Raw genomic sequence first — 56,708 nt, forward strand, 5'->3', positions numbered from 1 at the left:
TCCGGCGCCGCCGCCACCGGTCGCCCGACCGGCACCCCCGCCACCGCCGCCGCGGATGGCCGTTGCGCCCCCGCCGCGCCCGGCACCACCTCCGCCGCGGCCCCCAGCGCCGCCGCCGGCCGCGGCAAAGAAGTGCCCGCCCAACCAGCCCAAATGCTAGCCGGGGACCCGTCGGCGCGGGGTTTGCGGGGCTTTTGGGAGCAGGGGCCTTGAGCGGGCGAAAACCGCCCCGGAAAGGCCCTTATTTCCTTGCTTCTGGCCGAAATCGCGCTATACAGCGCGCCATCTCACACGGAAGCATGGCTCGCAAGGCCGTCCGGTGGCAACCGGGGCGACGACGCTCCGTTTTGCTCACACGCTTCCGGAGGAACCAACCGGAGAATTAGAACTATGGCACTGCCCGATTTCACTATGCGTCAGCTGCTCGAAGCTGGCGTGCACTTCGGCCACCAGTCTCATCGCTGGAATCCGAAAATGGCGCCGTTCATTTTCGGCGCGCGCAACAACATCCACATCGTCGATCTGGCGCAGACCGTGCCGATGCTGCACACGGCCCTCCAGGCCGTCAGCGACACCGTCGCCAAGGGCGGCCGCATCCTGTTCGTCGGCACCAAGCGCCAGGCGCAGGACGGCGTTGCCGACGCTGCCAAGCGCTGCGCGCAGTATTTCGTCAATTCGCGCTGGCTCGGCGGCACGCTGACCAACTGGAAGACGATCTCGGCCTCGATCAAGCGCCTGCGTCACCTCGATGACGTGCTGGCCGGCGGCGAAGCCAATTCCTACACGAAGAAGGAGCGGCTGACGCTTCAGCGCGAGCGCGACAAGCTCGACCGCTCGCTCGGCGGCATCAAGGACATGGGCGGTCTGCCCGACCTGATCTTCGTGATCGACACCAACAAGGAAGACATCGCGATCCAGGAGGCCCAGCGCCTCAACATCCCGGTCGCCGCGATCGTCGACACCAATTCCGACCCGAAGGGCATCACCTATGTGGTGCCGGGCAATGACGACGCCGGCCGTGCGATCGCGCTCTATTGCGACCTGATTGCGCGTGCCGCGATCGACGGCATCTCGCGCGCCCAGGGCGATTCCGGCATCGACATCGGTGCCTCGACCCGTCCGCTCGCCGAAGAGCTGCCGGCGGCGTCCTCGAGCGGCTTCCAGGGCCTTGCGGGTCCCCGCGGCACCGCCGACGACCTCAAGAAGCTCCCGGGCGTCTCGGGTGCGATCGAGAAGAAGTTCAACGACCTCGGCATCTTCCACTATTGGCAGCTCGCCGAGCTCGACCACGACACCGCGCACACGATCGGCGAAGAAGTCGGTCTGCCGAGCCGCGCGGATGCCTGGGTAGCCAAGGCCAAGGCGCTGACCGCGGAAGCGGAATAGTCAAAAAGAGCGATGGGTTGGCCGGATAGGATCCGGCCACCATTTCAGTTGACGCGAATTCCTGAGATGGACCGCGGCGGGGCAATTGGATGCCACGCCGCGGCAAACCGGCAGGCACAAAGGATTTTCAACGATGGCAACGATCACAGCTGCGATGGTCAAGGACCTGCGCGAGTCGACCGGCGCGGGCATGATGGACTGCAAGGCCGCGCTGACCGAAAACGACGGCAACATGGAAGCGGCGCAGGATTGGCTGCGCAAGAAGGGCCTGTCCAAGGCCGCCAAGAAGTCCGGCCGCGTCGCGGCGGAAGGCCTGATCGGCGCGCTCACCAAGGGTAACAAGGGTGTCGTGGTCGAGGTCAATTCCGAGACCGACTTCGTCGCGCGCAACGGCCAGTTCCAGGGCTTGGTCAAGATGATCGCCCAGGTGGCGTTCGACACCGGCTCCGATGTCGAGAAGATCAAGGCCGCCAAGGTCGGTGACGTCACGGTGGAAGCCGCGATCAACGACGCGATCGCCACCATCGGCGAGAACATGACGCTGCGCCGCGCTGCTTCGCTCGAAGTGAGCCAGGGCGTGGTGTCGAGCTACGTCCACGGTGCGGTCGTCGACGGTGCCGGCAAGATGGGCGTGATCGTGGCGCTGGAATCGCCCGGCAAGGCCGACGAGCTCGCTGGCCTGGGCCGCCAGATCGCGATGCACATTGCCGCCGCCAATCCGCTGGCGCTCGATCCGTCCGGTCTCGATCCGGCGGTCGTCAAGCGCGAGAAGGACGTGCTCGCGGACAAGTATCGCCAGCAGGGCAAGCCGGAGAACGTGATCGAGAAGATCGTCGAGTCCGGTCTGAAGACCTACTACAAGGAAGTCTGCCTGCTCGAGCAGGCCTTCATCCACGACACCGGCAAGTCGGTGGCGCAGGCGGTGAAGGAGGCCGAGGGCAGGGTCGGCGGCGCTGTGAAGATCGCCGGTTTTGTGCGCTATGCTCTCGGTGAGGGAATCGAGAAGCAGGAAAGCGACTTCGCCGCCGAAGTCGCCGCAGCCAGCGGCAAGAAGTAAGCGCCGGAACGATCCTTCCGGCGCGCCGCCGGAAGCGGCGCCCGGACAAGGAAAGTGCTCATGACTGATCCGGTCTACCGTCGCGTCGTGATCAAGCTGTCCGGCGAATATCTCGCGGGGCAGCAAGGCTTTGGCATCGATCAGACGACCGTCGACCGGGTTGCGGACGATGTGATCGCGGCCCGCAAGCTCGGCACCGAGGTTGCGGTCGTGATCGGCGGCGGCAATATCGTGCGCGGCGTCGAGGTCTCCGCCCGCGGCGTGTCGCGGCCGACCGGCGACACCATGGGCATGCTCGCCACCATGATGAACTGTCTCGCGCTGGAAGCGGCGATCGAGCGTAAGGGCACGCCGGCGCGAACGCTGTCGGCCTTCGTCATGCCGGAGATTTCCGAGCTGTTCACCCGCACTGCGGCGCACAAATATCTCGCCGAGGGCCGCATCGTGCTGCTCGGCGGCGGGACCGGCAATCCGTTCTTCACCACCGATACGACCGCGGTGCTGCGCGCCGCCGAGATCGGCGCCCAGGCGGTGCTGAAGGCGACCAATGTCGACGGCGTCTACTCGGCCGACCCGAAGAAGGACCCGTCCGCCACGCGGTTTGACCGGCTGACCCATTCGCAGGCGATCGAGGGTGGCTACAAGGTGATGGATGCGACCGCCTTCGCGCTTGCCCGCGAGACGTCGCTGCCTATCATCGTATTCTCGATCGCGGAGCCGGGGTCGATCGGCGCGATTCTGCGCGGCGTCGGCCACGGAACCATTGTCGCCGGCTGATGGCTCATCTGGAGCGCCCGATGGGAAGGGCGCGGAGCGGTCGCCGGGATTTTGAAGGAGAAGCGTGATGCCCACGGGTAATTTCGACCTCAACGAAGTGAAGCGCCGCATGCAGGGCGCCGTCGCCTCGCTCAAGCACGAGCTCGGCGGCCTGCGGACGGGGCGCGCCTCCGCCTCGATGCTCGATCCGGTGCAGGTCGATGCCTATGGCAGCCACATGCCGCTCAACCAGCTCGCGACCGTCAGCGTGCCCGAACCGCGTCTGATCTCGGTGCAGGTCTGGGACAAGTCGATGGTCAAGGCGGTCGAGAAGGCGATCGTCGATTCCAATCTCGGCCTGTCGCCCGCGACCGAAGGCCAGGTGCTGCGCCTGCGCATTCCAGAGCTCAACGAGGAGCGGCGCAAGGAGCTGGTGAAGGTCGCGCACAAATACGCGGAAGCTGCCAAGGTCGCGGCGCGCCACGTCCGCCGCGACGGTCTCGACGTCCTCAAGAAGCTCGAGAAGAATCACGAGATGTCGGAGGACGACCAGAAGCGACACGCCGACGAGGTGCAGAAGGCGACCGACGGCACCATCGCCGAGATCGACCAGTTGCTGGCCGCCAAGGAAAAAGAAATTCTCACCGTTTAAGGCCACCTTCAATGTCCAACGCCGCCGCGCCTGCCACGGAAGGACCCGATCGGTCCGAGGCGCCTGCGCATGTCGCCATCATCATGGATGGCAACGGGCGTTGGGCGGCCGCGCGCGGTCTGCCGCGTGCGGAGGGGCATCGCCGCGGCGTCGAGGCGCTGCGCCGCGTGGTGCGGGCCTCGCACGAGCTTGGCATCCGGTATCTCACCATCTTCTCCTTCAGTTCCGAGAACTGGTCGCGCCCGGCGAGCGAGATCGGCGATCTCTTCGGCCTGCTCCGCCGCTTCATCCGCAACGATCTGGCCAGCCTGCACCGTGACGGCGTCAAGGTCCGCATCATCGGCGAGCGCGAGGGGCTGGAAAGCGATATCTGCGCGCTGCTCAACGAGGCCGAGGAGCTGACGCGCGACAACACGCGCCTCACGCTGGTGGTCGCCTTCAACTACGGCTCGCGGCAGGAGATCGCGAAGGCGGCGCAGAAGCTGGCGCGCGAAGTTGCCGAAGGCACGCGCGATCCCGCGACGATCGATGCCGAGACGCTCGGCGCGCATCTCGATGCGCCCGACATTCCCGATCCCGATCTCATCATCCGCACCAGCGGCGAGCAGCGCCTGTCCAATTTCCTGATGTGGCAGGCCGCCTATAGCGAGCTCGTGTTCGTGCCGATCCACTGGCCGGATTTCGACAAGGCGGCGCTGGAGGGCGCAATCGCCGAATTCGCCAGGCGCGAGCGCCGTTTCGGCGGCCTGGTCGCGAAAACCGCCTCGTGAGCGAACACGATTCCGCACCGGCGGGCGCCAAGCCTGCCCCGAGCAATCTGGTGATGCGGGTCCTCGCAGCGCTGGTGCTGGCGCCGCTCGCCATTGCGATCGCTTACGCCGGTGGCTGGCTGTGGGTGCTGCTCGTCACCCTGGTGTCGATCGGGCTGTTTGCGGAATGGCTGACGGTGATCGGCGCAGGCTCCGCTGCGTTGACCGGGGCAGGGACGGTCGTCATCGCCATGATGGGCGCCGCCGTCGCCTTCGGCGGGCTCAAGACCTCCGTCGTCGTCGGCCTCGTCGGCGGCGCGATCGTGACGCTGATCGCGCGCGGCAAGTTCGTTTGGGCGGCGACTGGATTCGCCTATGCCGCGGCTGCGCTGCTGGCCTCGATCCTGGTCCGGAAGGATCTCGTCAACGGCTTCTCCGCGCTGATGTTCGTGCTGCTCGTGGTGTGGGCGACGGATATCGGCGGCTATTTCGCCGGCCGCAGCATCGGCGGGCCGAAGCTCTGGCCGCGCGTGAGCCCGAAGAAGACCTGGGCCGGAGCGCTCGGGGGCTTCGTGGCGAGCCTTGTGGTTGCTGCCGGTTTTGCGGCTTGCGGGATCGGGAAGGCGGTTCCGCTGCTGCTGATCAGCGCGGTCCTGTCGGTCGTCTCGCAGGCGGGCGATCTGTTCGAATCGGCAGTGAAGCGGCGCTTCGGCGTCAAGGATTCCAGTCACTTAATTCCCGGCCATGGCGGGCTTATGGACCGCCTGGACGGTTTTGTCGCCGCCATCCTGGTGGCATGGATTATCGGCTTTCTCCGCCATGGTGTGCATAGCGCCGGAAGCGGTCTTATGGTTTGGTGAGGATATGAGCGCGGTCCCATTGCGTAATAACAAGGCTGCGGCGTCGAGCGTCCGCAGCGTCACGGTCCTCGGTGCCACCGGCTCGATCGGCGACAGCACCATGGACCTGCTGCGCGCCTCGCCCGAGCGCTATCGCGTCGAAGCCCTGACCGCGAACAGCAACGTCGCTGCGCTGGCAAAACTCGCGAAGGAGTTTTCCGCGCGTTACGTTGCGGTCGCCGATACCTCCAAGCTCGCCGAGCTCAAGGCCGCACTCGCGGGAACGAGCACCGAATGCGGCGCCGGCGAAAGCGCGGTGATCGAGGCCGGCGCGCGTCCGGCCGATTGGGTGATGGCGGCCGTGAGCGGCGCTGCCGGGTTGAAGCCGGCGCTGGCCGCGGTCGATCGCGGCGCGCATGTCGCGCTCGCCAACAAGGAATGCCTGGTTTGCGCCGGTGATTTCTTCATGCAGCGTGCTGCGAAGGCCGGCGCCTGCATCCTGCCGGCCGATTCCGAGCACAACGCACTGTTCCAGGCCTTGGCATCGGGCAATCGTGACGAACTCGTCCGCGTCATCATCACGGCCTCGGGCGGCCCGTTCCGAACCTGGAAGCCCGCCGACATCGAGCAGGCCACGCTGGAGCAGGCCCTGAAGCACCCGAACTGGAGCATGGGCCAGAAGATCACGATCGATTCCGCCTCGATGATGAACAAGGGTCTCGAGGTGATCGAAGCCTCCTATCTGTTCGCGCTGTCGCCCGACGAGATCGACGTCCTCGTGCATCCGCAGTCCATCATCCACGGCATGGTCGAGTTCTCCGACCGTTCGGTGATGGCCCAGCTCGGCGCCCCCGACATGCGCACACCGATTGCGCATTGCCTCGGCTGGCCCGACCGGATCAAGGGGCCGGCCGCAAAGCTGGACCTCGCCAAGATCGGTCAGCTCACCTTCGAGGCGCCCGATTTCGAGCGCTTCCCCGGGCTGCGCCTGGCTTTCGATTCGCTCCGGACCGGGAAGGGAGCGACCACCGTCTACAACGCCGCCAACGAGGTCGCGGTTGCCGCATTCATCGCCGGCAAGATCCGGTTCGGCGCGATCGCCCGGCTGGTGGAGGCGACACTGGACGACTGGGTCCGTGGCGGGAACCAGGCGCCGATGACTTCAGCCGATGATGCAATCTCTGTTGACCATGTTGCGCGAAATAAAGCTGCCGCCCTATTGCCTCAAATTGCCTTAAAGGCATCCTAGATGGTTCGGGGCCAGGGCCTTGCGGCGCTGGATGAGGGAATTCGATGATCGACTTTTTTACCCATAGTTTCAATGCGTTGAGCCATGGGGTGCTAGGCTATGCGGTTCCCTTCCTGTTCGTCCTGACGATCGTCGTGTTCTTCCATGAGCTCGGCCATTTTCTGGTCGCGCGCTGGGCGGGCGTTCGTGTCTTGACCTTTTCGCTCGGTTTCGGACCTGAGCTGGTCGGTTTCAACGATCGCCATGGCACCCGCTGGAAGATCTCGGCGATCCCGCTCGGCGGCTACGTCAAGTTTTTCGGTGACGAGAGCGAGGCCTCGACCCCATCGGCCCAGACGCTCGCGGCCATGACGGCCGAGGAGCGCGCCGGCAGCTTCCACCACAAGAAGGTCGGTCCGCGTGCCGCCATCGTCGCGGCGGGCCCGATTGCCAATTTCATCCTGGGTGCGCTGATCTTCGCCGGCATGGCGCTGTATTACGGCAAGCCGAGCACGATCGCCCGGGTTGACGGCGTCGTCGCCGATGGGGCTGCGGCGGCGGCCGGGTTCAAGATCGGGGACGTCGTCGTCCAGATCGACGGCAAGCCGATCGAGAGCTTTGCCGACATGCAGCGAATCGTTGCGATGAATGCCGGTTCGGCGCTTGCCTTCCAGGTGAAGCGGGACGGTGCGATCGTTTCGCTGACCGCAACGCCGGCGCTGCTCGAGCGCAAGGATCCGTTCGGCAATAGCCACCGTCTCGGTGTGCTCGGCGTCGAGCACAAGTCGCAGGCCGGTGAGGCTTCGACCGCGCCGGTCGGCGTCGGCGAGGCGCTCAAGATCGGGGTCGAGCAGGTCTGGTTCATTATTACCAGCACCTTCAAGTTCCTGGGCTCGCTGTTCGTCGGGCAGGGAAATCCCAACGAGGTCAGCGGCGTGCTGGGAATCGCTAAGATGTCCGGGCAGGCGGCCAGCGCCGGGTTCCAGTTCGTGATCAATCTGTGCGCGGTGCTGTCGGTGTCGATCGGCCTGTTGAACCTGTTCCCGATCCCGCTGCTCGATGGCGGCCATCTGATGTTCTACGCGGCGGAAGTGGTCCGCGGCCGGCCCCTGTCCGAGCGGACCCAGGAGATGGGGTTCCGAATCGGGCTCGGTCTGGTGCTGATGTTGATGGTGTTTGCGACCTACAACGACATCCTGCGCATGGCGGCTTCCTGATAGGGGCTTTTTTGTGGCGTGCCTTATGGCGTTGCTGATCAGCAACGTCTTGGAATGAAATTGGAATTACGGCGCTTTCGGCCGTTTGCGGCGTCGGTGAAATTGGCTACAAGCGGCCTGAACTTGGGGAATCTCCGGACCGGCTTTGGGGTTGGGTCTGGCACGGAATGATAAGGGCGCGTTGCGCATGAAGTTTGGACTGCGACTCCGGGGGGGCTTGCTCGCAACCCTGATCATGTTCGGCGCGCCGGTAATTGCCCCGGTCGGGGCTGTTTTCGTGTCTTCGTCTGCGTTCGCTCAGACCGTTCAGTCGATTTCCGTTGAAGGGAATCGCCGGGTCGAGGTGGAGACGATCCGCTCCTATTTCAAGCCGGGCCCGGGCGGCCGCCTGGATCAAGGCGCCATCGATGACGGCCTCAAGGCGTTGATCGAGACCGGCCTGTTCCAGGACGTGAGAATCAACCGCGGCTCCGGCGGCCAGATCATCGTCTCCGTGGTGGAAAACCCGGTGATTGGCCGTATTGCCTTCGAGGGCAACAAGAAGATCAAGGACGAGCAGCTCACCACCGAGGTCCAGTCCAAGGCCCGCGGCACCTTCTCGCGTGCCATGGTGCAGTCCGACACGCTGCGAATCGCCGAGATCTACCGGCGCTCCGGCCGCTACGACGTCCGCGTCACGCCGGAGATCATCGAGCAGCCGAACAACCGCGTCGACCTGATCTTCACGATCGAGGAGGGCGCCAAGACCGGCGTCAAGTCGATCGAGTTCGTCGGCAACAACGCGTTCTCGTCCTACCGTTTGCGCGACGTCATCAAGACCCGCGAATCGAACCTGCTGAGCTTCCTCGCCAGCGGTGACATCTACGATCCCGACCGCGTCGAAGCCGACCGCGACCTGATCCGCCGCTTCTATCTCAAGAACGGTTTCGCCGACGTCCAGGTCGTGGCCGCGCTCACCGAATACGATCCCGAGAAGAAGGGCTTCAACGTCACGTTCAAGATCGAGGAAGGATCGCAGTACCGCGTCGGCGCGATCGACTTCCGCTCCAGCATCCCGAACTTCGACCCCTCGTCGCTGCGCGCCTATTCGCGCGTCAATGTCGGCTCGCTCTACAACGTCGAATCGGTCGAGAAGTCGGTCGAGGAGATGCAGATCGAGGCCTCGCGCCGCGGCTATGCGTTTGCCGTGGTCCGGCCGGGCGGCGACCGCAATTTCGAGGCGCACACCGTCTCCGTCGTGTTCAACATCGACGAAGGCCCGCGCACCTATATCGAGCGCATCAACCTGCGCGGCAACACGCGTACGCGTGACTACGTGATCCGCCGCGAGTTCGACATCTCCGAGGGCGATGCCTACAACCGCGCCCTGGTCGACCGCGCCGAGCGGCGCCTGAAGAACCTCGACTACTTCAAGAGCGTGAAGATCACGACGGAGCCGGGCTCCTCGAGCGATCGTGTGATCCTGATCGTCGACATGGAAGAGAAATCGACCGGCGACTTCTCGATCTCGGGCGGTTACTCCACCACGGACGGCGCGCTGGCCGAAGTCTCGATCTCCGAGCGCAACCTGCTCGGCCGGGGCCTGTTCGCCAAGGCGTCGGTGACCTATGGCCAGTATGCCCGCGGCTACTCGCTGTCGTTCGTCGAGCCCTATCTGCTCGACTACCGCGTCGCGCTCGGCCTCGACCTCTATCAGCGTGAGCAGAAGTCCAACAGCTACATCTCCTACGGCACCAAGACGCTCGGCTTCTCGCCGCGCCTCGGCTTCTCCTTGCGTGAGGACCTGTCGCTGCAGCTGCGCTACTCGATCTACCAGCAGCAGATCACGCTGCCGTACTACCTGGCGAACTGTAACAACGTCGTCGGTTCGTCCGCGTTCAACCCGAGCCCGGCCTTCGTCAATGCCAATGGCGGCGTTCCGGATCTCAGCTCCACCAACGGCCTCGGCTGCTACAGCGACGGCGAAGCCTCGCTGCCGGTGCGCAAGGAGCTGGCGAACGGCAAGACGCTGACTTCGGCGCTCGGCTACACGCTGACCTACAACACGCTGGACAACAACAAGAACCCGACCGACGGTCTGCTCATCGACTTCCGTCAGGATTTCGCCGGCGTCGGTGGCGACGTCTCCTATCTGAAGACCGTGGCGGACGGTAAGTACTATGCCCCGCTGGTGTCGGACATCGTCGGTCTCGTCCGTCTCCAGGGCGGCATCCTGACCAAGATGGGCGACGATCTGCGGATGCTCGACCATTTCCAGATGGGCCCGAACCTGGTCCGCGGCTTTGCTCCGAACGGTATCGGTCCGCGTGACCTGAACCCCTTCGGTTCGCGGGACGCGCTGGGCGGCACCAAGTACTGGGGCGCTTCGCTCGAATTGCAGATGCCGTTCTGGTTCCTGCCGAAGGAAGTGGGTCTGAAGGGCGCGGTCTATGCCGATGCCGGCGGCCTCTACGACTACAAGGGCCCGACGAGCTGGACGGCGACCAACGAGGTCAATGCGCCTGGATGTATTCCGTCGTCGGTCAATCCGACGGTCACGGGAACCTGTACCGGCCTCGTGTATGACGACAGCAAGGTCATCCGGTCGTCGGTCGGTGTCGGCCTGATCTGGCAGTCCCCGTTCGGTCCGCTGCGCTTCGACTACGCCGTGCCGCTCAGCAAGGGCAAGTACGACCGTACGCAGGAATTCCGGTTCGGCGGCGGTACCACGTTCTAATTCGATCAGCTGGGCATGAGCCGGCCCCCGATTGGGGCCGGTGCTCAAAAAGATCGTGCTCAATCCATGAGATTAGGCATGATGCGGCCCGACCGCTTCATGCCGAAGCCGGACCGCGACGGGGTGGAATGGCGCAGCCGACCTTCTTCAAAAAGCCGCCGGCTTCGACGCTGGCCGAGATCGCCGCGCAGACCAAGGCGCAGCTGGTCGACCCGGCAAGGGGCGACCACGTCATCACGGGCCTTGCTTCGCTCGACGAAGCCGGCCCGATGCATCTGGCGTTTTTCGACAACCTCAAATATGCCGACGAGCTCAAGGCGACCCGGGCCGGGGCATGCCTGGTGAGCCCGCGCTTCGAGGCCCAGGTGCCCGCCCATGTGGCCGTGCTCCGGGTGGCCCAGCCGTTCCGTGCCTTCGTCGGGATCGCCCGGGAATGGCACGGCGATGCGCTGCGCCCGCAGTCCTGGTTCGGGATCGAGGGCATCGCGCCGTCGGCCATCATCGATCCCTCGGCCAGGCTCGAGGACGACGTCATCGTGGAGCCGCTGACGGTCATCGGCCCGGACGTCGAGATCGGGAGCGGTACCGTGATCGGCGCCGGTGCGGTCATCGGCCCCGGCGTCAAGATCGGCCGGGACTGCAATGTCGGCGCCCGCACCGCCATCCAGTGCGCCCTGATCGGCAATAACGTGCTGATCCATCCCGGCTGCTCGATCGGGCAGGACGGCTACGGCTTCATCTTTTTCGGCCCCGAGGGCCATCTGAAGGTGCCCCAGACCGGCCGCGTGCTGATCCAGAACAATGTGGAAGTCGGCGCTGGCACCACCATCGACCGCGGGTCCCTGCGCGACACCGTGATCGGGGAGGGCACCAAAATCGACAATCAGGTCCAGATCGGCCACAATGTGACGATCGGCCGGAATTGCCTGTTGGCGGCCCAGATCGGCCTCGCGGGCAGCCTGACGATCGGCGACAACGTGGCGCTGGGAGCCAAGGTTGGCATCAACAACCACCTCAAGATCGGCGACGGCGCCCAGGTCACTGCGATGAGCGGGGTCAAGGACGACATCCCGCCTGGCGGTCGTTGGGGTGGTTTCTTTGCCAAGCCGACCAAGCAGTGGTTCAAGGAAATTATCGCGGTGGAGCGCCTGGTGCGTGACAGCAAGGCCGATCCGAAGGACGAGGGACGGGAATGACGTCGGAATCACCTGTTAAGTTCGAGCTGGTCGATATCAACGCCATCCTCCAGACCCTGCCGCACCGTTTTCCGATGCTGCTGATCGACCGCGTGATCAACATCCGCGCCGACTATAGCGGTATCGGCATCAAGAACGTCACCTTCAACGAGCCGGCCTTCCAGGGACATTTCCCGGAGCGCCCGGTCTATCCCGGCGTCATGATGATCGAGGCGATGGCGCAGACGGCGGGCGTGATCGGCATCAAGTCGGTCGAAGGTACCGAGAAGCCGCGGGCGGTGTATTTTCTCACCATCGACAAGTGCAAGTTCCGCAAGCCGGTGCTTCCAGGTGATACCATCGAGTATCACATGCGCTCGCTCGGCCGCCGCAAGACCATGTGGTGGTTTCACGGCGACGCCAAGGTCAACGGGCAGGTGGTTGCGGAAGCCGACGTCGGCGCCATGCTGACGGACTAAAAAGCCGCAGACCAGGCTCACGCGCTGCAATCGTAGCGGCCGCCGGCGGCCTCGCGCCTGATATGCCGGTTGAAGAATTGGCCCATGGACGGCGCGCCGAGAAGGCGGTCGACCGTCTCGGCCGCGACGCCGCAATAGCGCGCATAGCCGCCGCTGGTCGCGACGACGAGATCGTGCCGCGCGCGGTCGTAGCAGACGCGCTGAAGCACCGTGCTGCGATCGATGTCGCGGCATTCGAATGTCGCGAGGTCGATGGCGCCGCGATCACCGGTCGCGACCGTCTCGGATACGATCGGCGCGGCGGCAAGCTGTGCGAGCAGAAGTGCCAAGGCCCTGACCACGAGTGCTGAAGCTCCGCATGAACTTGCTGGCGAACCGGGACGGCCGCCTCATCCGATACTTGAAACACGGCGAGATGATACGTCACTGGACAGATCGGGCAAAGTCGCGCTAACCACCGGAAAACCGAGCGACTTCAATACATAATCAGAGCTTCCTAACGAGTAAGATTGCTTGATGAGCAAGATTGATCCCACCGCACGGATCGCGGACGGCGCCGTGATCGGCGAGGGCACCGAGATCGGCCCCTTTTGCATCATCGGCCCGAACGTCGTGATCGGTGCGAACTGCAAGCTGATCGGGCATGTGCACGTCACCGCACAGACGACCATCGGCGACGATTGCACCATCTATCCTTTTGCCTCGCTGGGCACGCCGCCGCAGTCGCTCAGCTACCGGGGCGAGCTGACGCAGCTGAAGATCGGCTCGGGCTGCACCATCCGGGAATCCGTGACCATGAACGCTGGCACTGTCGCTGGCGGCGGCATCACCACCGTCGGCGATCGCGGCTACTTCATGAATTGCAGCCATGTCGGCCACGATTGCCATGTCGGCAATGACGTGATCTTCGCGACGTCGGCGACGCTCGGCGGTCATTGCGAGATCGGCGACTTCGTCTTCATCGGTGGCCTGTCCGCGGTGCACCAGTTCACCCGCATCGGCCCGCAGGTGATGGTCGGCGGCGTGTGCGGTGTCCGCGACGACATCATTCCGTTCGGCCTGGTCAACGGCCAGTACGCGGTGCTGGAAGGCCTCAACCTGATCGGCATGAAGCGGCGCAAATTCACCAAGCAGCGGCTGGCGACCGTGCGGGCGTTCTACCAGAAGCTCTTCCATGGCCCCGGCACCTTCGCCGAGCGGCTGGAGGCATCCAGGTCGCTCGCGGGCGAAGATCCGGCGATCGCCGAGATTCTCGACTTCATCGGCAAGGGCAAGCGCCCGCTCTGCCTTCCCGCCATCACGAAGTGATCTTGGATATGGCCGCGGGCATGACATCAGCGGCTGCGGAGCTCTCATCGCCGGTCGGTATCGTCGCCGGCGGCGGCGCGATGCCGTTCGCGGTCGCCGACTCGCTCGCCGCCCGCGGCATCACGCCGGTGCTGTTTCCCCTTCGGGGCGCCTGCGATCCGGCGCGTGTGGAGCAATTCCGTCACCGCTGGATCTCGGTCGGCCAGCTCGGTCGCGCGATGCGGCTGTTTCGCGAGGAGGGCTGCCGCGACCTGATCTTCATAGGCACCTTGGTACGGCCCTCGCTGTCCGAGATCCGTTTCGACGTCACCACGCTGCGCTTGCTCGGCAACGTCATCCGTGCCTTCCGCGGCGGCGACGATCATCTGCTCTCCGGTGTCGGCCGCATCCTCGAGCAGGGCGGCTTTCGCATGGTCGGCATCAAGGACGTCGCGCCCGATCTGCTGATGCCCGAGGGCAGCATCAGCCGTGCCTGGCCGAATGATAATGCCAAGGCCGACATCGCGCGCGGCCGTGCCGTGCTGACCGCGCTCGGTCCGTTCGACATCGGCCAGGCGGCGGTCGTAATCGACGGCCATGTGGTGGCGGTCGAGGACATCGAGGGCACGGATGCACTGCTCGCGCGCGTCGCGCGGCTGCGCGAGGAGGGCCGCATTCGCGCGGCCGCCGGCCGCGGCGTGCTGGTGAAGGCGCCGAAGAGCGGCCAGGATCTGCGCTTCGATCTGCCGACGATCGGCCCGCGCACCATCGAGGGCGTCGCGGCCGCCGGGCTCGCGGGCATTGCCGTCATCGCCGGCAACACCATCGCCGCCGAGCCGCAGGCGATGATCGCGCTTGCCGACGCGAAATATCTCTTCATCATCGGCCTGCCGGCGTGATGCAGTCGCGCGATCCCCAGCGCAAGATCTTCCTGATCGCCACGGAGGAATCCGGCGACCGGCTCGGCAGCGCCTTGATGAAGGTGCTGCGCCAGCGCCTCGGCGACGGCGTGCAGTTCGTCGGCGTCGGCGGCCGCACCATGGCGCGTGAGGGGCTCGAATCGCTGTTTCCGATCGAGGAGCTGTCGATCGTCGGATTCGCCGCGGTGGTGCAGCAATTGCCGAAGATCCTGGGGTTGATCCGCAAGACCGTGGACGCCGTGCTGGAGAGCGCGCCCGACGCGCTCGTCATCATCGACAGCCCGGATTTCACCCACCGCGTCGCCCGCCGCGTTCGCGCAAAGAATTCCGCGATCCCAGTGGTCGATTACGTCTCGCCGCAGCTCTGGGCGTGGCGGCCGGGCCGGGCGCGGACCATGCTCGGCTATGTCGACCATGTGCTCGGCCTGTTGCCGTTCGAGCCCGAGGAATACCGCAAGTTGGGCGGGCCGCCCTGCAGCTATGTCGGCCATCCCCTGATCGAGCAATTGCCCTCGCTGCGGCCGAACGAAGAGGAGCAGGCACGCCGCAACAGTGAGCCGCCGGTGCTGCTGGTGCTGCCCGGCAGCCGCCGCAGCGAGGTCAGGCACCATCTCGACGTGTTCGGCGCGACGCTCGCCCGCCTGCGAGCGGAAGGCCGCGCCTTCGACCTGATGCTGCCGACCATGCCGCATCTCGAAGCCACCATCCGCGAGGGCATCGCGAACTGGCCGGTCAAGCCGCAGATCGTGATCGGAGAGAACGAAAAGCGCGCCGCCTTCCGCATCGCGCGCGCGGCGCTGGCCAAGTCCGGCACGGTGACGCTGGAGCTCGCGCTGTCAGGCATTCCGATGGTGACGGCCTATCGCGTCGGCGCGATCGAGGCCTTCATCCTGCGCCGCGCGATCCGCGTCTCCTCGGTGATCCTCGCCAATCTCGTGATCGGCAGGGACGTCATTCCGGAGTTCCTGCAGGAGGATTGCACGCCGGACAAGCTGGCGCCTGCGCTTCATGATGTGCTGACGGAGTCCCCGCTGCGGCGGCAGCAGGTCGAGGCCTTTGCCCAGCTCGACCAGATCATGTCGACCGGCAACAAGTCGCCGAGCGTGCTCGCGGCCGACATCGTGCTGGCCACGATGCGGAAGGGCAGGCGAGCGAGCTAGAATCTCCTCACAGCTCTTGCCTGCAGCGCGGAGCTCAGACGTCACGTGCTGACCGGGGACGTCGTCCCCGGCCAGACCGAGCGCAGCTCATGCCGCGACTTGAACGCTCGGTGCTGCCCGCGGCCGAGCAGTCCCGCCGATCTCAGTGGTGCATCTTTTTCGCACGCGCCGGCGGCAGAAGCACCGTGTCGATGACGTGAATGACGCCGTTCGACGCCTCTATGTCCGGCTGGATAACGTGCGCGTCATTGACGCGGACACCAAGACTGCCGTCGACGCTGATTGGCTGCCCCTGAACGGTCGCGACCTTCAGCGACTTCCCGGCGACGTCGGCCGCTTTCACGCGGCCCGGGACGACGTGATACTTCAGAACGGCCGCGAGCTTGGCCTTGTTCTTCAAGAGCGACTCGACGGTCCCCGGGGGCAGCTTTGCGAATGCTGCGTCGTTTGGTGCGAACACCGTAAATGGTCCCTTGCCCTTGAGCGTATTCACGAGACCGGCAGCTTTCACGGCTGTCACCAGCGTGGTGAACGAACCGGCGGAAACGGCAGTGTCCACGATGTCGCCGGCGCGCGCGACAGAAGGGCCTAGCAGGCCAGCGACCATGGCGGCTCCGGCCACGAACGAACGAATTGCGGGCGTCATCATGTTCTCCAACTATGGTTCCATCCATGCAGAAGGGACGGATGCACCCAAGGGGCGCACCGCACCGTGCGATCAGTTGCGATCGACCTTCACGAAACGACGCGTCCCGATAGCCGGATCACTGCGGGTTGTTTATTTCCGCCGAAATGCCGCGTCCCAATGCCGCGCCCGGCCTCATCGGCCGTGCAAGATTCCGGCTCTCGAAGGTCACGCATGATGGACTTAGTTGAGGGTCTTGACCACGAAGTCCTTAAGTCGCTGCGCGGGGAGCGGAAGGCGATCGCGCTCCAGGATCGCCACTTCGGTGTCCTTCAAGTCGGGCATCGGCTTTCCGTCCACGACGTGAAGATCGAGAGGTACCATGTCCTTCGGAAGCACCGTGACGCCGAGTCGCGCGCGGACCGCGGCGAGCGTTCCAGCCAGCGATCCGCAGGTGTAAGCGATCCGCCACGATCGTTTGGCACGATCGAGCGCCTCGGTCGCCCGCTTCCGATAGACGCAGGGTTTGGGCGAGACCGCGAGCGGCAGCACCCCCTGTCTGAGATCAACCCCACCCGTGACCCAGACCAGCGGCTCACGCCATACACGGGTGCCGGGAATTTCGATGGAACGCTCACGCTTGATGAGCGCCAGATCGAAAGCACCTTTGCGAAAGCGCTCGATCAGATTCATAGTCAGATCGCAGGTCACTTCCAGGTCGACCTGGGGATAGGCGTGGGCAAAGCGAGCAAGCACGTCGGGGAGGTGGCGGGTCGCGAAATCCTCGGGCGCGCCGAGGCGCACGAGCCCCCGTATCGCGGGCTCCCGGATGCGCGCGACGATCTCGTCATTGAGATCGAGCAGGCGCCGCGCGTAGTCGAAAAACGTCTCGCCCTCGGCAGTCAGTGCGACCGATTGCGGCGAGCGCTCGAGGAGCGTGCCGCCGACAAGTTGCTCCAACCGGCGAATCTGCAGGGACACCGTCGATTGCTGCAGGCCTAGCGACTGAGCGGCGCGCGTGAAATTGCCGAGCGAGACGATCGTCACGAAGGATCGCACGAGGTCGATATCCAGGTTCAGGCGAGAGCGGGGCATCATCATTGCCAATTTCAATCATGATGCTTGATACAATCAATTTTGTCAAACGTCCGCGGAAAGCTATCCAGCGCTCCATTCGCCCCACCGGATGGAGGATACCTTGCTTGCGCTCGCCGCCCAGAATCTCGTCTCGCCTTCGGTGTTGTTCTTCGGCATGGGGCTCGGCGCCTCGCTCGGACGCTCGGACCTCTCGGTGCCAGAGGCTATTGCACGTTTTCTGTCACTTTATCTGCTGATCTCGATCGGCTTCCGTGGCGGCGCCGAAGTGGCCCATCAGGGTCTGACGCCTGCGCTGGCGCTGACGATCCTGGCCGGCGTCGTGTTGTCGGCCGGCTTGCCATTCATTGCGTACGCCTTCCTGCGCGGCGCCGGCCTGGACCACATCAATGCTGCCGCCGTTGCCGGTCATTACGGATCGATATCGGCCGTGACCTTCGTGGCCGTCACCGGCGCACTCACGCAGCTCGCCTTGCCTTACGACGGCTATATGATCGCGGTCGCGGCCGCGATGGAGACGCCGGCGATCTTCTCGGCGCTGATGATCGCCCGCAGCCGTGAAGGGAGGGGGAGCGGTGACATGTCCGGAGACTTCTTGCGCGAGATCGCACTGAACGGCTCGATCGTTGCCTTGCTCGGTGCGTTCGCGGTTGGATGCATCACGGGTGAACGCGGCATGACCTCGCTCAAGCCTTTCCTGCTCGATGCCTTCCCCGGCTTCCTGTGCGTCTTCCTGCTCGATATGGGCCTGATCGCCGGCCGCGGCCTGCGGGACGGCTGGAAGTCGCTGTCCGTTCCGGTTGCAGGCTTTGCCTGGATAATGCCGTTCATCGGCGCGGCGTTTGCGGCGCTCTTTGCCTGGCTCATCGGGTTATCGGCCGGCAGCACTGCAGTTTTGATGACGCTCGGTGCATCCGCTTCCTACATCGCAGTCCCGGCTGCGATGCGGCTCGCTCTTCCTGCGGCAAACCCGGCGATCGCCCTGACGCTCTCGCTTGGCCTGACATTTCCCTTCAATCTGATCGTCGGCATCCCGCTCTACATTGCTGCCGCTCAGATGATCGCGCGGTGAGGACTGCATGCAGACGTTTGCCAAGAAGCGGATCGAGATTCTCATCGAACGGGCACTGCTGAAGCGGCTGACCGAGAAACTCGAGCGCACGGGTGTGAGTGGATATTCGGTCGCCCCGGTCGTGGGTGGTCGCGGGCGAGCCGGCCGATGGGAAGCGGATGGCCAGGTCGGCGCCGCCGCCGGGATGTTCGTTGTTTGGTGCATCGTCGATCCGGTTCGGCTGGACGAGTTGTTGCAGGCTGTGTTTGCCGTGGTAGCCCAGCAGGTAGGCCTCGTCTCCGTCGGTGACGTGGAGGTGGTGCGGCCCGAGCGTTTCTGAGCCGCCGGTAGCGGCCCGACTGCACGCCCTATGCGAGCCCTGCGTCCACACGGAAACACTGGCTGGTGATGCGCCGGCTTTCGTCGGAGGCGAGGAAAAGCGCCATATTCGCGATGTCCTCGGGCGTGACCGCGTCCGGAACAGCTTGGCGCGAGCGCATTTCGGCAATGACCCGTTCGTCCGGATACCATAGCCGCCGCTGCCGCTCGGTAATGACCATGCCCGGTGCAATCGCGTTGACGCGGATGCGGTCGGGGCCGACCGATCGCGCCAGCGAGTTGGTGAAGCCGACGATGGCCGCCTTCGCCGCGGCGTAGACCGGCAGCGCCGGTGCGCCGCGCATCCAGGCGATCGACGACATGTTGATGATCGAACCGCCGCCGCGCGCCCGCATCTGCGGCACCACCGCCTGCGCGGCAAAGAAGACGTGCTTGAGATTGACGCCCATCATCCAGTCGAATTCGGCGGGCGTCACCTCGGTCAGCACCTGTCGCTGATCATTGGCGGCGTTGTTGACGAGCACCGCGGCGTCGCCGAGCCTTTGCCGAACCTGCGCCATGGCGGCGCGCAGGGCCTCGATATCCAGGAGGTCGCAGGGCACGAACAGCGGTGCCGCACCGCATGCGGCCGCGACCTCCGCGGCCAGCGCGGCGCCGGCGGCTTCATCGATATCGAGGAACGCGACGCGGGCGCCTTGGGCGGCGAAGGCACGCACGAAGGCGGCGCCGATGCCGCTGGCGCCACCGGTGATCAGCACCACGCGGTCCGCGAGGCTCGAATAGGTCGTCTTCGTCATGCGATCAGTCGCTCCGTCTCGGGGTCGAACAGGCAAATGCGGCGGGTGTCGAGCGCGAAAGAGGCGGATGCGCCCGGCGCAGGGCGGATATCGGGCGAGATGCGCGCCATCGCGGGTTCGCCCCCGAGCCGCAGCGACACCATCGTCTCGGCACCGGTCGGCTCGACCATGTCCACCGGTGCCTCGACGAGGACAGGCGCGTCGCCTGAGAACGCGCGGCTGCCCTCGGCAATGCATTCCGGCCGGATGCCGACCACGACGTCGCGTCCGACAAAGGGCGCCGCGCCGTCATAATCTCTCAGGCGCAGGCGGATCTGGTCCGGGCGGCCCGCGCCGATCACGGCCACCAGCCCGTCCTTGTCGCTCTCGAGCCGGGCCCGAATGGTGTTCATCGGCGGCGAGCCCATGAAGCGGGCGACGAACAGATTGGCGGGATAGCGGTACACGGTGTCGGGGTCGGCGAATTGCTGCACGCGGCCCTGATGCATCACGGCGATCCGCGTCGCCATCGTCATGGCCTCGATCTGGTCGTGGGTGACATAGACGATGGTGGCGCCGATGCGCTGGTGCAGCCGCTTGATCTCCATCCGCATCTCGACGCGCAGCTTGGCGTCGAGATTGGACAGCGGCTCGTCGAACAGGAAGAGCAGGGGATCGCGCACCAGGGCCCGCCCCATCGCGACGCGCTGGCGCTGGCCGCCGGAGAGCTGCGACGGCTTGCGGCCGAGCAGCGGCTCGATCTGGAGCAGTTTTGCGACATTCGCGACCGCGGCTTCCTGCGCGGTCTTGGGCACGTGACGGCATTCCATGCCGAAGGTGATGTTCTGCCGCACCGTCATCGAGGGATAAAGCGCGTAGGACTGGAACACCATGGCGATGTCGCGGTCTTTCGGCGCGACATCGTTGACGACGCGCCCGCCGATCTCGATCGTCCCGGCACTGGGGCGGTCGAGCCCGGCGACGATGTTGAGCAGCGTGGACTTGCCGCAACCGGACGGCCCGACCAGCACGGTGAACTCGCCGCTCTCGATGTCGAGGGCGATGTCCTTCAGCACCTCCAGATTGGCGTAGCGCTTGGACAGGGCGCGAATGCTCAGTGCTGCCATGACGTCTCCATCATTTCACCGCCCCGGCAGTCAGGCCGCGGACGAAGTATTTGCCGCCGAGGAGGTAGATCAGCAGCGTGGGCAGCGCGGCGATGATCACCGCTGCGCTCTGCACGCCATGCTGCGGGATATCGGCGACGGCGGCGGATAGCGCGATGAGGGCGGCCGTGACCGGCTGCTGCTGGCCGGTCGTGAACGTCACGCCATAGAGGAATTCGTTCCAGATATGGGTGAACTGCCAGATCACTGTGACGATCAGGATCGGCCCCGATAGCGGCAGGATGATGCGCCAGAAGATACGGAAGAAACCAGCGCCGTCGATCCGCGCGGCCCGGATCAACTCATGGGGAATGGCGACATAATAGTTGCGGCAGAACAGCGTGGTGAAGGACAGCCCCTGGATGGTGTGGATCAGCACGAGGCCCGCCAGCGTGTTGATGAGACCGATGTCCCGCAGCACGATGGTCCAGGGCAGAAGACGCATCTGCTGGGGCAGGAACAGGCCGAGCGTGACGATGCCGTAGATCCAGGTGTCGCCGCGAAAGCGCCAGAGCGACACGGCGTAACCGGCGACAGCGCCGAGCAGGGTCGAGAATATCGTTGCGGGGATCGTGATCAGCGCGGAGTTCAGCATGTACGGCCGGATGCCGGCGCAGGTCTCGGCGACGCAGAAGCCGCTCCAGGCTGCGGCGTAGTTGCTCCAGGCCAGATGCTGCGGCCAGCCGATCATCGACCCCTGCGCGATCTCCTCGTTGGTCCGCAGCGAGTTCAGAACGACAACGGCGAGCGGCGCGAGCCAGGCTGCGGCGATCAGCGAGACGACGAGATAGATCCAGATCCGGCTCGGAGCGAAGGTACGGTCAGGCATGGGCGGCCCGCCGTCGCTGGAGATATCGCCAGGCTGCATACGGCAGCAGCACCGCGAGCAGAATGAGCAGCATCAGCACTGCCGCCGCCGCGCCCCGGCCGAGCAGGCTGCGCTGGAACATCAAGTCGTAGACGACCAGGGCCGGCAGCTGGGTCGCAATTCCCGGCCCGCCATTGGTGAGCGCGCGGACGAGGTCGAAGGTCGAAATCGCGAATTGCAACTGGATCACGACGACGGTGATGGTGATCGGCCACAGCGACGGCAGAATGATGCGCCGGTAGATTCGGACCGGCCCGGCGCCGTCGATCTGTGCGGCCTTGATGATGTCGGCATCGACGGAGCGAAGGCCGGCCAGGAACAACGCCATGGCAAAGCCGGAGGATTGCCAGATCGCAGCGATGACGATGGTCCAGATCGCCATGTCGCGGTCGATCAGCCAGTCGAACCTGAAGGAGGTCCAGCCGAGATCGCGGACCAGTTTCTGGATCCCGAGGCCAGGATTGAGCAGCCAGCTCCACACCGTGCCGGTGACGACGAACGACACCGCGAGGGGATAGAGGAAGATCGATCGCAGCACGTTCTCGCCGCGGATGCGCTGATCGAGCAGGATCGCCAGGATGAGGCCGGTCGCCGCGCTCAACACCACGAAAGCGCAGCCGAACAGCAGCAGATTGTCGAAGGCGATCTGCCAGTTCCGCGATGCCGCGACCGCCGTGTAGTTGCGCAGTCCCACCCAGCCCATAACGGGAATGAGCGTCGACGGCGTGAACGAGATCCAGATCGTCCACAGCGAGAACGACACGAGGTGCGCTGCGGACAGCAGCAGCGGCACCCAGATCATCAGATATTCGGGCAGCCGGCGCACCCATTCAGGGAGCGCCGGCCGGCCCGGTCTGATCGCGGCGGCATTGCTCAACGCGCGCCCTCGACGGCCTCGGCGAGGCGCGTGGCGGCCTGCTCGGGCTTGATCGTCTTGTTCTTCACGTACTCCGTGATCACGTCGATCATCGCGGCCGTCATGCCGTTTTCCTGCGCCATGTTGTGCGCCATGCTGAGGACGGCCTGGTTGCTGGCGATGGCGTTCTTGAGGGCGGCCGCGGTGGTCCGTTGACCCTCCGACCAGCCTTCGCCGGACAGATCGACGTCGGTGCGCACGGGGATCGATCCCGTGATCTGCGAATACATGGTCTGGATCGCCGGATCCATGACGAGCTGGGCCATCAGCGTCTGACCGGCCTGCAGGTCGGGCTCCTTGCGCTGCCAGAAGATGAAGGCATCGGCATTCAGCAGGAACACAGGCTTGCCGTTATCACTCGGGCCCGGCGCAATCGTGAAGTCCTCGAACTTGAAACCGGCATTGCGCAACACGCCCTGCGCCCAGCCGCCCATGATCATCATGCCCATGTCGCCGTCGACGAAGCGCTTCAGATTGGTCGAGAAGTGCTGGGCGCCGACATTGGGGTCCATCCAATCGGCGATCTTGCGCACCTGCGCGAACGCAGCCTTGATCTCGGGGCCCTCCAGGGCCTTCTTCTCGAGATTCATGATGGCGGCGCGGTATGCGAGCGGACTGATGCCGGCGAGAGCAGCCTCGAATTTCTGCCCGTCGTCGGGACGGGTCCCGCCATTGGCGATGGGGAAGGCGACGCCGCCTGATTTCATCTTTTCGGCGAGGTCGTTGAAGTCAGCCCATGTGACGGGGATCTTGTCGGCCTTGGCCTTGTCCATCGCGCGTTTGGACAGGAACAGCATGTTGGTGCTGTAGATCTGCAGCGGCAGTGCGATCCATTTGCCGCCCGGCTTGTGCAGTTTTGCAAGGTCCGGCGCGACGACCTTCTCATAGCCGGCGGCGGCGACCACGGCGTCGAGATCGACGGTCGGGGCAATCTTCGACCAGGCCGCGATCTCGGGGCCCTTGAGCTGCGAGCAGGCCGGCGGATCGCCGGCCATGATCTGGGCGCGCAGCTTGTTCATCATCTCGGTGGTGAAACCGGGGACGGGCGAGTGCTGCCAGACGCCGCCCTTCTCCTCGAACTTCTTGCCGAGCGCAGTGATGGCCGCACCATCGCTGCCCGCGGACCATTGCGAGATTGCGGTGAGGCGCGGTTTGACAGCGCCTTGCGCACGGGCAAATGCCGGCAATGCGAGCGCGGCCACGGATCCAGCGAGCAGACGACGCCTTGTTGTTGTGATCGGCATTTCAGTTCCTCCCGGTGTGAAGTCTTTCGCGCGTGTGGAACGTGCAGGTTCAGTGCATGTCAGGCGGCCTCCGTCGAGGTGGCGGGCATGCCGCCACGGCTGGCGAGGCAGAAGGCGGCGAAGGCGAGCGCGGCCTTCGGATCGTTGCCGGTCGACGGCGGAACGAAGGCGAGGGACACCTGCGCCAGTTTGCGTCCGCCCAAGAGGCACGCGTCGATGCCTTCGACCACGGCGTTGCGATCGTCCTCGGCGAGCATCGACGGCCAGCCGCTGATCGCAACGCCGCCGCACGGCTTCACGTTCAGCGTATTGCCGATCGCAAGGCCGAGGCGGAACAGGCGTCGTCGCAGCTCCTGCCGCACGCGCGAGGACATCGGAATCGTGTTCACCCAGTCGCTGCCGAGCTGGAGCAATTCGGTCTCGGCAACGCCGAGAAGCCCGGCCACGGCGGGTAGCGACGTGTACGCCTCGACGCAGCCGTGGTGGCCGCAGCGGCACCGCGGCCCATCGGGGCCGAAGACCATGTGGCCAAGCTCGACCGGCTGGAGAGCGTCGGTCTCGCTCGGATGGTCCATCCAGGTGCCCGCAACGCCCTGGCTGACCAGGACGAACAGATGGGCGTCGTTGAACGGATAGTTTTCCGTGCGGCAGCGGTGGAACGTGGCGTGAGCGACGACCGAATTGGTGAATTCGAGCGGCACGTCGGCGAACATCTCGGCGAACATGCCGTTGATACGCCCGACGTCGCAGGGGATGATCGGATTGGCCGAGATGCTGAGACGGCCGAGGCCGGGAATGGAGACCCCGATCTGCGACAGCGTGATCCGGCGGCGCCGCGTCCAATCGCGCAGCAACGCCATGGCTTCGCGAAACACGCCGCCGACAGTCTCGGTGGTCGGTTTCTTCGGCAGCGGCACGCGTTCGGTGTAGCGCAACTCGCCCGACAGGCCGCCGACGCCGACGCTGAGGTGCTGAGCGGTCAGCTCGAAGGCCGCAAGCGCGACCGAGCCGTCGAGCGACACGAGGCCGGTCGGGCCGCCGACGTAAGGGGCAGGGCGCCGCACCTCCTCGATCAGGCCTTCGGCCTTCAGGTCGAACAGGATGCGCGACAGGCTCGCTTCCGACAGCCGCACGGCCTTGGCCAGAGGCGGGCGAAACGAGCCGCCCGACTGAAGCAGATGAGTCAAAATGGCAGCGCGCGTCTGCCGCCGACTTCTCGGCTGCTCCGGCATTTCCATCCCCGTCGTCATTCTTACTTAGTGTAAGAATGCGCGCGGGGCATTTGGACTGTCAAGCGTTTGCCGGCGTGATGCTTGGACTTGTTGTTGTGCGCGGCAGCAACGTGGAACGGCGCGATTGGTGTCGTGGGGGGCCACCCTGCGGCATCTGCGCGAAACAAAAACGGCGCCATCTTGCGATGGCGCCGTTCCGCTGACCTATTTCGTCAGACTTTACTTGCGATCCTTCATCGGCACGTAGTCGCGCTTGGCGACGCCGGTGTAGAGCTGGCGCGGGCGGCCGATCTTCTGCTGCGGGTCCTCGATCATCTCGCTCCACTGGCTGATCCAGCCAACGGTGCGCGCGACCGCGAACAGCACGGTGAACATCGAGACCGGGAAGCCCATCGCCTTCAGCGTGATGCCCGAATAGAAGTCGACGTTCGGGTAGAGCTTGCGGTCGATGAAGTACTGGTCGCTCAGCGCGATCTTCTCGAGCTCGAGGGCCACCTTCAGCATCGGATCGTCGCCATGGCCGGTCTCCTTGAGCACGGCGTGACACATCTTCTGCATGATCTTGGCGCGCGGATCGTAGTTCTTGTAGACGCGGTGGCCGAAGCCCATCAGGCGGACTTCGGAGTTCTTGTCCTTCACCTTGGCGATGAACTCGGGGATCTTGTCGACCGTGCCGATGTCATAGAGCATGTTGAGCGCGGCTTCGTTGGCGCCGCCATGCGCCGGGCCCCAGAGGCAGGCGATGCCCGCCGCGATGCAGGCGAACGGGTTGGCGCCGGAGGAGCCGGCGATGCGCACGGTCGAGGTCGAGGCGTTCTGCTCGTGATCGGCGTGCAGGATGAAGATCTTCTCGAGCGCGTCGGCGAGCACCGGGCTGACCTTGTAGTCCTCGCACGGCACCGCGAAGCACATGTTCAGGAAGTTCTCGGCAAAGCCCAGCGAGTTCTTCGGATAAACGAAGGGCTGGCCGACGGTGTACTTGTAGGCCATCGCCGCCAGCGTCGGGATCTTCGCGATCATGCGCATGGAAGCGATCATGCGCTGCTTCGGATCGTTGATGTCGGTGCTGTCGTGATAGAACGCGGCGAGCGCGCCGACGGCCGCAACCATGATCGCCATCGGATGGGCGTCGCGGCGGAAGCCCTGGAAGAAGCGGGCCATCTGCTCGTGCACCATCGTGTGATGGGTCACGCGGTGGTCGAAATCCTTCTTCTGCGCGGCGGTCGGCAGATCTCCGTAAAGCAGGAGATAGCAGGTCTCCAGGAAGTCGCCGTGCTCGGCGAGCTGCTCGATGGGGTAGCCGCGGTATTCCAGCACGCCCGCGTCGCCGTCGATATAGGTGATCTTGGACTGGCAGCTCGCGGTCGAGGTGAAGCCCGGATCGTAGGTGAACAGGCCCGACTGGCCGTAGAGCTTGCCGATATCGATGACATCAGGCCCGACGCTGCCGCTGAGGATCGGAAGATCGTAATTCTTGTTTCCGACCGTCAGCGTGGCGGTCTTGTTGTTTGGTTTTGCGTCCATCGTAGGTCCCCGATGTGTGGTGAAACGGGCCGGTGCCGGAGGCCCCGCGGAAGATCATTGGGGGCAGGCCGGAAGTTCCAGAATGTACGGGGAGATGGGTATATTATTGCTGTGTGCGCTGCAAGATCGCCGCACGCATGATCGACTTACGTCGTAGACTGATCCTTAAGCCGCCCAAGGCTCTCCTGGCGTCCCAGGACGTCCAAAACCTCAAATATACCAGGCGACGTGGTCCGTCCGGTCAGCGCGGCCCGCAAGGGCTGGGCGACCGCGCCGAGTTTGAGACTATTTTCCTCGGCAAAAGCGCGCAGCGCAGCTTCCGTGGTGGCGCCGCTCCACGTCTCGACTTTCTCCAGCGCGGAATGAAGCTGGCCGATCAACTTGCGGTTCTCTGGCGTCAGCAGCGCCTGCGCCTTGGGATCGAGCTGCAGCGGCCGGTCCGCGAAGATGAAGTAGGCGCCGTCGATCAGCTCGATCAGCGTCTTGGCACGCTCCTTCAGGGCTGGCATGGCCTTCGCCAGCTGCGCGCGCGTGGTGTCGTTTAACTTGGCCTTAAGCTCGTCGCGCGCGGGCACGAGATGGTCGAGCACGTCCTCGAACATCTTCACGAGCGATTGATCGTCGGCGTGGCGGATGTAATGGCCGTTGAGGTTTTCCAGCTTGGCGAAATCGAAGCGGGCCGCCGCCCGCCCAACGCTGGCGAGGTCGAAGGCCGCGATCATCTCCTCGGTCGAGAAGATCTCCTGGTCGCCATGGCTCCAGCCGAGCCGGACGAGATAGTTGCGCAGCGCGGCGGGGAGGTATCCCATGGCGCGGTAGGCATCGACGCCGAGCGCGCCGTGCCGCTTCGACAGCTTGGAGCCGTCCGGCCCGTGGATCAGCGGGATGTGGGACATGCTCGGCAGGGTCCAGCCCATCGCATCGTAGATCTGCTTCTGGCGGGCGGCGTTGATCAGATGGTCGTCGCCGCGGATGACATGGGTGACGCCCATGTCGTGGTCGTCCACGACCACCGCGAGCATGTAGGTCGGGTTGCCATCGCCGCGCAACAGGACGAGGTCGTCGAGGTTCTCGTTCTGCCAGACCACGCGGCCCTGCACCTGGTCCTCGATCACGGTCTCGCCGGTCTGCGGCGCGCGCAGGCGGATGGTGGGCTTGACGTCGCTCGGCGCCGTGGCCGGGTCGCGGTCGCGCCATAGGCCGTCGTAGAGGCGGGTGCGGCCCTCGCTGCGCGCCTTCTCGCGCATCGCGGTGAGCTCCTCGGCGGTGGCGTAACAGCGATAGGCCTTGCCGTCGGCAAGCAGTTGCTCGGCGACCTCGCGGTGACGGGCGGCGCGGCTGAACTGGTAGATGACCTCGCCGTCCCAGCCAAGCTCCAGCCATTTCAGCCCGTCGAGGATGGCGCCGATCGCGGCCTCGGTGGAGCGCTCCCGGTCGGTGTCCTCGATCCGCAGCAGCATCTTGCCGCCGTGCTTCTTGGCATAGAGCCAGTTGAACAGCGCCGTGCGGGCGCCCCCAATATGGAGGAAGCCGGTCGGCGAGGGGGCGAAGCGGGTGACGACGGGGGAGGTCATTCTTGGCAGGGCCTATGCATTGGAGGCGGTGGTATATAACAGGACCGCAGCATAACTAAAGCCCGGTGGCGGACCGCCAGACCTCGCTTAAGCCCTTGGCTCAGCCCAGCGAATTTGGCAGAAGGACCGCTGATTTCCCGACAGGATTTTCGTAATGACAGAACCGGTGGCAGCTGAGGTTGGGCGCGATTTCATTCGTGACATCATCCAGGCCGACCTCGACCAGGGCAAATACAGGGAGATCGTGACCCGGTTCCCGCCGGAGCCGAACGGCTATCTGCATATCGGCCATGCCAAGTCGATCGCGCTCAATTTCGGCATCGCCCAGGAGTTTCCGGGCCGCTGCCATTTGCGCTTCGACGACACCAATCCGGTCAAGGAAGAGCAGGAATATATCGATTCCATCCAGGCCGACGTGCGCTGGCTCGGCTTCGACTGGGGCAAGAACCTGTTCTTCGCCTCGGACTATTTCGACCGCCTGTACGAATGGGCCGAGAAGCTGATCGGCGACGGGCTCGCCTATGTCGACGACCAGACCCAGGAGGAGATCCGCCTGTCGCGCGGCACCTTGACCGAGCCGGGCAAGAACTCGCCGTTCCGCGACCGCAGCGTGGCCGAGAACCTCGACCTGTTCCGCCGCATGAAGGCGGGCGAATTCCCCAACGGCGCGCGCGTGCTGCGGGCCAAGATCGACATGGCCGCCGGCAACATCAATCTGCGCGACCCCGTGCTGTACCGCATCCTGCACGCGCACCATCCGCGCACCGGGACCAAGTGGCACATCTATCCGAGCTACGATTACGCCCACGGCCAGTCGGACGCGATCGAAGGCATCACGCACTCGATCTGCACGCTGGAGTTCGAGGACCACCGGCCGCTCTACGACTGGTTCATCGAGAAGCTGCCGGTGCCGTCGCAGCCGCATCAGTATGAATTCGCGCGGCTCAACCTGACCTATACGCTGCTGTCCAAGCGCGTGCTGACCCAGCTCGTCCGCGACGGCCATGTCGCCGGCTGGGACGATCCGCGCATGCCGACCATGGCAGGCATGCGCCGCCGCGGCGTGCCGCCGGCAGCGCTGCGCGAATTCGTCAAGCGCATCGGCGTCGCGAAAGCCAACAGCGTGGTCGATGTCGGCATGCTGGAGTTCTGCATCCGCGAGGAGCTGAACCGCACCGCGCAGCGCCGCATGGCGGTGCTCAAGCCGCTCAAGGTCGTGATCGAGAACTACCCGGAGGGCCAGACCGAGGAGCTCGAGGCGATCAACCATCCGGATGATCCCAGCGCGGGCACGCGGAAAATCACGTTCGGCCGCGAGCTCTATATCGAGCAGGACGACTTCATGGAGAACCCGCCGAAGAAGTTCTTCCGCCTGTCGCCCGGCAACGAGGTGCGGCTGCGCTACGCCTATTTCGTCAAATGCACCGGCGTGATCAAGAACGACAAGGGCGAGGTGGTGGAGCTGCGCTGCACCTACGACCCCGCGACCAAGGGCGGCAACGCGCCCGACGGCCGCAAGGTCAAGGCGACGATGCACTGGCTGCCGGCGGCGACGTCCGTGCCGGCGGAGGTCCGCATCTACAACCAGCTGTTCTCCAACCCGAGCCCGGACGCTTCGAATTTCGCGGCCGATCTCAATCCGAATTCGCTGGAGATCCTGTCCGATGCCCGGATCGAGGCCTCGGTGGCCGAGAGCAACGCGACCGAGCCGATGCAGTTCGAGCGCCAGGGCTATTTCGTCCGCGACAAGGACTCGACGCCCGGCAAGCCGGTGTTCTCCCGCACCATCGGCCTGCGCGACACCTTCGCGAAGGAAGTCGCGAAAGGTTGAGGGATGACATGAGCAGCGAAGCCGGCGCCATCGTTTCCGCCATCATCGCGAAATGGTGCGCCGGCTTCTCTGCGCTCGATGCGGCCGCGCTGTCGTCTCTCTATTCGAAGAACGCGTTCTTCTTCGGCTCCAACCCAAAACTCTATCGGGGCAGGGACGGCGTTGCCGACTATTTCAACGGCCTGCCGCGGTGGCACAAGCCGAGCGCCGTGTTCTCCGACATGCACGCCGCGCTGGCCGGCCCCGAGCTGATCAACATGGCCGCGACCATCTCGTTCGACCTCGCCGGCGAGCGGGACGATCTCGTCGTCAAGATGAGCTGGGTCATCATCCGCGAAGACGGCGACTGGAAGATCGTCAACCACCACGCCTCGGCGCAGGCGCCGCTGATCTAGCGGATTCTCCGGTTGAGGCATTTCCGGATGTTGCCGGATTCGATATCATGTGGCGCTTCACCGCCTTCGGGAAAATGACAGGCGAGCGCTCCGCGAGGGAGGCCTTGGCCTGCTCGCCCATATCTTCCACACTCGTACGGCCGGTAAAGGTCATCTTTTCCAAAAGCTGGAATGGGCCGCGAGTAAAGTCGATAACGAGGGACCCGGCATTTACAATCTCATCCGAGCCAACCCGAAATCGCGCGAACTCCCCCAAGAGCTTGGTGCCCGCGGCACCTTCGCAGCTTACAGATTGCACGGCATATTTGCCCGCCGGCAGCATAATGGCTCCTCCGTAAGTCGCGCTGCTGAGGACGCGACCGAACAATGTCGGTGTATCCTGGACCTTGACGGAGAATTTCTTTTCCTTGTCGGAGAGCAGGTCGACCCAGATTTGCTGACAGATCGGCGCGCGCGAACTCTCCTCGATCAAGCGAGCATGCATGAAGACGAGACTGGAGCCAGGATTTTTCTCGTGGCTCTTCCTCACTCGCTGTTCAAAATCCGTTTCAGCACGTGCGATGCCACCGCTGACGAGCGAAAGGACGAGAAAGACAGAAATACGGGGCTTCGTCATGAGCGGTCGCCGCGAAGGTAGGGGGATGATTAAGCGCAATCTTTGATTGCGCAAAGCATGCGGCGCGTCCTGCGTCAAGCGGCGGCTAAAGCGATCGCTTCATTCGAACGAAGGCGTGCTCTCCGCGTTATGAAGGGTCAATTGGAGAAACCCCATGCAGAACATCGCAGAGCATATGGAAGTCATCGGCGCCGACGGCGTCCATGTCGGCACGGTCGACAAGGTCGAAGGCAATCGCATCAAGCTGACCAAGAAGGACAGCGGCGAGGGCAGCCACAAGGGCCATCATCATTTCATCGACAAGGGGCTCGTCGCCGGTGTCGAGGGGAACAAGGTGCGGCTGTCCGCCAAGGCGGATGTCGCCGTGACGATGGAAGAGGAAAAGTAGGGCGCTCCCTCTTCGTTCCCGGTCTGTACCGCTATTCGCCCCGCCGCACGTTCCGGTAGCCTCGGCGCCCATCACGTCGCGTTAGGTGCAGGGGTATGGCGGAGCCGGGCCGGCCAGTGCGGTCCCAGGGAGTTGCCGGGACGTGGCCGGTCGGCCGCGCCGCGCCCGCCGGCGGCTTCGTCCCTGCGGGCTTCGGCATCTGGCCCGCAATCGTCGAAACGCTACGGGAATGGGCCCGCGCCGAAGCCGGCCCCGGACGGCTGCTGCCGTGGGTGCCGGTCGCCTTCGGCGGCGGCATCGCGCTCTATTTTGCTGCCGATCATGAGCCGGTGCTGGGGGTGGTCGCGACGACGGCCATCGCACTGCTGCTTGGCGCGGTGCTGTTGCGGCGGAGCCGGCTGTTCGCGCCTGCGATCATGATTGCAGCGCTCGCTTCCGGCTTTGCCGTGGCGACCTGGAAGACGGCGCGCATCGCGCACACGGTGCTCGCAAAACCGCTTTATTCGGTGTCCTTGGCGGGCTTCGTCGAGACGCGCGACATCCGTGAGCGCACCGACCGCTTCGTGCTGCGCGTCACCGCCATGGAGGCGCAGCGCAGCGACGTCAAGCTCGAACGCGTCCGCCTCTCCGTGCGCAAAGGCACCGCGCCCGAGGTCGGCAGTTTCGTGCAGCTCAAGGCACGGCTGATGCCGCCGCTCTCGCCGGTCCGCCCGGGCAGCTACGACTTCTCGCGCGACATGTTCTTTCAGGGCATCGGCGCCTCCGGCTTCGTGATGGGCGGGATCACGGCTTCCGTGCCGCCGGACGCCGGGGGCTTGCGGCTGCGCTACGCCGCCTTCATGCAGGGCCTGCGCGATGCGATCGACGCGCGCATCCGCGCAACGCTGGAAGGCGACAACCGCGCGATTGCAACGGCGCTGCTCACCGGGCGGCGCGATGCAATCTCCGCGCCCGTCAACGATGCCATGTTCATCTCGGGGCTCGGACACGTGCTCTCGATCTCCGGCTATCACATGGCGGTGGTCGCGGGCGTCGTGTTCTTCGCGGTGCGTGCGCTGCTGGCGCTGATCCCGGGCCTTGCCGTCGGCTTCGCCATCAAGAAATGGTCGGCGGCCGCAGCATTGGTTGCGGCCGCGTTCTATTTGCTGCTCTCGGGGGCGGAGGTGGCAACGCAGAGATCGTTCTTCATGACCGCCGTGGTGCTGATTGCCGTGATGGTCGATCGCCGCGCCATCACCTTCCGCACGCTGGCCGTGGCGGCGCTGATCGTGCTCGCGGTTGCGCCGGAGGCGCTGGTGCATCCGAGCTTCCAGATGTCTTTCGCCGCGACGCTGGGTCTCGTTGCGCTGGTGCAGATCGGCATGCCGAACCTGTTTGCCGCGCCCGATCATTCGGCGACCGCGCGCGTCGCGCTGTGGGGCGGCCGCGAGATCGCGATGCTGTTCCTGGCCTCGCTGATCGCAGGGCTTGCGACCACGCCCTATGCCGCTTTCCACTTCCACCGCGTCACGCCCTACGGCGTGCTCGCCAATCTCGGTGCGATGCCCGTGGTCTCGGCGCTGGTGATGCCGGCCGGGCTGCTCGGCCTGCTTGCGGCGCCCTTCGGACTCGACGGCGTGTTCTGGTGGCTGATGGGGATCGGCATCGACTGGATGGTCGCGGTGTCGCGCTGGGTGGCGGCATTGCCGGGCGCGGTCGGCCGCATCCCGGCGTTCGGCATCGCGCCGTTGATCGCAGCGAGCCTCGGCATCATCCTGATGGGCCTGTTGCGCACGCCCTTGCGCTGGTGCGGTGCCGTGGTGCTGCTGGCCTCCATCGCATGGGGCCTGTCGGTGCGGCAGCCCGATATCCTGATTGCCGGTGACGGCGCCAGCGTCGCCGTGCGAGGCGGGGATGGGCGCCTGCACCTGATCAGGACGGGCAAGGACAATTTTCTGCTGAAGGAGTGGCTCGCGGCCGACGCCGATCCGCGCGATGCCGGCAGCGCCTCGCTGGCTGTGGGCATATCGTGCGACGAGGCGGGTTGCGTCACGCCGCTCGCCGACGGGCGGCTGGTGGCGCTGGCCTTTCGCATCGACGCGTTGGTGGACGATTGCAGCCGCGCTGCCCTGGTGGTGAGCTCGCGGCCCGCGCCGACCGATTGTGCGGCGATGGTGGTGGACCGGCCGCGGCTGGTTCGTCAGGGCGCGCTGGCTCTGACGCGGCGCGGCGACGGCTTTTCGATTGAGGCGGTGAGGGCGAGGGGCACGAACCGGCCCTGGTCGCCGGCGGCCGCCGGCGATGGAGATCTCGAAGCAGGCCTCATGCCGCGGCCGGCGGTTCCGCGCAGCAAGGATGCGACCCCATCGGAGGCCGATGTTCAGGCCGAGGACTGAGCCCTGTCAGCCCGTCGGCAAGGGCGCGATGGGCGACCGGCTGTCGGCGATGATCTGCGGCTTGTGCTCGCGCTCGACGACCGGCTGCGTCACCGGCAGCTGCAGCACGGTTGCGCGCTGGCCTTCGACGAGCTGCGTCACCAGCACGTACTTGCCGTCAGGGAATTCGATCGCGTCATGATGACGATCGGGAATGTGCGGATCGATCTTGCCGAACTTGCCGACGCGGGAATTGACCGTGCGCGTCCAGATCCAGCGATTGTCGTAACGAACGTTGTCGGCGAAGGCGAGCTCCGTTCCCGGCAGCAGGCAGACCGCAACGGAGAGATCTGCTTCGGAGGCGAAGCCGCGCGTCGAGGTGCCGCGGAACGTTGTCGTGACGATCGTCTCGCCGACTTCAGCGGGGCGCGTCGCGACGGCATGCAGGCTGTAGTCACACATCGGGTTGCTCCTCATGCGAAGATGACGACCCGCACCTCACTTGGAGGCACAGGCCTCGGAGTGGAAGCACGCAACGCTCTGCTTGGTTGTAGGCAAATCTACGGCTGCAATCCGCGCGCCGCGATCACATTATCTTTCCCGACTCGCATGGGAACAATGCCGGCTTCCGTGCATTCTGCAGGCATGCGTTGCGGCGGTGTCCGGATATCGCCGGCGCGATTGCGGGGCTGCGATAGCAATGCGCATTTGCCCGCGCGCTGCCTCCTCGCAGCGAACGGCCCGACCAGCGAGCGGCTCGACGCTGATGCTGCGATCAGCGCCGGCGCGCTCCCTTCAGGACGATCTGGCGCATGGCGGTCGCCTCGGCCGCGATGCGACATCGTTTCGCGCGACCTGCCGCGGAGGTCGCCATGGAGGAGGGCCGGACAGTCTGCGCAGAACCAGAACGACCATCCAGCCGGGGCGGACCATCATCCGCTCCAATCTTCTTGATCGGCGCTGCCGACCGAAGGCGCGTAAACGGCGCCGGAGAATTCCGTATCGAGTTCTTACGGACTCAGTACTTCCGGTAAAGCCCGATCAGCTTGCCCTGAATCTTCACGCGGTTCGGTGGCAGGATACGCACCTCGTAGGCGGCATTGGCAGGTTCGAGTGCGATCGAAGCGCCGCGGCGGCGGAAGCGTTTGAGCGTGGCCTCCTCGTCGTCGATCAGAGCCACCACGATGTCGCCGGTATCGGCGCTCTCGTTACGCTGGATCAGCGCCATGTCGCCGTCGAGAATGCCGGCTTCGACCATGGAATCACCGCGCACTTCGAGCGCGTAGTGCTCGCCGGAGCCGAGCATGTCGGGCGGCACGCTGATGGTGTGGCTGCGGGTCTGCAACGCCTCGATCGGCGTGCCGGCCGCGATACGGCCCATCACGGGCACCGCCACGGGCCGCTCGCCCTCGTCCGCGGGCAAGCTGGAGCTCGCGCGGACCTTGCCGAGATTGCCCTCGATGACGCTCGGCGTGAAGCCGCGCCGGTTGCTGGCGGCAGCTTGCAGCTCCGGCAGCTTGATCACTTCGATGGCGCGGGCACGATTGGGCAGGCGGCGGATGAAGCCGCGCTCTTCGAGCGCGGTGATCAGGCGGTGGATGCCTGACTTCGAGCGCAAGTCGAGCGCATCCTTCATCTCGTCGAAAGAAGGCGGCACGCCGCTTTCCTTCAAACGTTCGCTGATGAACCGCAGAAGCTCGTATTGTTTGCGCGTTAACATCTCGACCAAAGTCCCCCGGTTGATGTCGTTCGATTCCGAGACGATGAATTCAGCGATAAGCCGCTACATCCTCGAAACAAATCATGAACGGACACTATATGTTCGATACATGTTCCGCAACTGCTTAATTTACCGTGAACGAAGCGAAACTCGCGGAATGCGTGTGCCACGCAGTTCAGGCGGGGAGCCGCAACACCTCGCAAGGGCTGCCGGCTTCGGCCTTCGGCGCAAACGGTGGGCGCACGAGAAGTACCTGTGCCGCAGCGAGATTCGCAAGCAGAGAGGAGTCCTGGTGGTTGACGGGAATGGCGATCTGCGCGCCGTCCTCGCGCGGCTCCAGGCGGGCGCGCAGATAATCCTCGCGCTGGTCGTTGGCGCCGAGATCGCGGCCGAGCACGGCGCGCTCGCGACGATGATGAATCACGGAGCGGCCCGACAGCGCGCGAATCAGGGGCACCATGAACAGGAAGGCGCACACGTAGGACGACACGGGATTGCCGGGCAGGCCGATCACGCGCATGGCGCCGAGCCGTCCGTGCATCATCGGCTTGCCGGGCCGAATCGCGATCTTCCAGAACGACATCGCGATGCCTTCGTCCCGAAGCGCCTGCTGAACCAGATCGTGGTCGCCGACCGACGCGCCGCCGGTCGTGATCAGGATGTCGGTACCGCTCTCGCGGGCGCGCCGGATTCCGGCGGAGGTGGCTGCAAGCGTATCGGCGGCGACGCCGAGGTCGATGGTTTCGGCGCCCTCGCTGCGGGCCAGCGCGTGCAGGGCGTAGCCGTTCGAATAGACGATCTGGCCGGGCCCGGGCGTTGTGCCTGGCCTCACCAGTTCATCGCCGGTGCCGAGGATCGCGACCTTCGGACGGCGGCAGACGGCAAGGAGCGGGTGATTCATCGCCGCGGCCAGCGCAAGATCGCGCTCCGTCAGGCGGGTTCCCTTGCGCAGGAGGATGTCACCCTCGCGGAAATCGACGCCGGCCGGGCGGATGTGCCGTCCGGTGATCGCGGCCTCCTTGATCGTGACGCTGTTGCCTTCCGCAACGGTGTCCTCCTGGATCACGACGGCGTCCGCCCCGTCGGGAACGACGCCGCCGGTGAAGATCCGCACGGCTTCGCCGGCGCCGACCAATCTGGCGAAGGGACGTCCCGCTGCGACCTCGCCGATCACCGTCAGCCTGGAATCGATCTTCGCGGCATCGGCCGCGCGTACGGCATAGCCGTCCATCGCCGACATGGCTTGCGGGGGCTGCGTGCGTCGCGCCGCGACGTCCTGCGCGAGCACGCGATGATAGGCTTCGTCGAGCGAAACCATCTGTTCGGGCAGCGGTTCGGCACCCGCCAGCACCGCAGCAAGGGCTTCGGAAACCGGCATCAAGGCCACGGCAAGACTCCTGCTGAGCACGGCGGTAATGGGCGGCGAGAGTTCTAGCCGAGTGCAGACGCAAGGCAAAGCAGCACCGGAGGATGATTTATCCTGCGTGATCTCCGCGGAGGAGGAAGCTCAACTCCGCCGGGGCATGATTCAGGAGCCGAGAGAGATCGGGAGGAGGGCGGCCATGGCCAGGACGAGAATGCCGAGCGCCATGGTCGGCATCGGTCAGCTTCCCGTCGGTCCGTCAGGAAGCGCGACGTCGGGCGCTTGGGGGCCTTGATCCTTGTCGGGGAGCGGATCGGCCTGCGACTTCAGGTCCGCGGCCTTGCTGATCAGCTTGGCGGAAAGGTCCGAATCCGAGGTGGTTCTTGCGAATTCGAGCAGGAGAGAGGCTTGCTTGGTGAGATAGGTTTTGCCCAGCACGTCGATCAGTCCGATGTAGAAGTCCCAACGGACTCATGAGTCCGAAGGGGGGCAAACCGTTCCCGGAACTCTGTACAAAAATGCACAAAGTGATCAGGTTCCAAATTTTCAGCAAGTTTAGTTCCGGCAAGCGTGCTCGCAACTGGCCTTCGGTGGCGTCGGGCTGGCTTTAGATGCCTAATGCCTTCAGGGCGTTCCCCACGTCGCGCGGCGACGTCACGTGCACTGCCGTCAATCCACGCGCCCGCGCTCCCTCAATGTTCTCGGCGAGATCGTCGAAGAACACGATGCGCTCCGCAGGCACGCCGATCGCGGCCACGACATGGTCGAAAGCCTCCGCGTCCGGTTTGCGCAAGCCGATACTGGACGACAGGTACAACTCTCGGAAATGGCCGAGCAGGTCGGCATATTCCCTCGAGAAATAGTCGACATGCGGCCGGTTGGTGTTGGAGAAGGCGTAGAGCGGCATCTGCTTGGCGGCACGCGGCAACAGCTCGGCGATGTCAGGCATCTCGCCGGCGAAGATCGCGTTCCAGCCCTCCAGGAACTGCGCGTCCGAAATGCCGATTCCGAGCGAAGCTCGTAACGAGGTGAAATAATCCGCATCGCTGAGCTTGCCGACTTCATGCAGCCGGTAGGCCTCGTCGCGCACGTAGCGCGCGACGATCGACTCCGGTCTGCAGCCGGCATGCCCCGCCCAGCAGTCGATCGCCTTGGAGAAGTCGATGTCGAGCACCACGCGCCCGAGATCGAACAGAAGCGCATCCGCGCTGCCGGGAGAGAGCGATGTCACCTGCGTCCTTTTCACTTCGGTGTCGGCCGATCAGTATCGATAAGGCTCGTGGTCGAACAGCGGGAACGCGCTGAACACGCTCGGCGCGTTGGTTGCGGTCGCTGGATGCAGGCAGGACTTGTTCACTTCGGCAAACGACGTGGCCCCCAGCAGGCCGAGGCAGCGCAGTACCTCGTCCTCCAGCAGCTCCAGCATCCGCGTGATGCCGGCTTCGCCGGCCGCCGCCAGCGCCCAGCATTGCAGCCGGCCGATGCCGACGAGGTCCGCACCCGCCGCGATCGCCTTGACGATGTCGGTGCCGCGACAGATGCCGCCGTCGACCATGATCTTGGCACGGCCCTTCACGGCGTCGACGATCTCCGGGAGCACGTGCATGGCGCCGCGGCCATGGTCGAGCTGGCGGCCGCCATGGTTGGAGACGTAGATCCACTCGACGCCGTGATCGACCGCGATCAGGGCGTCCTCGGCGGTGGCGATGCCCTTGAGGATCAGCGGGATCTTGAACTTGTCCTTGATCATCTTCACGGTCCGCCACTCAAGGCCCTTCTGGTAGTCGCCGCCGGTGGCGCGCAGGCGGCTTTCGCGAACGTAGCGCTTGGCGATGTCACGTTCGCGACGGCTGTAATGGGCGGTATCGACGGTCAGGCAGAAGCCGGCATAGCCGTTCTCCTCGGAGCGGCTGACCACATCCGCAACGAAGGCGTCGTCGCCTCGGACATAGAGCTGGTAGAGCCGGAGCGCATCGGGGGCGGCCTCGGCGGTCTTCTCCAGGCCCGGATCGGACACCGAGCTCAGCATGTGCGCCGCACCGAAAGTGCCGGCACCCCGCGCCACGCTCGCCGCGCCGTCCGGATCGAAGATCTCAAGGGCGCCGACGGGGGCGAGGACTACCGGCAGGCGCATGTTGCGACCGAACTGCTGAACCGAGCCGTCCACCTTGCGGACGTCACGCAGCACGCGCGGGCGAAAGGCGATCTCGTCCAGCGCCATGCGGTTGCGGCGCATCGTGGTTTCGGTCTCGGCGGCGCCGACGATGTAGTCCCAGGCGTTCTGGTTGAGGTTGGCCCGCGCTTTCCGGATGAATTCGTGCAGGTTCTGGAACGGCTCGTTGCTGGCGCCGAGTTCGACGTTCCGTTCCGGCCGGATGCGGGGTGCTTCGTTCATTGTTATCCTCCCGAGAATTTGAAGCCTTATGTCATCGCCTAACCCGTCCAGCCCTCCAAAACCATCCTAAAATCGCATAGCTGCGAGGCATGGGCCGGCCCACCGATTCCGCTTGCGGGCGGACCAGTCCTGCAACGTTGCCAAAAGTTTAGGTCCGAACGAAGCGATTTCTGCGCAGGACGGGTCGGCGCGGCCTCCCGGCCTTGAAGAAACCAGAATGGTATTGTGAGAAGCCGACTGGATCGCCAATTGCATGGGCGACTTCCAAGTCTCGAAAAGCTAGTCTCGAAAGAAAAGCAAGTCTCGAAAGACAAGCGAACCGCCAAGCAAAAAGGCCAGTCCCTCCATGCGGAAATCCCTGCTGTTCCCACTTGGCGCGCTCACCGGAGCGTGTCTGACCCTTCTGGTAGCCAGCCCGCACGGCGGTGTCTGGGCGGCACGGGCGGCGGCGGGCGCGGACGACGCCTATTCCCAGCTCAACCTGTTCGGCACGGTGTTCGAGCGCGTCAAGGCGAGCTATGTCGAGAAGCCCGACAATGCCAAGCTGATCGAAGGCGCCATCACCGGCATGGTGACCTCGCTCGATCCGCACTCGCGCTACATGAACGCCAAGGCCTGGACCGAGATGCAGGAGACCACCTCCGGCGAGTTCGGCGGCCTCGGCATCGAGGTCACGATGGAGGAGGGGCTCGTCAAGGTCGTCTCGCCGATCGACGATACGCCCGCCTCGAAGGCCGGCCTGATGTCCGGCGACCTCATCAGCAAGATCGACGGCGAGGCGGTGCAGGGCATGACGCTCGAGCAGGCCGTCAACAAGATGAAGGGCCCGGTCGATACCCAGACCAAGCTCACCATCGTGCGCAAGGGCGCCGATGCCCCGCTCGACGTCGCGATCAAGCGCGAGATCATTCACGTCCGTCCGGTGCGCTTCCACGTCGAGAACGGCGACATCGGCTATGTCCGCATCACATCGTTCAACGAGCAGACCACCGACGGCCTGAAGAAGGCGATCGCCTCGATCACCAAGGATGTCCCTCAGGAGAAGCTGGTCGGTTACGTGGTCGACCTGCGCAACAATCCGGGCGGATTGCTCGACCAGGCCGTGTCGGTGTCGAGCGCCTTCCTGCAGCGCGGCGAGGTGGTCTCGACCCGCGGCCGCAATCCGGAAGAGACCCAGCGCTTCACCGCCCATGGCGGCGATCTCACCAAGGGCAAGCCGCTGGTGGTGCTGGTCAATGGCGGCTCGGCCTCGGCCTCGGAAATCGTCGCTGGCGCGCTGCACGACCACAAGCGCGCCACCATCATCGGCACGCGCTCGTTCGGCAAGGGCTCGGTGCAGACCATCATTCCGCTCGGCGCCGGCAATGGCGCGCTGGCGCTGACCACGGCGCGCTACTACACGCCGTCGGGCCGTTCGATCCAGGCCCAGGGCATCGCCCCCGACATCGAGATCCTGCAGGACGTGCCGCCCGAGCTGAAGGGCCGGATGGACACCATGGCGGAGTCCCAGATGCGCGGGCATCTGTCGGCCGCCGACGGCACCGAGCAGACCGGATCGCAATCCTACGTTCCACCGAAGGAAGAGGACGACAAGGCCCTGCACGCGGCCTTCGACTTTCTGCACGGCGTCAGCGCCAACGCCGTTGCGTCCAAGCCCGCCTCGAAGACCGCGGTGCCGAACTAGGTCTTACGACCTCCAGACATCGATCGCCCGGAAGCGGATGGCCGCTTCCGGGCGGTTTTGTTTTGGGCGCTCGCGAGCGGCGGAATCACTGCGCGATCGTCATTGCTGCTTCTTCGGACCCGTGTGATGCGGGACGTCGGTCTTCGGTCCGCCGCCGTAATGATGGCTGCCGCCAGATCCGCTGGTCGTCCCGCCGTCACTCCCTTTCTTGCCCATATGGTGAGGGACCTCGGTCTTCGGTCCGCCCGAATAGTGATGGCCGTTCTTCTCATCGGTCGTGTTCGTCTGCGCCATGGCGGGCAACGCAACGAACGACATGATCGTTGCGGCGACGATCAGCTTGCGGTGACTCATTCTGGTTTCTCCTGTTGATCTCGTCGAGTTGGTGTCAATCAAGTCCCGGTGGCTCGATCGAGCAGCAACCAAACCTGGAGATTGATTGTGTAGGTTGAGCAAGATCAAATGTCGACGCGCGCACTCGCGTGCGTCGTTGCGCGGATCGTCGTGTTGCCGCAGGCGACGAGAAACGTCGATCTTCTTACAGAGAAAAATTCTCGCCGCTGCTGGAAATCGCAGGTCGCGCGCAAGGGCCTCGATCATGCCGAGAGACGTCGGGACGACGGGCGCCTCGATTCATTACGCGATCTGACCACAAAAAGATTTGGCTGGCGCGTCGATCGAATTTGATGTCCGTCAAACCAGCATCAATGACGCAACCTAGCGTGCCGCGCGAATGAGCGGCGACACGGCGGCGATCCGACGAAAGTTGACCGCAGAGATGGAGAACGCACCGTTGACCGACGAGACCATTCACGCCCCCGGTCGGTCCCTGCAAGTTGCGTTTCTCTTGCACCGCCGACTGTGGGAGACGATCACGATCAGGTCGGTGCTGGTCAAGCCACGGCGCGACGTGCGCCTGGACCTGTTTCGCGGTCTGGCGAACTGGCTGATCTTTCTCGGACACATTCCGGATTCTGCGCTCGCCTGGTTCACGACGCGGAACTACGGCTTCAGCGATGGCGCCGATCTGTTCGTGCTGATCTCCGGATACACCGCGACGTTCGTATTCGGCTCGATGATGATGGAGCGTGGCTTCGTCATCGGTGCAACCCGGCTGCTGCGGCGGGTGTGGCAGCTCTATGTCGCTCACCTGCTGCTGTTCCTGGTCTATCTCACGGCCGTGCACTACATCGCGCACAGCTTTGACGATCTGCATCTGATGGATCAGTTCAACGTCGCGCCGCTCATGAATTTTCCCGTCGAGACGCTCTCGCAGGGTCTGATACTCACGTTCAAGCCGCTCAATCTCGACGTTCTGCCGCTCTACATCGTGCTGATGGCCGCGTTTCCCGTCGTGCTCTGGTTCATTCTGCGATGGCGCAATGCAGTGATGATCGGCTCGCTCGGTCTCTATCTGGCCGCCCGGCATTACGAATTGAATCTGCCGTCCTATCCGGCTGGAGTCTGGTATTTCAATCCGTTCGCCTGGCAACTGCTCTTCGTATTCGGAGCCTGGCTCGCCTTGGGCGGGGCGACGGCAAGCCGCTGGCTGCTGTCGTCCCGCACGTTACTCGTCCTGAGCTGCGGTGTCCTGCTCTTCGCGCTGGCGATGACGCTGGCTGAACGAATTCCGGGATTGCGGGGCTACATTCCTGATGGTCTCGCCGCTATCTTCATTCCGAACGACAAGACCAATCTGGGTCCTTATCGCGTCATCCATCTGGCGAGCCTGGTGTTCATCGTCGTCTCGCTCATTCCGAGCGACTGGCCCGGTCTGAGGTCACCGGTGCTCCAACCCTTGATCAGATGCGGCCAGCAGTCGCTGTCCGTGTTCTGTGTCGGCCTCTTTCTGTCGTTCGTCGCGCATTTCGTGCTCGAGTCCGGATCCGAGGGGTTGTGGGCCCAGCTGCTGGTCGGCGCCGCCGGTCTGTGGATCATGACGATCGTCGCCTACTACCGAACATGGTCGAAGGGCGTCGACAGGAGCCGTTCGGCCGGCGAGGAGGCGGGCGGATGATAACGTCCGAGCTGATCTTCGCCGAAGAGATACAGGGCGTCATTCTGCATGGTCTGCACTGGGCCGCATCGACCATCGAGCTGCTCGGCGTGGTGGTCATCGTCTGTGGCGTGCTGGCCGCGACGGTCTGGTCGTTGAATGAGATGCGGCACGGCGCGCCCGCCGACGCATTTCGTTCCTATCGCGCCAATCTTGGTCGCGGCATCCTGCTTGGCCTCGAATTCCTGATCGCCGCCGACATCATCGGCATGGTCGCGATAGTGCCGTCGTTCGACCGGCTTGGCATCCTGGCACTGATCATCGTGATCCGCACCTTTCTGAGCTTCTCGCTCCAGATTGAAATCGAGGGGCGATGGCCGTGGCGAAGGCATGACAGCGAGGTACGGGATGCGGGACGCGGCAGCCTTTGACGCATCTGCGCGTAAGAGTTGGCGGCGCTTCGCGTCTATATGACCTGACCCGCACATCGCTGCCGTCATCGTCGACCTCGATGAGCAGACGACTATCCAAATCAACCTCCGGAGAATGACCATGAATCGTCCGAAAAATCTCGTCGTGAGCGCAGCCGCCTTTGCCGTCCTCGCCCTGGGGCCGGTTGGGCTGTTGCCCGCAATCGCCGCCGGTCCTACCCGGACCGCGATGATGGATGACGACAAGATGTCGAAGATGCCGGCGCCGTCGGATTCCAGCGACAAGATGAATATGGGCCGGCCAACGGGTCAGCCGCAGAACATGAGCGGCGGTCGGATGAACGACGACAAGATGAAGATGCAGCCGCAGGGCCAGATGCGGGACTGCCAGGGCAGCGGCTGCCAGGACAATTCCGGCATGATGCAGATGATGCAAATGATGGAGAAGATGATGCGCGGCCAGATGGGGTCGTCTGGCGGCAGCAGTGCGACGAGCGGCCCGGCGGACGTGACCGAGCGGCTCGAAGGGCGGATCGCATTTCTGAAGGCGGAGTTGCAGATCAGCGACAAGCAGGCTGCCGATTGGAATGACGTGGCTGATGCCCTGCGGTCGAGCCGACAGCACCTGCTGGATGCGCGCAAGATGCTCGCAATGGACGACAAGCTTGGAAGCGCCGACCGCCTGGAGCATTACGAGCGGCACCTGTCCGAGCGCCTGGAGGCCCTCAAGGCGGCTCGCGCGGCCTTCACGAGGCTCTATGCGTCGTTGAACGAGAGCCAGAAGCAGACCGCGGACACGATCCTGATGCCTCTGATTGCGTCGTTCTGAGCGCTGACGTCGAGAGCGGGATCATGTTCGGTCTGTCCCCTCGTTGTCGAGCCGGCCTGTCTGCGCTCGTCGTCCTGACGGGCCAGCTTGCGGCAAATGCCGTGCCTGCATCGGACTTCGGCCTCGGCCGCGCGCATCCGACAGGGCAGGTCGCTCAGGGGTGGGAGCTGGCGCAGGCAGAGGACGACCACGCCGCACATCATCCCGCAGCGTCCGGCTCCTCAGGCGGTGCGGCCGGCGCGCCGCCCGGCGGCGCCACGCCGGGGATGATGGGCGGAATGGACGGCATGATGGGCCGGCCGCGCAAGGAGTTTTACCCGGCATTGATGGAGATGCCGTCGCTGTCTGCCGAACAGCGGAGCAGCCTGGAGGCCCAGGCGCGCGAGCGGATCAGCACGGAGGCCGATCGGTTGGCGGCCGCCGAAATGGACCTGCGGCACGCAATCGCCGGAGGCGATGTTGTCGCCGCGGATCGGGCGTCGCGGCGGCTTCGCGAATCCCTGAACGCGGTTCAGAGCGGCGTGGTCGCGCTGCATTCGCTGCACGAGGGCAAGCCGCCGCAGCAGATCGCGCAGGCCTGGTTCAAATCGCAGATGAACCTGCTGCCGCAGCGAGGCGCCATGGATGGCGATGACGGCGCACCGGGAATCTCCTGGTTTCACGTTACGACCATGGCATTGCTGGTGCTGTTCTCGCTTGCGATGCTTGCCGTCTACATCGCGCGCATGCGCCGGGCGAATGCGCTGGTCGACCGGCTGACACGCGCGGTCGCTCCGGCTGCTGCCGCGCCCCTCGTGTCCACGCCGGCCGCCAACGTGTCGGACGCCAAGCCCGAGGCGTCAGTGCCCCGGGAGACGGATCGCCAGCCGCAACGGGGCGGAGCGAGCCGCTCCTGGAAGGGCAGGCTGAGGATCTGCGCGATCTATCGAGAGACGCCGAACGTGAAGACCTTCCGTCTGCAAGCGCCAGACGGCGGCGCGATTCCGTTTGCGTTCCTGCCGGGACAGTTCCTGACCTATGCCATCGAGATCGATGGAAAGGTCGTCAGACGTTCCTACACGATCGCATCGTCCGCCGCCCAGACCGCCTATGTCGAGACCACGATCAAGCGTGAAGACGACGGCCTTCTGTCCGACTACATGCATGGCCATCTGAAGGAGGGCGACCTCATCGAGGTTACCGGTCCCTCCGGTGCCTTCACATTCACCGGCGTGGAGGCCGACAGCGTCGTCCTGATCGGTGGCGGGGTAGGCATCACGCCGCTGATGGCGGCGATCCGGTACCTCTCGGATATTGCATGGCCGGGCCAGATCTACCTCGTCTATGGCGCGCAGACGACCGAGCAATTCATCTTCCGGGACGAGCTGGAATATCTCCAGCGCAGGATGAACAATCTGCATGTCGCGGCCACGATGGTGCGCGCTGCAGGCACGTCCTGGATGGGAAGCGAGGGGCAGATCACGGCCGAGTTCCTGACCCGGGCCGTGCCGGATCTTGTGAAACGACGCGTTCATCTGTGCGGTCCGCCCGGAATGATGGAGGCGCTCCGGAAGACGCTGGTCGGCCTCGGCGTGCCGCGCGAGCAGATCAAGACGGAAGCCTTCGGACCGGCACGCGGCGCCGTTCCGCCTCCCGGCAAGGTCGCGGCAGAAGCGCAAATGCCGGCAACTGAGTCCGGCAATCCAGCGGCTGCAACAGTCGGTCCTGCAACGGCCACCATTCGCTTTGCGACCTCCGACAAGGTTGTGGCGCTGCCCCCGGATAAGAGCGTCCTGGAGGTGGCCGAGAGCGCGGGCGTTTCGATCGACTATTCCTGTCGGGTCGGGGTCTGCGGCGTCTGCAAGACGCATCTGTTGCAAGGAAACGTCACGATGGAAGTCCAGGACGCCCTGACCGCAGACGACAAGACGAACGGTCTGATCCTGGCCTGCCAGGCGAGATCGGTCGGAGATCTGGTCGTCGAGGCCTGACATGATGGACGGCAGAGAGCGTCTGATCGTCGATGTCATCCTGGCGGCCCTGTTGCTGTTGGTGCCGGCTTTCCTGCTGCACTCCGACAGCCGGTTCGCGGGAAGCCTGGCGGGCTTTGTCCTCGGGGCCGGTGCGGCCGTGCTGATGCTTCTTCTTCTCGTGTATCCGATGACGAAATACAGCGTGGGTCTGAAGATCCTGGTCACGCGATGCGTGTCGATGCCGACTCTCCTCGCGTTTCACGCCTATGCCGGAATCGCCGCGGCATTCGTCGCGCTTCTGCATACCGGTCACAAGTTTCAAAGCCCGCTTGGGATCGCCCTGGTGACCAGCATGCTGGTCGTTGTCGTCACCGGATTTGTCGGGCGCTACTACCTGCCGCAGACCGCGATGGAGCTGCGCCGGCAGCAGTCGCATCTGGCGACCTTGAGATCGGCCTACGAGCACATGGCGTCGGCGATGTCGTCGCCCGATCGGGTGGTGCGCGACGGGGCCGCGGTGCCCGCATCGGCGCTGCCGAACGTGCCCGTGCTGCAACTCGTCGATGGCATTTCCGATCTCGAATCGGCGATAGGATCGAGCGAAGCAATCAAGAAGATCTTCCTGCAGTGGATCGGGCTGCATGTCGTGGCGGCGATCGTCATGTATGCGCTGCTCGCGGTGCATGTGGTGGCCGAGGTCTATTACGGGCTGCGGTGGCTGGCGTGACGATCAGGGGCGTGCTCTACGCCGTAGTCGCGACATTGGCCGTCGCAAGCGCGGCCGTCGTATCGATCGCTCTCTATCAGGGCAGCGCCGAGCTGGTCCCGGGCTGGACGAGATTTGTGACGCCCGGGCCGCTGTCCGGGAAGCATGCATTTCTGTCCGACAGATGCGAGAGCTGCCATACGCCGTTCAGGGGCGTCGATCCGGTGGCCTGTATCTCCTGTCACGCGCCTTCCGCCGCGGATCTCGCCAAGCAGTCGACGGCATTTCACGCCGCGGCGGGCAGTCAATGTTCCGGCTGCCATCTCGAGCACATCGGCGAACTGCGACCGATCAGGATGGATCACGCCTCACTGCTGCAGGTCGCTCGGCCTTCCCCCGGCGGGGCATTGTTCGACCGGGCCGATTCCCATCAACTGACGGCGGACCTGAAGACATTTCTGGGCCTGCCAAAGTCCGACCGGCGGGAAAGGGCGGAGCTCGATTGCGCCAGCTGCCACAGCAACCGGGAGCCGCACCGCGAATTGTTCGGACGGGACTGCGCGGATTGTCATGGGCTCGCGTCCTGGAAAATCGCCGGCTTCCTGCACCCTTCGCCGACGTCGAAGGACTGCGCCCAATGCCATCAGGCGCCGCCGAGCCACTATATGGGACACTTCGTCATGATGGATCGGATGATCGCGGGGCAGGAGCACGCATCGGTCGATCAATGCTTTCTGTGTCACAGAACCGACTCGTTCAACGACATCAAAGGCGTCGGCTGGATGAAGCATCATTGACCGGCGCGAGTGTGCGACGGAGATGGGTGCTTCACATTACAGAATCCAGCGAAAAAAATATGAGGCTCATTTCGCGCTGAATCGCACGGCACAATGGGCGCCGAGCCTTGAAATTCCGCGGAGTGCACGACGCTCATCGTCGCTCTTGCGTTGACGATGCCGCCTGTGTCGTTTTCTGTTGGCCGTCCTTGCAACCAGAGCTATACGTTCCGGGTCAAGGGAACGGTGCTCAGATGATTGGCTTGAGAAAGCCAAGGCGAAGATGGTGGGGATGGCTTGTCGCCGTCGCCTATTTGTTTGCCTCGATGACACCGTCCCTCGCGATCTCGAGCGTTCCCGATGCATCGATCCAGTGCGATGATCGGCTCGATCAGCCCGCGCATACGCACGAGCATCGTGAAAGTGCCGGGGCCGCGGTGCATTCGCATGACGTTGCGATGGCTGGGGATTGCGAAGACGGCAAGGACCGGCCCGGCGACCGGCATGCCACCTGCTGCGGCTCGGTGCTGTGCTTCAGCGCCGTGTCGCCTCAAGCCCCTGGGATCGCGCAATTCGTGTCCCCGCACTCGCGCTGCGAAGCGCAGCCGGACGTGATCGGCAACGAAGGCGCGTATCGCCGCCACTATCGTCCCCCCATCGCCTGAGATAGCTCCCGAAGGCCGTACTGCTCCGCTCCAGGTCCGAGCGCGGATCGACACGTCTGTGGCGGGTGCCATACCCGGCGGATGACGGCGATGCGCGCCAGGGACTCGCGTGGCGCTGCGCGTCGAGCGGAGGGGGCCGACAGGGCGATCATTGGCTCGCGGCAAGGCGGGGGACCGCGCGAGCTCCGCAGTGAGCGACCTCTCGCGACCTGTCGTTCGTGAGCTGCTGCCACCGCGGTTCGCGCTCGCGCGCGATCGGACGAATTTTTCGCTCCTCCAAAGCGATCTGCCGGATGGCATGCAAGGACAATAGGTCATGAAATCGCCGAACGAGAGTCCGCCGGGACAGGCGGCCGGTTTCCAGGATGTGCAGGACACGGTCGTTCGTGCTGCGCTCGTCGGCAGCTACGATCGCCTGCGCGGTTATCTGCAGCGCCGTCTTGGCGGTCGGGCCGAAGCGGAAGAGGTGCTCCAGGCGTTCATGTTGCGCGCGCTGGAGCGGTCCGGCGATATCCGCGATGCGGACTCGGTCCGAGGCTGGCTGAGCAGGGTTCTGGCGACGACCATTGCGGACTTCCACCGCCAGGCATCACGGAGCAGGACGCGGGAGATGTCGTTTCCAAATGAGCTCAACAATCGTCTCGCGGCCGACCAGGACACCGCGGCGAATGCCGCAGTTTGCGACTGTCTTCATGCTCATCTGTCGTTGCTGAAGCCGGAGCATGCCGAGGTCATCAGAAGGCTCGATCTCGGCGGCGAGCCGCGGGAAACGGTTGCCGCTGATCTTGGCGTGACCGTGAACAACCTGACCGTTCGGCTTCACCGCGCAAGGCACGCGCTGAGGGAGCGCCTCGAGCGGACCTGCGTCGTCTGCCTGGAAGAGAGCTTCTGGGAATGCCGCTGCGCCGACAACCGAAGCTCGACCTAGCCGGCCTCGCGGCGGCGGTTCTCCTGGCCGCCGCGCTGGGCGAGCCGGCTGCGATGCAGCGCGAACAGCTCCAGCACCTTGTCGGCCGGCTTTGCGGCGCTGAACAGATAGCCTTGCATCTCGGAACAGCCGAGCGCGCGGAGCAGGCGCTGCTGCTCCTCGGTCTCGACGCCCTCGGCCGTGGTGGTCATGCGGCGCGCGGTCGCCAGATTGACGACGGCCTGGACGATGCTCGCGGAGCCGTCGGGACCGGCGATGTCGTCGACGAAACAGCGGTCGATCTTGATCTTGTCGAACGGGAAGCGGTGCAGATAGCTCAGCGAGGAGTAGCCGGTGCCGAAATCGTCGAGCGCGATGCGAACGCCGATGGCACGGAGCTGGTGCAGGATCGTGAGCGCGGCGTCATCGTCGCGGATCAGCACCGCCTCGGTGATCTCGAGCTCCAGCCGGCTCGCCGGCAGGTTCGAAGCGGCGAGCGCCGACATGATCTTCAGCGCCAGCGTGCCGCTCTTGAACTGCACCGGCGAGACGTTGACGGCGAGGCGGATGTCGTCAGGCCAGCTTGCGGCATCGCGGCAGGCGGTCGCCAGCACCCATTCGCCGATCTCGTTGATCAGGCCGGTATCCTCGGCGATCGGGATGAACTCTGCCGGCGAGACCATGCCACGCTCGGGATGGCGCCAGCGCACCAGGGCCTCGCAGCCGGTGATGCGATCATCCTTCAGGCTGAGGCAGGGTTGGTAATAGACCTCGAGGCCGCCTTCGCGCCCCCCTTGGGCGATGGCGTGGCGCAGGTCGCTCTCGAGCTGCCGGCGCTCGCGCACCTTGGCATCCATTTCCGGCTCGAAGAAGCGATAGGTGTGGCGTCCGGCGGACTTGGCGGCGTACATCGCCATGTCCGCGTTCTTGAGGACCTGGTCGAGCGCGATGCCGTGTTCCGGTGCGAGCGCGATGCCGATGCTGGCATCGGTGATGAGATGATGGCCCAGGCAGTCGAACGGCGCACGGATGGCCTCGAAGATCCGCGCGACGAGCTCGTTGACCTGATCGAGCGACGTCACCGCGCTCTGGACGATGGCGAATTCGTCGCCGCCGAGCCGAGCCACGAAATCCGCCGGGCCGGCGCAGCGGCGCAGGCTCGCGGCAACCGATTTCAACAGCTCGTCGCCGACGAGATGGCCGAGCGCGTCGTTGACGCCCTTGAACTCGTCGATGTCGATGTAATGCACCGCGATCTGTTCGCCGTTGCCGACGGCGGCCAGCTCTTCGCGCAGATGCTCGTGGAACATGGTGCGGTTGGGCAGGTCGGTGAGCGCGTCGTAATGGGCGAGGTGGGTGATGCGCTCCTCGATGCGGCGGCGCTCGGTGATGTCCTCATGGGTCGCCACCCAGCCCCCATCCGCGAGCGGCTCGTTGAGAATGTGGATCGAGCGGCCATCTGCGGTATCGACCACCATGGAATTGCGAATGTGGATGTCCTTCAGGACGAGCGCGACGTAGGCGTCGACATTCCCCGTGAACGAGCCGGTCGCCTTGCGATGGGCGATGATGTCGTGGAAGCTGCAGCCGGGCCTCACAACGTCGGCGGACAAGCCGTACATCTCGATGTAGCGCTGGTTGCAGACCACCATCCGCCGCTCGGCGTCGAACAGCAACAGGCCCTGCGTCATGTTGTTGACGGCGCGGTCGAGCCGCTGTTTCTCCAGCGTCAGCCGTTCGCGCGAGGCACGGTGCTGCTCCAAGAGCTTGCGCACGACTGCGATCAGCACGCCGGCGATCGCGAGCGCGGAAGCGCCGGCGACCGAGATCAGCATGCCGATCTGCTCGCGCCAGTCGGTCAGGGCCGCCGCGCGCGTCGTGGTGGCCATCATCAGGATCGGGAAATGGGGCAGGGCGCGCGAGGAGATCAGCCGATCTTCTCCGTCGACCGGGCTGACGAAGCGCCCGGCGAAGTGATCGAGGCCGAAAACCCTCTGCTGCTCGAATGAGCCGGTCTTGAAGTTCCGCCCCATCAATTCGCTGGAATGTGGATAGCGGGCGAGCAGCGTGCCGTCCCGATGCAGCATCGAGATCGTCGCACCTTCTCCGAGCACGACGGAGGCGAAGAATTTCTCAAAGTTGGCGGGCTCAATCCCGCGTCCGACCACGCCCAGGAATTCACCGTTCGGACCGAGGATCCTCCGGGCTACCAGGATGGTCCAGGCACCGGAGATCCGGCTGTGCAGCGGCTCGATCAGGACATCCGGCGCATTGGGATCATACTTGAATGTGCGAAAATAGGCGCGGTCAGCCATGTTGACCTTGGGCACCGGCCACGCCGTCGATGAATTGATCAGATTGCCTTCGGCATCGATGATATTGACCCCGCCGATATAGGGTAGCGCCTCGATCTTCGATCGCAGCATCTGGTGGACGCTTCGATCCGAGAGGCGCGTGCGGAAGTCCGCGACGCTGGCAATGCCGATCGAACGCGCGTGATCGACGAAGTCTCGCTGGATGACCGCGAAATCCTGCAATTGCTGGTCGAAGTGATGGGCCAGCATCAGCACGGTGTTCTCCAGCTCGCGGCCGGAGTTGCGCAGCGCTCGCTCGCGGAAATTCTGCGCCATCAGGACGGAGCCGATGGCGATGGCCGCGATCAGCAGGGTGCCGCCCACCACCAGCCAGCGGATCGGTCCGCTGCGCGCAAAGACCTGGTCAAAGAGGCGACTGCCGAATCTCGTCGTCATCATACTGGATCATTGCCTGCACACGTCAGGATCAATTCTTGGCCCCGAAAGCATCCGTTGGTTTACGGGAACGATGTGGAGGCGAAGTTAGGAAGCGCGGTTAACGCGATGTGAACGGCCGCACACAAAGGCAGTCGATGCGCACGCAGAACATGCACGACGAGACCTGCAGAAGTTGCCGCAGGCGCTGGCCTTGCCGGTCAATTCCTGCCGGTCGGGTCGCGATCAAGGAGGACTTAACCATCTAAGGTGCTGGCGAGCCTTGCGTGGGCATTGGCACGTGAATTGCGAGCACGCCTGTCGGGACACCGAGAGGAAACACGATGAATAGCACCTTGAAGAACTTTCTCGCCGACGAGCGCGGTGCGACCGCGATCGAATACGGCCTGATCGCCGCCGGCATCGCGCTTGCGATCATCACCGTCATCAACGGCCTGGGCGCCAGGCTCAACACGAAATTCACGTCGATCAGCACTGCGCTGAAGTAGCGACGATCAGGCGCGGTAATGGCCGGACTTGCCGCCGAGCTTCTCGGCCAGGTGAATGCCCTCGATGCGGACCCCGCGCTCGACCGCCTTGATCATGTCGTAGATGGTGAGGCAGGCCACCGACACCGCGGTGAGGGCCTCCATCTCGACGCCGGTTGGTCCCGTCACTTTGACGCTGGCGCGCACCACGCAGCCGGGCAGCTTCGCGTCCGGCTCGATGTCGACAGTCACCTTCGACAGCGCGAGTGGATGACACAGCGGGATCAGCTCGGAGGTGCGCTTGGCGGCCATGATGCCGGCGATGCGGGCCGTGCCGAGCACGTCGCCCTTCTTGGCGTTGCCCGAGACGACGAGATCGAGCGTTGCCTTGGTCATGATCACGCGGCCCTCAGCGACCGCGAGCCGCTCGGTGGCCGGCTTGTCCGAGACGTCGACCATCCGCGCCTCGCCGGAGGCGCCGATATGGGTGAGGGCGGGGCCGGCCTTGGCCTTCTGGAATTTGGCCTTCAGGAGTTTGGCCTTTAGGAGTTTGGCCTTGGCAGGTTTGGTCGTGGAAGCCTTGTGCGCCATGTCAGCGCGTACCGGTCGCGCGCGCGGATGTCTCGCGCGCGAGCAGCGTGCGCGTCGCCGCGGTGACATCGGCCTGCCGCATCAGGCTCTCGCCGACCAGGAAGGTCGACATGCCGACGCGCTCTAGCCGGGCGAGATCGGCGGGCGTGAAGATGCCGCTCTCACCGACCATCAGGCGGTCCGAAGGAATCAGCGGTGCAAGGGCCTCGCTGGTCGCAAGCGTGGTTTCGAAGGTACGCAGATTGCGATTGTTGACCCCGATCATCGGCGACCGCAGCTTCAGCGCCCGGTCGAGCTCGGCGCGGTCATGGATCTCGATCAGCACGTCCATCCCATAGGCAGTCGCGGCGTCTTCGAGGTCTTTGGCCGTGGCGTCGTCGAGCGCAGCCATGATGATCAGGATGCAGTCGGCGCCGTGCGCGCGGGCTTCCGCCACCTGATAGGTGTCGAACATGAAATCCTTGCGCAGCACCGGCAGCGACGTCGCCGCGCGTGCCGCCACCATGAAATCGAGATGGCCCTGGAACGAGGGGGTGTCGGTCAGCACCGACAGACAGGCCGCACCGCCGGCCTCATAGGCCTTCGCAAGCGCGGGCGGATCGAAATCGGCGCGGATCAGCCCCTTCGACGGCGAGGCCTTCTTCACTTCCGCGATCAGCGCGTAGTCGCCATTGGCGTGCTTGGCCCTGATCGCCCGCAGGAAGCCGCGGGGCGCGGCTTGCGCCTTGGCCTTCGCCTCGACCGCCGACAGCGGCTGCGCGCGCTTGGCGGCCGCGATCTCCTCGCGCTTGTAGGTTTCGATCTTGGTCAGGATGTCCGACATGTCAGGCTCAGCCGTTCGAGACCGCGATCAGATGCTTCAGGCGCGTGTTCGCCGCGCCGCTGTCGAGCGACTTCGCGCCGATCGCAACGCCCTCCTTGAGGTCCTTGGCTCGTCCGGCCACGACCAGCGCGGCGGCGGCGTTCATCAGGGCCACGTCGCGATAGGGGCTCGGCTTGCCCATGAGCACGCTTTGCAGCGCGATCGCATTGGCGTCGGCGTCGCCGCCCTTGAGAGCGCCGGGCTCGCAGCGCGGCAGGCCGGCGTCCTCCGGCGTCACCTCGAAATTCCGGATCTCGCCATTGTGGAGCGCGGAGACGAAGGTCGGGCCGGTGAGGGTGATCTCGTCGAGACCATCGGAGCCGTGCACCACCCAGGCGGATTCGGAGCCGAGATTCTTCAGCACCTGCGCCAGCGGCTGCACCCATTGCCGGGAGAACACGCCGACCATCTGCCGCTTCACGCCGGCCGGGTTGGACAGGGGACCGAGCAGATTGAAGATCGTGCGCGTGGCGAGCTCGACCCGGGTCGGGCCGACGTTCTTCATGGCGGGATGATGGGCAGGGGCGAACATGAAGCCGATGCCGCATTCGCGGACGCAGCGGCCGACCTGCTCGGGCTTCAGGTCGATCTTCACCCCGAGCGAAGCCAGCACGTCTGCGGCGCCCGAGCGCGACGACAGGGCGCGGTTGCCGTGCTTGGCCACCGGCACGCCGGCGCCCGCGACGATGAAGGAGGCGCAGGTCGAGACGTTGACCGAGCCGGAGCCGTCGCCGCCGGTGCCGACGATGTCAACGGCGTCTGCGGGCGCATCGACCGTGAGCATCTTGGAGCGCATCGCCGCAACCGCGCCGGTGATCTCGTCCACGGTCTCGCCGCGCACACGCAGCGCCATCAGCAGGCCGCCCATCTGCGAGGGCGTGGCCTCGCCGCTCATCATGGCGTCGAAGGCGGAAGCGGCTTCGTCACGCGACAGGCTGGCGCCGGTCGCCACTTTTCCAATGATCGATTTCAGGTCGTCCATCGCGTGCTTTCAACCTACTGCTGGTTCGCGCCGGTCACTTGCGCGAAGGCGGCCTGATTAATGGTGGTCCCGATGTCGGTTTCAAGCTTGTTGACGTAGGCCGCAACCTGCTCCTCGGTCTGGGCACGGTCGAGGCTCTCCTTCAGCTTCTTGACTGCATCGGAGGCGGCATCGACCGGGGGATCGACGATGTCGGTGACGCGGTAGACGATCACCTCGGTGCCGCCGGTCACCGGCGTCTGGCCGACACCGTCCTTGGCGGCGCGGAAGGCGGCCGACACGACCGCCGCGGGCACGCTGGCGGGCGTGTCGTCGCGCTTGAAGCCGTTTGCGGTCTCGACCTTGGCGCCGATCGCTGTGGCTTCGTCGGCGAACTTGCCGCCCGCTTCGAGCTTCTGCACGATCTCGGTCGCCTTGGCCTTCAGCTTGGCCGCGATCTGATCCTGGCGCCAGCGCGCCTCGACCTGGTCGCGGACCTCGTCGAGATTGCGGTCGCGCGAGGGCGTGATGGCGAGCACGTCGTACCAGACGTAGCCGCCCTTGAACGAGATCGAGTCGTTGTCGACGCCGACATCGGTGTTGAAAGCCTGCGAGACCACGTCGAGGCCTTGCGGAATGTTGGCGACCAGCTGGCCGTTCGGGGCGCGGCCGGAGCGGTCGATGGCGTCGATGGTCACGGCGGTGAGGCCGAGCTTCTGCGCCGCGTCGATCACGCTGGCGCCGCCGCCGCGCTCGTCTTCCATCTTGTCGCGAAGGTCGTTGACCTTGACGCGCGCACGCTCGGTGGCGAGCTCGCGCTTGATGTCGCCGGCAAGCTTCGCATAGTCGGCCTCGGCGCCCGGCTCGATCTTGTCGACCTTGACGATGGACGTGCCGAGCGCGCCCTGGATCGGCTGGCTGATCTCGCCGGCGGGAAGCGCGAAGGCGGCTTCGCCGACCGCAGCATCCAGCGAAGACTTGGTGACGAGGCCAAGGTCGACATCGGAGGCACTGAGCCCACGCTCCTTGCCGAGGTCCTCGAACGACATGCCGCCGACGAGACGCTCCCGGGCGGCCTGCGCTTCAGCGGCGTTTGGGAAGACGATCTGCTGGATCTGGCGCTTCTCCGGCGTGCCGAGCCGGTCCTTGCGCTGCTCGAACACCTTCTTGGCGTCCTCGTCCGACACCTCGCTCCACTTGCCGATCTCTTCCGGCGAGACCACGACGAAGGAGATCTTGCGATATTCAGGCGCGCGGAACTGGACCTTGTGATCCTCGAAATAGGCCGCGAGCGCTTCGGGCGAGGGCGCGTCGATCTGGCCTGCCTGGGCGGCATCGAGCCTGACGAATTCGATAGTGCGCTGCTCGTTCTGGAAGCGCGTCAGCACGTCGAGCATGGTTTTCGGCGGCTCGAGGCCGGCGCCGATCGTGCCGGTGATCTGCCGGCGCAGCGACACCTTGCGCTGCTCGGCGACGTAGCGCTGCTCGGTATAGCCGAAATTGCGGATCATGGCCTGGAAGCGGTTCGCATCGAAATTGCCGCCGACGCCCTTGAAGTTGGGGTCGTTCATGATGACCTGGCGGATCTGGTCGTCGGACTGGCCGAGTCCGAGCCGGCGCGCCTCCTCGTCGAGGGCGGCTTCCGCGATGGTCTGCTGCAGCACCTGGCGGTCGAGGCCGAAGGCACGCGCCTGGTCGGGCGTCAGCGGACGGCCGAACTGGCGGCTGATCTGTTGCAGGCGGTCGGTGTAGATCTGACGGAACTCGTTCAGCGAAATCTCGGTGCTGCCGATCTTGGCCACCGTCGACTGCCCGAAGCCCTTGAAGATGTCGGCGATTCCCCAAATGCCGAAACTGACGATCAGCACGCCCATTACGATCGCCATAATGGTCTTGCCGACCCAGTTTGATGAGGCCTTGCGCATTCCTCGAAGCATTTGGTCCAACTTGTTTTGGTCAGGAGGGGAACGGGAGCGCGTCTTAAGGCAGATTCCGCAAAAGCGCGTCACCAAATTGATCAATCATCATAAAGTGGCGG

General features: G+C 64.9%; 55 protein-coding genes. 31 read left to right on the forward strand and 24 right to left on the reverse strand.

Annotated features, from left to right (window positions below):
- Positions 1-390 precede the first annotated feature (390 nt).
- The 11 genes from UNPF46_RS24360 (at position 391) to fabZ (ending at position 12,254) form a co-directional block, all read left to right on the forward strand.
- On the forward strand, positions 391-1,386 hold the full coding sequence (locus UNPF46_RS24360; RefSeq protein ID WP_097662473.1) for a 30S ribosomal protein S2: 996 nt from the start codon (positions 391-393) through the stop codon (positions 1,384-1,386).
- Positions 1,387-1,519: 133 nt separating this feature from the next.
- Complete coding sequence (tsf, locus tag UNPF46_RS24365; protein ID WP_100179728.1) at positions 1,520-2,443, forward strand: translation elongation factor Ts; 924 nt, start codon at positions 1,520-1,522, stop codon at positions 2,441-2,443.
- A gap of 60 nt (positions 2,444-2,503) precedes the next feature.
- Positions 2,504-3,220: a UMP kinase gene (pyrH, locus tag UNPF46_RS24370; protein ID WP_097662471.1), complete on the forward strand. Its 717-nt coding sequence runs from the start codon at positions 2,504-2,506 to the stop codon at positions 3,218-3,220.
- A 67-nt stretch (positions 3,221-3,287) separates the two neighbouring features.
- Positions 3,288-3,851 (forward strand): ribosome recycling factor, encoded by a 564-nt coding sequence (frr, locus tag UNPF46_RS24375; RefSeq protein ID WP_100179729.1) that lies wholly within the window; start codon positions 3,288-3,290, stop codon positions 3,849-3,851.
- Positions 3,852-3,862: 11 nt separating this feature from the next.
- On the forward strand, positions 3,863-4,621 hold the full coding sequence (locus tag UNPF46_RS24380) for an isoprenyl transferase (RefSeq protein WP_142251696.1): 759 nt from the start codon (positions 3,863-3,865) through the stop codon (positions 4,619-4,621).
- Positions 4,618-5,460, forward strand: coding sequence for a phosphatidate cytidylyltransferase (locus UNPF46_RS24385; protein ID WP_142251697.1), 843 nt, complete (start codon positions 4,618-4,620; stop codon positions 5,458-5,460). The genes UNPF46_RS24380 and UNPF46_RS24385 overlap by 4 nt, the downstream gene beginning before the upstream one ends.
- Before the next feature lie 4 nt (positions 5,461-5,464).
- A complete protein-coding gene (gene dxr / locus UNPF46_RS24390; RefSeq protein WP_100179732.1) occupies positions 5,465-6,688 on the forward strand; it encodes a 1-deoxy-D-xylulose-5-phosphate reductoisomerase in 1,224 nt (407 codons plus the stop codon).
- Between the two features lie 44 nt (positions 6,689-6,732).
- Complete coding sequence (gene rseP / locus UNPF46_RS24395) at positions 6,733-7,884, forward strand: RIP metalloprotease RseP (RefSeq protein WP_100179733.1); 1,152 nt, start codon at positions 6,733-6,735, stop codon at positions 7,882-7,884.
- Between the two features lie 187 nt (positions 7,885-8,071).
- Positions 8,072-10,600 (forward strand): outer membrane protein assembly factor BamA, encoded by a 2,529-nt coding sequence (bamA, locus tag UNPF46_RS24400; protein WP_142251698.1) that lies wholly within the window; start codon positions 8,072-8,074, stop codon positions 10,598-10,600.
- Between the two features lie 128 nt (positions 10,601-10,728).
- Positions 10,729-11,796, forward strand: coding sequence for a UDP-3-O-(3-hydroxymyristoyl)glucosamine N-acyltransferase (lpxD, locus tag UNPF46_RS24405; protein ID WP_142251699.1), 1,068 nt, complete (start codon positions 10,729-10,731; stop codon positions 11,794-11,796).
- Entirely contained in the window at positions 11,793-12,254 is a 462-nt protein-coding gene (gene fabZ / locus UNPF46_RS24410; RefSeq protein ID WP_100179736.1) for a 3-hydroxyacyl-ACP dehydratase FabZ, read from the forward strand. Before lpxD ends, fabZ begins: the two co-directional genes overlap by 4 nt.
- A 17-nt stretch (positions 12,255-12,271) precedes the next feature.
- Here fabZ and UNPF46_RS24415 read toward each other — a convergent pair whose 3' ends face one another.
- Positions 12,272-12,595, reverse strand: a complete 324-nt coding sequence (locus UNPF46_RS24415) for a KTSC domain-containing protein (protein WP_100179737.1) — start codon at positions 12,593-12,595, stop codon at positions 12,272-12,274.
- Positions 12,596-12,770: 175 nt separating this feature from the next.
- Between UNPF46_RS24415 and lpxA the strand changes: the two genes are divergently transcribed.
- From lpxA to lpxB, 3 genes are read left to right on the forward strand one after another with little or no spacing between them, the layout of a single operon-like run.
- Entirely contained in the window at positions 12,771-13,562 is a 792-nt protein-coding gene (gene lpxA / locus UNPF46_RS24420) for an acyl-ACP--UDP-N-acetylglucosamine O-acyltransferase (protein WP_142251700.1), read from the forward strand.
- 20 nt (positions 13,563-13,582) lie between these two features.
- Complete coding sequence (locus tag UNPF46_RS24425) at positions 13,583-14,440, forward strand: LpxI family protein (protein WP_181770088.1); 858 nt, start codon at positions 13,583-13,585, stop codon at positions 14,438-14,440.
- Positions 14,437-15,621: a lipid-A-disaccharide synthase gene (lpxB, locus tag UNPF46_RS24430; RefSeq protein WP_142251701.1), complete on the forward strand. Its 1,185-nt coding sequence runs from the start codon at positions 14,437-14,439 to the stop codon at positions 15,619-15,621. The genes UNPF46_RS24425 and lpxB overlap by 4 nt, the downstream gene beginning before the upstream one ends.
- Positions 15,622-15,763: 142 nt before the next feature.
- Here lpxB and UNPF46_RS24435 read toward each other — a convergent pair whose 3' ends face one another.
- Positions 15,764-16,228, reverse strand: coding sequence for a fasciclin domain-containing protein (locus UNPF46_RS24435; RefSeq protein ID WP_142251734.1), 465 nt, complete (start codon positions 16,226-16,228; stop codon positions 15,764-15,766).
- A 261-nt stretch (positions 16,229-16,489) separates the two neighbouring features.
- The gene (locus UNPF46_RS24440) at positions 16,490-17,347 is read right to left on the reverse strand and encodes a LysR substrate-binding domain-containing protein (RefSeq protein WP_245448455.1); all 858 of its coding nucleotides are present in this window, start codon (positions 17,345-17,347) and stop codon (positions 16,490-16,492) included.
- Positions 17,348-17,444: 97 nt separating this feature from the next.
- On the opposite strand from UNPF46_RS24440, the gene UNPF46_RS24445 reads away from it, so the two are divergent.
- Together UNPF46_RS24445 and UNPF46_RS24450 are read left to right on the forward strand one after the other, a co-directional pair.
- Positions 17,445-18,413, forward strand: coding sequence for a sodium-dependent bicarbonate transport family permease (locus tag UNPF46_RS24445; protein ID WP_210248350.1), 969 nt, complete (start codon positions 17,445-17,447; stop codon positions 18,411-18,413).
- 7 nt (positions 18,414-18,420) lie between these two features.
- The gene (locus UNPF46_RS24450) at positions 18,421-18,732 is read left to right on the forward strand and encodes a P-II family nitrogen regulator (protein WP_100179742.1); all 312 of its coding nucleotides are present in this window, start codon (positions 18,421-18,423) and stop codon (positions 18,730-18,732) included.
- Between the two features lie 28 nt (positions 18,733-18,760).
- On the opposite strand, the gene UNPF46_RS24455 is transcribed toward UNPF46_RS24450, so the two are convergent.
- From UNPF46_RS24455 to gltX, 8 genes are all read right to left on the reverse strand, one after another.
- A complete protein-coding gene (locus UNPF46_RS24455) occupies positions 18,761-19,528 on the reverse strand; it encodes an SDR family NAD(P)-dependent oxidoreductase (protein ID WP_142251702.1) in 768 nt (255 codons plus the stop codon).
- The gene (locus tag UNPF46_RS24460; protein ID WP_142251703.1) at positions 19,525-20,634 is read right to left on the reverse strand and encodes an ABC transporter ATP-binding protein; all 1,110 of its coding nucleotides are present in this window, start codon (positions 20,632-20,634) and stop codon (positions 19,525-19,527) included. The genes UNPF46_RS24455 and UNPF46_RS24460 overlap by 4 nt, the downstream gene beginning before the upstream one ends.
- Before the next feature lie 10 nt (positions 20,635-20,644).
- The gene (locus tag UNPF46_RS24465; protein WP_174719155.1) at positions 20,645-21,502 is read right to left on the reverse strand and encodes a carbohydrate ABC transporter permease; all 858 of its coding nucleotides are present in this window, start codon (positions 21,500-21,502) and stop codon (positions 20,645-20,647) included.
- The gene (locus UNPF46_RS24470) at positions 21,495-22,418 is read right to left on the reverse strand and encodes a carbohydrate ABC transporter permease (RefSeq protein ID WP_181770089.1); all 924 of its coding nucleotides are present in this window, start codon (positions 22,416-22,418) and stop codon (positions 21,495-21,497) included. The genes UNPF46_RS24465 and UNPF46_RS24470 overlap by 8 nt, the downstream gene beginning before the upstream one ends.
- Entirely contained in the window at positions 22,415-23,701 is a 1,287-nt protein-coding gene (locus UNPF46_RS24475; RefSeq protein WP_142251704.1) for an ABC transporter substrate-binding protein, read from the reverse strand. Before UNPF46_RS24475 ends, UNPF46_RS24470 begins: the two co-directional genes overlap by 4 nt.
- Positions 23,702-23,760: 59 nt before the next feature.
- Complete coding sequence (locus UNPF46_RS24480) at positions 23,761-24,939, reverse strand: ROK family transcriptional regulator (RefSeq protein ID WP_181770094.1); 1,179 nt, start codon at positions 24,937-24,939, stop codon at positions 23,761-23,763.
- Between the two features lie 213 nt (positions 24,940-25,152).
- Positions 25,153-26,457: a citrate synthase gene (gltA, locus tag UNPF46_RS24485; RefSeq protein ID WP_100179749.1), complete on the reverse strand. Its 1,305-nt coding sequence runs from the start codon at positions 26,455-26,457 to the stop codon at positions 25,153-25,155.
- Positions 26,458-26,603: 146 nt separating this feature from the next.
- A complete protein-coding gene (gene gltX / locus UNPF46_RS24490) occupies positions 26,604-28,031 on the reverse strand; it encodes a glutamate--tRNA ligase (RefSeq protein WP_142251706.1) in 1,428 nt (475 codons plus the stop codon).
- 154 nt (positions 28,032-28,185) lie between these two features.
- On the opposite strand from gltX, the gene UNPF46_RS24495 reads away from it, so the two are divergent.
- Together UNPF46_RS24495 and UNPF46_RS24500 are read left to right on the forward strand one after the other, a co-directional pair.
- A complete protein-coding gene (locus tag UNPF46_RS24495) occupies positions 28,186-29,862 on the forward strand; it encodes a glutamine--tRNA ligase/YqeY domain fusion protein (RefSeq protein WP_142251707.1) in 1,677 nt (558 codons plus the stop codon).
- Between the two features lie 8 nt (positions 29,863-29,870).
- Entirely contained in the window at positions 29,871-30,257 is a 387-nt protein-coding gene (locus UNPF46_RS24500) for a nuclear transport factor 2 family protein (RefSeq protein ID WP_100179752.1), read from the forward strand.
- On the opposite strand, the gene UNPF46_RS24505 is transcribed toward UNPF46_RS24500, so the two are convergent.
- On the reverse strand, positions 30,220-30,873 hold the full coding sequence (locus tag UNPF46_RS24505) for a hypothetical protein (protein WP_142251708.1): 654 nt from the start codon (positions 30,871-30,873) through the stop codon (positions 30,220-30,222). The two genes, UNPF46_RS24500 and UNPF46_RS24505, sit on opposite strands and share 38 nt — an antisense overlap.
- A 154-nt stretch (positions 30,874-31,027) precedes the next feature.
- On the opposite strand from UNPF46_RS24505, the gene UNPF46_RS24510 reads away from it, so the two are divergent.
- Both UNPF46_RS24510 and UNPF46_RS24515 read left to right on the forward strand, forming a co-directional pair.
- Positions 31,028-31,261 (forward strand): DUF2171 domain-containing protein, encoded by a 234-nt coding sequence (locus UNPF46_RS24510; RefSeq protein WP_015685840.1) that lies wholly within the window; start codon positions 31,028-31,030, stop codon positions 31,259-31,261.
- 95 nt (positions 31,262-31,356) lie between these two features.
- Positions 31,357-33,636, forward strand: coding sequence for a ComEC/Rec2 family competence protein (locus UNPF46_RS24515; protein ID WP_142251709.1), 2,280 nt, complete (start codon positions 31,357-31,359; stop codon positions 33,634-33,636).
- Between the two features lie 6 nt (positions 33,637-33,642).
- Here UNPF46_RS24515 and UNPF46_RS37650 read toward each other — a convergent pair whose 3' ends face one another.
- The 6 genes from UNPF46_RS37650 to UNPF46_RS24545 form a co-directional block, all read right to left on the reverse strand.
- Positions 33,643-34,077 carry a hypothetical protein gene (locus tag UNPF46_RS37650; RefSeq protein WP_174719157.1) on the reverse strand — a complete coding sequence of 145 codons (435 nt, stop codon included), beginning with the start codon at positions 34,075-34,077 and terminating at the stop codon, positions 33,643-33,645.
- Positions 34,078-34,633: 556 nt separating this feature from the next.
- A complete protein-coding gene (gene lexA, locus UNPF46_RS24525) occupies positions 34,634-35,335 on the reverse strand; it encodes a transcriptional repressor LexA (RefSeq protein ID WP_100181444.1) in 702 nt (233 codons plus the stop codon).
- Between the two features lie 175 nt (positions 35,336-35,510).
- Positions 35,511-36,722: a molybdopterin molybdotransferase MoeA gene (locus tag UNPF46_RS24530; RefSeq protein WP_100179755.1), complete on the reverse strand. Its 1,212-nt coding sequence runs from the start codon at positions 36,720-36,722 to the stop codon at positions 35,511-35,513.
- A gap of 216 nt (positions 36,723-36,938) precedes the next feature.
- Positions 36,939-37,136, reverse strand: coding sequence for a hypothetical protein (locus UNPF46_RS24535; RefSeq protein ID WP_100179756.1), 198 nt, complete (start codon positions 37,134-37,136; stop codon positions 36,939-36,941).
- A 169-nt stretch (positions 37,137-37,305) separates the two neighbouring features.
- Positions 37,306-37,929, reverse strand: a complete 624-nt coding sequence (locus tag UNPF46_RS24540; RefSeq protein ID WP_142251710.1) for an HAD family hydrolase — start codon at positions 37,927-37,929, stop codon at positions 37,306-37,308.
- 30 nt (positions 37,930-37,959) lie between these two features.
- Entirely contained in the window at positions 37,960-39,093 is a 1,134-nt protein-coding gene (locus UNPF46_RS24545) for an alpha-hydroxy acid oxidase (protein ID WP_142251711.1), read from the reverse strand.
- A 346-nt stretch (positions 39,094-39,439) separates the two neighbouring features.
- Here UNPF46_RS24545 and UNPF46_RS24550 point away from each other — a divergent pair, with 346 nt between their 5' ends.
- Entirely contained in the window at positions 39,440-40,777 is a 1,338-nt protein-coding gene (locus tag UNPF46_RS24550; RefSeq protein WP_100179758.1) for a S41 family peptidase, read from the forward strand.
- 99 nt (positions 40,778-40,876) lie between these two features.
- Here the strand turns inward: UNPF46_RS24550 and UNPF46_RS37655 are convergent, their stop codons facing one another.
- The gene (locus UNPF46_RS37655; protein WP_181770090.1) at positions 40,877-41,131 is read right to left on the reverse strand and encodes a hypothetical protein; all 255 of its coding nucleotides are present in this window, start codon (positions 41,129-41,131) and stop codon (positions 40,877-40,879) included.
- 108 nt (positions 41,132-41,239) lie between these two features.
- Here UNPF46_RS37655 and UNPF46_RS24560 point away from each other — a divergent pair, with 108 nt between their 5' ends.
- The 9 genes from UNPF46_RS24560 to UNPF46_RS24600 all read left to right on the forward strand — a co-directional run bounded on the left by UNPF46_RS24560 (position 41,240) and on the right by UNPF46_RS24600 (position 49,060).
- Positions 41,240-41,464: a hypothetical protein gene (locus UNPF46_RS24560; RefSeq protein ID WP_142251712.1), complete on the forward strand. Its 225-nt coding sequence runs from the start codon at positions 41,240-41,242 to the stop codon at positions 41,462-41,464.
- A gap of 106 nt (positions 41,465-41,570) precedes the next feature.
- Entirely contained in the window at positions 41,571-42,794 is a 1,224-nt protein-coding gene (locus UNPF46_RS24565; RefSeq protein ID WP_142251713.1) for an OpgC domain-containing protein, read from the forward strand.
- On the forward strand, positions 42,791-43,204 hold the full coding sequence (locus UNPF46_RS24570) for a DUF1622 domain-containing protein (RefSeq protein ID WP_142251714.1): 414 nt from the start codon (positions 42,791-42,793) through the stop codon (positions 43,202-43,204). Before UNPF46_RS24565 ends, UNPF46_RS24570 begins: the two co-directional genes overlap by 4 nt.
- 121 nt (positions 43,205-43,325) lie before the next feature.
- The gene (locus UNPF46_RS24575; RefSeq protein WP_142251715.1) at positions 43,326-44,033 is read left to right on the forward strand and encodes a Spy/CpxP family protein refolding chaperone; all 708 of its coding nucleotides are present in this window, start codon (positions 43,326-43,328) and stop codon (positions 44,031-44,033) included.
- Positions 44,034-44,056: 23 nt separating this feature from the next.
- Positions 44,057-46,003, forward strand: coding sequence for a 2Fe-2S iron-sulfur cluster-binding protein (locus tag UNPF46_RS24580; RefSeq protein WP_100179761.1), 1,947 nt, complete (start codon positions 44,057-44,059; stop codon positions 46,001-46,003).
- A gap of 1 nt (position 46,004) precedes the next feature.
- Entirely contained in the window at positions 46,005-46,712 is a 708-nt protein-coding gene (locus UNPF46_RS24585) for an iron reductase (protein WP_142251716.1), read from the forward strand.
- The gene (locus UNPF46_RS24590; RefSeq protein ID WP_181770091.1) at positions 46,709-47,488 is read left to right on the forward strand and encodes a cytochrome c3 family protein; all 780 of its coding nucleotides are present in this window, start codon (positions 46,709-46,711) and stop codon (positions 47,486-47,488) included. The genes UNPF46_RS24585 and UNPF46_RS24590 overlap by 4 nt, the downstream gene beginning before the upstream one ends.
- A gap of 293 nt (positions 47,489-47,781) precedes the next feature.
- On the forward strand, positions 47,782-48,132 hold the full coding sequence (locus tag UNPF46_RS24595) for a hypothetical protein (RefSeq protein WP_142251718.1): 351 nt from the start codon (positions 47,782-47,784) through the stop codon (positions 48,130-48,132).
- Positions 48,133-48,448: 316 nt separating this feature from the next.
- The gene (locus tag UNPF46_RS24600) at positions 48,449-49,060 is read left to right on the forward strand and encodes an RNA polymerase sigma factor (protein ID WP_142251719.1); all 612 of its coding nucleotides are present in this window, start codon (positions 48,449-48,451) and stop codon (positions 49,058-49,060) included.
- On the opposite strand, the gene UNPF46_RS24605 is transcribed toward UNPF46_RS24600, so the two are convergent.
- Entirely contained in the window at positions 49,057-51,789 is a 2,733-nt protein-coding gene (locus UNPF46_RS24605; protein WP_181770092.1) for a bifunctional diguanylate cyclase/phosphodiesterase, read from the reverse strand. The two genes, UNPF46_RS24600 and UNPF46_RS24605, sit on opposite strands and share 4 nt — an antisense overlap.
- 323 nt (positions 51,790-52,112) lie before the next feature.
- Here UNPF46_RS24605 and UNPF46_RS24610 point away from each other — a divergent pair, with 323 nt between their 5' ends.
- Positions 52,113-52,277 (forward strand): Flp family type IVb pilin, encoded by a 165-nt coding sequence (locus tag UNPF46_RS24610; RefSeq protein WP_142251721.1) that lies wholly within the window; start codon positions 52,113-52,115, stop codon positions 52,275-52,277.
- A 6-nt stretch (positions 52,278-52,283) separates the two neighbouring features.
- On the opposite strand, the gene moaC is transcribed toward UNPF46_RS24610, so the two are convergent.
- From moaC to UNPF46_RS24630, 4 genes are read right to left on the reverse strand one after another with little or no spacing between them, the layout of a single operon-like run.
- The gene (moaC, locus tag UNPF46_RS24615) at positions 52,284-52,847 is read right to left on the reverse strand and encodes a cyclic pyranopterin monophosphate synthase MoaC (protein WP_142251722.1); all 564 of its coding nucleotides are present in this window, start codon (positions 52,845-52,847) and stop codon (positions 52,284-52,286) included.
- A gap of 1 nt (position 52,848) precedes the next feature.
- Positions 52,849-53,670 carry an indole-3-glycerol phosphate synthase TrpC gene (gene trpC, locus UNPF46_RS24620; protein WP_142251723.1) on the reverse strand — a complete coding sequence of 274 codons (822 nt, stop codon included), beginning with the start codon at positions 53,668-53,670 and terminating at the stop codon, positions 52,849-52,851.
- Positions 53,671-53,677: 7 nt separating this feature from the next.
- Complete coding sequence (gene trpD, locus UNPF46_RS24625) at positions 53,678-54,691, reverse strand: anthranilate phosphoribosyltransferase (protein WP_142251724.1); 1,014 nt, start codon at positions 54,689-54,691, stop codon at positions 53,678-53,680.
- A 14-nt stretch (positions 54,692-54,705) separates the two neighbouring features.
- Positions 54,706-56,607, reverse strand: coding sequence for a SurA N-terminal domain-containing protein (locus tag UNPF46_RS24630; RefSeq protein WP_142251725.1), 1,902 nt, complete (start codon positions 56,605-56,607; stop codon positions 54,706-54,708).
- Between the last annotated feature and the right edge of the window lie 101 nt (positions 56,608-56,708).

The sequence above is a fragment of the Bradyrhizobium sp. UNPF46 genome (assembly GCF_006658625.1).
Lineage (GTDB): Bacteria > Pseudomonadota > Alphaproteobacteria > Rhizobiales > Xanthobacteraceae > Bradyrhizobium > Bradyrhizobium nitroreducens.

Coding starts and splice junctions, on each gene's coding strand:
- UNPF46_RS24495 (WP_142251707.1), top strand. CDS start 28,186: ATGACAGAACCGGTGGCAGCTGAGGTTGGGCGCGATTTCATTCGTGAC.
- UNPF46_RS24380 (WP_142251696.1), top strand. CDS start 3,863: ATGTCCAACGCCGCCGCGCCTGCCACGGAAGGACCCGATCGGTCCGAG.
- tsf (WP_100179728.1), top strand. CDS start 1,520: ATGGCAACGATCACAGCTGCGATGGTCAAGGACCTGCGCGAGTCGACC.
- gltX (WP_142251706.1), bottom strand. CDS start 28,031: ATGACCTCCCCCGTCGTCACCCGCTTCGCCCCCTCGCCGACCGGCTTC.
- UNPF46_RS24435 (WP_142251734.1), bottom strand. CDS start 16,228: ATGGTCGCTGGCCTGCTAGGCCCTTCTGTCGCGCGCGCCGGCGACATC.
- UNPF46_RS24500 (WP_100179752.1), top strand. CDS start 29,871: ATGAGCAGCGAAGCCGGCGCCATCGTTTCCGCCATCATCGCGAAATGG.
- UNPF46_RS24360 (WP_097662473.1), top strand. CDS start 391: ATGGCACTGCCCGATTTCACTATGCGTCAGCTGCTCGAAGCTGGCGTG.
- UNPF46_RS24455 (WP_142251702.1), bottom strand. CDS start 19,528: ATGACGAAGACGACCTATTCGAGCCTCGCGGACCGCGTGGTGCTGATC.
- UNPF46_RS24480 (WP_181770094.1), bottom strand. CDS start 24,939: ATGGAAATGCCGGAGCAGCCGAGAAGTCGGCGGCAGACGCGCGCTGCC.
- UNPF46_RS24560 (WP_142251712.1), top strand. CDS start 41,240: ATGTCGACGCGCGCACTCGCGTGCGTCGTTGCGCGGATCGTCGTGTTG.
- UNPF46_RS24510 (WP_015685840.1), top strand. CDS start 31,028: ATGCAGAACATCGCAGAGCATATGGAAGTCATCGGCGCCGACGGCGTC.
- UNPF46_RS37650 (WP_174719157.1), bottom strand. CDS start 34,077: ATGTGTGACTACAGCCTGCATGCCGTCGCGACGCGCCCCGCTGAAGTC.
- lexA (WP_100181444.1), bottom strand. CDS start 35,335: ATGTTAACGCGCAAACAATACGAGCTTCTGCGGTTCATCAGCGAACGT.
- fabZ (WP_100179736.1), top strand. CDS start 11,793: ATGACGTCGGAATCACCTGTTAAGTTCGAGCTGGTCGATATCAACGCC.
- UNPF46_RS24580 (WP_100179761.1), top strand. CDS start 44,057: ATGTTCGGTCTGTCCCCTCGTTGTCGAGCCGGCCTGTCTGCGCTCGTC.
- UNPF46_RS24605 (WP_181770092.1), bottom strand. CDS start 51,789: ATGACGACGAGATTCGGCAGTCGCCTCTTTGACCAGGTCTTTGCGCGC.
- UNPF46_RS24425 (WP_181770088.1), top strand. CDS start 13,583: ATGACATCAGCGGCTGCGGAGCTCTCATCGCCGGTCGGTATCGTCGCC.
- dxr (WP_100179732.1), top strand. CDS start 5,465: ATGAGCGCGGTCCCATTGCGTAATAACAAGGCTGCGGCGTCGAGCGTC.
- UNPF46_RS24475 (WP_142251704.1), bottom strand. CDS start 23,701: ATGCCGATCACAACAACAAGGCGTCGTCTGCTCGCTGGATCCGTGGCC.
- UNPF46_RS24440 (WP_245448455.1), bottom strand. CDS start 17,347: ATGATGATGCCCCGCTCTCGCCTGAACCTGGATATCGACCTCGTGCGA.
- frr (WP_100179729.1), top strand. CDS start 3,288: ATGCCCACGGGTAATTTCGACCTCAACGAAGTGAAGCGCCGCATGCAG.
- UNPF46_RS24460 (WP_142251703.1), bottom strand. CDS start 20,634: ATGGCAGCACTGAGCATTCGCGCCCTGTCCAAGCGCTACGCCAATCTG.
- pyrH (WP_097662471.1), top strand. CDS start 2,504: ATGACTGATCCGGTCTACCGTCGCGTCGTGATCAAGCTGTCCGGCGAA.
- rseP (WP_100179733.1), top strand. CDS start 6,733: ATGATCGACTTTTTTACCCATAGTTTCAATGCGTTGAGCCATGGGGTG.
- lpxA (WP_142251700.1), top strand. CDS start 12,771: ATGAGCAAGATTGATCCCACCGCACGGATCGCGGACGGCGCCGTGATC.
- trpC (WP_142251723.1), bottom strand. CDS start 53,670: ATGTCGGACATCCTGACCAAGATCGAAACCTACAAGCGCGAGGAGATC.
- UNPF46_RS24570 (WP_142251714.1), top strand. CDS start 42,791: ATGATAACGTCCGAGCTGATCTTCGCCGAAGAGATACAGGGCGTCATT.
- bamA (WP_142251698.1), top strand. CDS start 8,072: ATGAAGTTTGGACTGCGACTCCGGGGGGGCTTGCTCGCAACCCTGATC.
- UNPF46_RS24575 (WP_142251715.1), top strand. CDS start 43,326: ATGAATCGTCCGAAAAATCTCGTCGTGAGCGCAGCCGCCTTTGCCGTC.
- UNPF46_RS24630 (WP_142251725.1), bottom strand. CDS start 56,607: ATGCTTCGAGGAATGCGCAAGGCCTCATCAAACTGGGTCGGCAAGACC.
- UNPF46_RS24610 (WP_142251721.1), top strand. CDS start 52,113: ATGAATAGCACCTTGAAGAACTTTCTCGCCGACGAGCGCGGTGCGACC.
- lpxD (WP_142251699.1), top strand. CDS start 10,729: ATGGCGCAGCCGACCTTCTTCAAAAAGCCGCCGGCTTCGACGCTGGCC.
- UNPF46_RS24465 (WP_174719155.1), bottom strand. CDS start 21,502: ATGCCTGACCGTACCTTCGCTCCGAGCCGGATCTGGATCTATCTCGTC.
- UNPF46_RS24515 (WP_142251709.1), top strand. CDS start 31,357: ATGGCGGAGCCGGGCCGGCCAGTGCGGTCCCAGGGAGTTGCCGGGACG.
- moaC (WP_142251722.1), bottom strand. CDS start 52,847: ATGGCGCACAAGGCTTCCACGACCAAACCTGCCAAGGCCAAACTCCTA.
- UNPF46_RS24545 (WP_142251711.1), bottom strand. CDS start 39,093: ATGAACGAAGCACCCCGCATCCGGCCGGAACGGAACGTCGAACTCGGC.
- trpD (WP_142251724.1), bottom strand. CDS start 54,691: ATGGACGACCTGAAATCGATCATTGGAAAAGTGGCGACCGGCGCCAGC.
- gltA (WP_100179749.1), bottom strand. CDS start 26,457: ATGGACGCAAAACCAAACAACAAGACCGCCACGCTGACGGTCGGAAAC.
- UNPF46_RS24450 (WP_100179742.1), top strand. CDS start 18,421: ATGCAGACGTTTGCCAAGAAGCGGATCGAGATTCTCATCGAACGGGCA.
- UNPF46_RS37655 (WP_181770090.1), bottom strand. CDS start 41,131: ATGAGTCACCGCAAGCTGATCGTCGCCGCAACGATCATGTCGTTCGTT.
- UNPF46_RS24600 (WP_142251719.1), top strand. CDS start 48,449: ATGAAATCGCCGAACGAGAGTCCGCCGGGACAGGCGGCCGGTTTCCAG.
- UNPF46_RS24550 (WP_100179758.1), top strand. CDS start 39,440: ATGCGGAAATCCCTGCTGTTCCCACTTGGCGCGCTCACCGGAGCGTGT.
- UNPF46_RS24585 (WP_142251716.1), top strand. CDS start 46,005: ATGATGGACGGCAGAGAGCGTCTGATCGTCGATGTCATCCTGGCGGCC.
- UNPF46_RS24505 (WP_142251708.1), bottom strand. CDS start 30,873: ATGACGAAGCCCCGTATTTCTGTCTTTCTCGTCCTTTCGCTCGTCAGC.